This is a genomic window from Bacillus sp. FSL L8-0199, assembly GCF_038005705.1.
Classification (GTDB): domain Bacteria; phylum Bacillota; class Bacilli; order Bacillales; family Bacillaceae_G; genus Bacillus_A; species Bacillus_A cereus.
In genome coordinates this window covers 1-57,671 of record NZ_JBBOTS010000002.1, presented here as the reverse complement: position 1 = coordinate 57,671, position 57,671 = coordinate 1, and the positions used below count along the sequence as shown (strand labels likewise).

Genomic DNA, 57,671 nt, shown 5'->3' with positions numbered 1-57,671 from the left:
GTCCGGATCAGTAGCAATAAATACTTTGTCGTAATCATCTTGAGGTAAAATAATAACACCACTTGTTTCAGATGCCCCGTCTACCCAAGTAAATTCCCTCGGCAAATCTATACCTGCTTCAGAAATTAAATTAGATAAATCACGAACTCGTTCACGACTTCGTACAGAAATACCTGTTGGATCATCTGTGTCTAAAATTATTTCACTGTCCAGATGAACTTCTTGAAATGTTGAATATATTAGACTTAAATCTTCATCACTTACTACACTTTCAATATCACACCATTCGTTTTCTACTAAGATTTGAACTGGTATATTAAATGTTTTTAAGTGAACTTTCTTATCTATAACTTCTATTGTGTAGTTTCGAATCGTTTCAGTATCTTTTACTACACTCCCATCCATGTTATAAGATGTGCCATAAAGGGTATTTAGAAGTTGTTCTCTTGTTAACTTTACTGAATGATCCAATTCAATTCACCACCTATATTAGGCTCAAGAGGCGCTTTAGTTTCAAAAGCTACTCGTCCATTATTTACTATAATCACTTTTCCATCTAATTTCTGATCAGCTACCATTCGTAAATTAATCATGGCAGGTTGGTTAAGTGGAAGTTTTACAATGGGTTTAAAATGAAAGTTAATACCCTCAACATTAATATTCGTTTTATAACCCAAGCTGTAATGAGTGATACGGTTCGATAGCATTCCGTTTCCCTGAAAACCAGCCACAAGTCCTGATGCTTCTGCATCTTTAAATGTGATAATATCGTTAATGTCATACTTAAAATCACCATTTAAAGGTATAGTTTTTCCATCAAATTCATAAAAGAACTGAATGCGATGACCTGCTATACTGAAAATACCATCACGTTCAAAATAAATTTTATTACCATGACCAATTAATCCGAACCGGAAAAGCTTATTTCTATCAATCTTATAAAAGCTATTCTCTTCTTTTGTATTAAAATCAAATTCTGGGAGATGAGTACCGTCAGGATACTCAGCCACCCAGATAAAATCCTGTGCCACAGGAGAATGTGTATATTTATCATTTTGTAAAATCAATTTGCTTCCCCCTACCTCATTGCATTGAAGTAACTATTTTTTATACGTACTGATATGCAACACGTGTTAAGAATGCTACGTTTCCTGCTGTCGCGTTACCTGGGACATTGGCACGAAGAATAACTTCTGCATAATTTCCTTTTGCATTCGTTTTATTACCATCATTTTTAACACCTAAAATTTCATTTGCATTTGGAGAAAACGTACCATCAGTATTCGTTGAATTTCCTCCCGCCTGAATTGGATGAGTAGAATTACCTCCAATAGGTGTACGACCAGTTTCAGCTGCCGATGCAACAGTCACCTCAACCCATTTATTTGTTACTAACTCACCCGTATTACCACCTGCACTATCTTTTGTCGTAATAGTACAGTTTGTCATAGTAGATAAATCTGTTGTTCCCGCAAAGTTATTCCAAATTAATACTCCAAAATCAGAGGAAGGTGTTCCTGCATCAATGGTCCCAATATTCCAAGACGGTACAGCTCCTGAGTTGTCTTGTTTTCTCCAATTCACTTGTGGTGCTGGCATATAAATGACCTCCTAATTTTTATTTACACTTTAATTATCGCTACATCTCTTTATAAAGTTGTGATGAATTATTTATTATTCTTCGAGAGCTAATTCAACTACCAACTCTACAGTAATATCCTTTACGCCCTTACCTACCTCTTTGATATTGATTCTAAAGTGGTCATCACGATTAACAGCTAGTTGTGACAGTTTAAAAGAATATGGTGTAGAGGACGTACGATTAGATTTGCTCTTCCCATCAATAACAAGTTCATCAGCAAGAATGCTATGCCAAATAGGTGTTGTATCATATGAACTTTGACTGCATCTTTCAATGTCGATACACGTTTTTGATTCTCCCATTGTGCCGCACGTTACATACGCATCAATTAACTCTCCCTCATAAGGGAAACGTAATTCTGTACGAACAATACCTACTTGTACAATAGATGGCACAACAAATACCATCACTTTATCGTCAAGCTTCCGTATACGCCTGTTATTGAGATGTGCTCTATTGTAAGCAATAAAATCCATAAATTTATCCTCCTTATAAATCGAGGTATGCACTGTCATTATAAGAACTTTCCATTGGAAATTAACAAAGGGATAGACTTAGCTATCCCCTCGTACTGTTGTCTTTAATAGTCTTCTAGTTGCAGGATCATATGAAAATTCCCTTGTAACCTGTTGAGATAGACTTCCAAGACCATCTGTATAATATACAGTCTCTGTTTTCAATTCACCCTTGGCCATAGGTGCCTCGTTCTCATAATACGTAAACTCTCGAATAATAGTATGATCTCCCGTGATAATTTCACGAATAATTTGACCTCTTTCATTATATTCATAGTCTATATCTACACTTGAATTTCCACCGTACACCAATTCTAACTGGCGTTGTATTTCATCTAAACGTGCATCTAACGAAATATGAGGTTTATCATTCTCTCTGAATTGCCGAGCATCATATATTTCCTTTTGTAAGTCATAAAATTGCGTTCCACTAATAGTAGCTTGCCCCCTACTACAATATTGGTTTTTATAGACTTCTATGTACACCTCATCACCAATTTGTAGCTGTATAGAACGTTCTTCATTTTTTGAACCTACACCTAAATGGATGTGATAATCATCCAGCTCAATATAATCAACTCCGCTTAGTAAACGCCGGCCATTATAATACACTTTTAATAGCCCTTTATTTGGTTCATAAGTATGACCAACTGGTAAAATAGGATTTGATGTACCATATGTTTTCACGAAATCCTGATCAACAACGTGTAATATTTCATCCCAATCTTTTGTGATAGGACTATATCTATGGAGCTTCATTCTTGTTCCCATTTAGCCACCCCTTATTCGTTTCTTATTTCCAAGAAGAAGTGTGAAGGTCTCATCTGTTGTTTTATTTTTTCAGGATCGGTTGTATCGACCCTAGCAATTCTCACCCAAAAATCCTTTGATTCTCCTTCATGTAACGTTCCGATACGTATTGTTGTATCTTCATATTGATTAGGAGTACCGTTGTTGTCTGTGGCAAGATCACACCATTCCCAGCCAAACTCTTTTTTATAAACAGCAATCTGAATTTCAATATTCTCTGCTACATTTCCCGAAGTATCGTTTAAGACAGTCAATTTTTGTTCAATTATGTCACTTTTCAGTGCACCTAAATGTGTAGCTTTTGTTTCACTTAACTCTTGGCCTTTCCATTTTACTTTTAAATTTGTACCTCTTAAAAACAGATCGCCGCCGTACATTTCAGCATATTCTTTTTGTTCATCTATTAAAACATACTCACCTGTCTCATTCTTATCGTAAACTCTAATTTTCCCCTTAAAAGGAATGGTAGGTAATTCGATGTCTATACCTGAATATCCATCTGGAACTATTTGAGTAGTTACAACATTTCTTTCATAATCAATTAACTCAACTTTATAAAAACTATTTAAATTACCAACACTAATATTTGTACCCTTACATAAGATAACCCTTTCTACAATAAGGGGTGTATACCCATCTCTTGGCGTTCCTTTTAATACAACTCCAGCCATAGCTGGATCGATACAAATTGTTGAGTCAAATAGCTCCCACGCATTTCCTCGCTCTGCAAAAAAGGTCCACAGATTTTGTTTTTTTACTGTTCTCCAAATATTATAGGTATTCTCATGAATGCTATCTTCACTCTCCAAAAACTCAACTTTCTCAAGAGCATTCTTCCAAATAACGAGACCACCTTCATCTCCCAAATATTTTGGTGTATAGTTCGAATGCACTTGTAGTAACAATTCATCTTCATTTTGAGGAAGAGAAAAAAGAGCATTTGTACTTCTATCAGTAGAGTTGTGTTTAAGTACTAATTGTTTATCAGAATCACTGAACGTATAAGAGTCAGTAGGGGATACGATCCAACGTGAATCAAGTGTTTCAAAATTATCGTCAAAAATAAGTCCAGTCTGAACCCTATGAATGCTCAATAGTAACTTCCTCCTATCGCGTCTTCTTGATATTCCAACCATTCCATGCAGGGAATGGTTTACCCATAATGAGCCATACTTTATCCTTTTCTTTTTCATCCCATGTCTTATCTGGTTCAGGTAATCCTATACCTGTATCATCTTCATCAATTACATTCATTTCATGCTGTCTTTCAATATTTAAATCCACTTCATTTTCTATAGAAATTATATTTGAATTCGAATGCATTCCCTCATCAATTTCATCAATAAATCCATAATTCCCTTTATTAATATTTAACAATTCCCCATCTTCTATAGACATTGTATTTGATATTAATTTTTTCGTTGTAGTTTCACTATCTATTATGATATTTGAAGCAGAATTAATGTTTATCTGTTCTTCTTCATCCAGTATCATTATAGTTTCATTACTTGAACTTCCCTCTTCTTCTTGGAAAATCCTTATTTTCTTCTTATTTACCTGTTCTGTTTGCATTTCATCTTCTATTGTCATTTTTCTATTTTTACGTAATATTGTTTTATCAAATTGTTCTTGGATAACATCTAAGAATACATTACATTCTGCTAAGGTACTTTCTTCTACCTCTGTATCTACATGAATTCCCGAAATTGCCATTTCATTATTGTTTATAATTGAATCTGTTTCTTGACTATTACTCGCAAAATCATAGTGATTTATAGTAGTTTCGAAATTACTTTCTGAACCTGCAAACTCTATTTCTTCTAATGTTGTTTCTCTATCATTACCACTATTTACGAATTCAATTGTTGCAATATCCACTTCATTTGATGCATGGTGATCTGCTAAATTCGCATCTATAACTACAGTGTCTATAGTTGCACCCATTTCACCTTTAATAGTAGGATTAATAATTGACTCATAAGTATCTCCCAAACTCATAAGAGCCCCATCAGTAACTACAACTCCAATTTCATTTGTTTGATTACCTGAAACTGTATTTTCAATGGTAGCATCCTTTTCTTTCCCTACATTGGTTAGTACTTGATTGTTCATTTCAATATCAAATATGTTAAACAGATGAGCTAAATGTTTTCTTTCTACTGCAACGTGGACTTCACTTCCACTTAATGCGTTTTCTACATCTTGTATCATTGTTTCATATTCTTTATGAATAATTAATGGTTCTACCTCTTCTATTAACGTTTCATAAGTCTCTCCTACTATACCTTCTGATACATAATCCAATAGAATACCATTGTCTTTTTCAGCCATATTTGACATTGTATTTTCCTTATAGACAACACTATCAATTATCCCATCAGATTTTGCTGTACTTAGATTAATGAAGTAATTTTCCTCTTCACGAAGATTTTGAAATGCTCTATCGTCACTTTGCATATACACTTCTAGCGTATCTTCCAGATTCATATCTAGTAATTTATTGACGTGTAATTCTTCTTCGCGTTCAATTTGGTCTGCTATCTCACCATTTTGCACATACGTTTCTAGTGTTTTTTCAAGATTCATGCTTAGCATTTTATCGACATGCACTTCTTCTTCACGTTGTAATTGGTCTAATCTATCCATACTTTGCACATGCATTTCTAACGTTTCTTCCAGATTCATGCCTAACAATTTCTCTACCGTTGTTTCTTCTTCGCGTTCGATTTGTTCTGCTATTTCACCACTTTGCGCATACGTTTCTAGTGTTTTCTCCAAATTCATACTTAGTGGTTTATCGACATGTAGTTCTTCTTCACGTTGTAATTGATCCAATCTATCCATACTTTGCACATGCATTTCTAGCGTTTCTTCCAGATTTATGCCTAACAGTTTTTCTACAGCTGTTTCTTCTTCGTATTCAATTTGTTCTGCTATCTCACCACTTTGCGCATACGTTTCTAACGTTTTTTCAAAATTAGTGCTTAGTAGCTTCTCGACATGTAGTTCTTCTTCGTTCATTCGTTTTGCTTTATTACTATTTTGTACATACGTCTCTAGCGTTTCTTTTCTATTTTCATTTTGTTCTGCCATATTACCGCTTTGCACATACGTTTCTAATATCTTTTCATGTTTCGAACTAACTAACTTCTCAATATATACTTGTTCTTTATAATCAGTTTGATTCGCTCTATTACTATCTAATAAATACAAGTCTCTTGTATTATCTAGAACAGCATCAATTAGATATATTTCATTGAGCTCTTCTTCTCGTTCTGCAAGCGCTGCTGAATTGTTATTTTGAATATAGGTTTCAACTATATTTTCTAATTCCAATCCAACTAGATTATCAACATGAGCTTTTTCTTCTCTCTGTATTTCATCCGCTATCATGTTATTTGATACATCAGTATTCAATATCTTTTCACTTTTAGCGTCTAAAAAATTCACTAAATTTATTTCTTCTTCTTGTTTCAGTTGATTTACTACATTACTATCTTGAATATACGATGCAAATATCTTTTCAAGTTTTGAATTGATTAGTGTGTCTTGCTGAATTTCCATGTTCTTTTCAGGTTTATTTACTACACTTTGTTCTTCTACATAAAGTTCTAAATTCTTCTCTATCTCTCCAAAATCTCCATAGTCATTCGAAATATAAACTACGATTTCTCTTTGATCACTTAAGGTAGTTGTTGAAACTACTGTGTCAAATTCTTTATCTAGATGGTACTTTATTTCATTTTCTATAGTTACCTCATAATCGGCTACACTATTTTTAACAGGAAGACTTTGTTCAATTTTCGCTTCATTTATTTTTTTCTTTTCACTCTTTTTTACTACATGTGTAACCACTACATCTTCACATTGTTCCAACACACTTGAAGAAAAACCATCTATTTTAGCGTCCTTTAATAAAGAGTGAATTTGCATTGTATTTAACTCGTTAAGTTCAACATCTATCATATCCTCATTGCTAAAGGCCTGTTCTATAGCTATTAATTCCCCTTTAAAAGCATAACGATTAGCGCCATTCTCTAAATTATTCAAACGGCCATTTTGAATCTGGAATGTTTCACCGGAATTTAAAACAACCTTTTCACCAACTTGGTAATTTCTATCTCCACTAAGTAGGTTTAACTTTTCTGCTTCACGAATAAATTCTGTGCTATCCAATAAAGTAGTAACACTCGCTTGATAATGACTACTAAAGTTACTATTTAATACTGAATCTTCAAATCCAAACTTAAATGATTTACTTTGTGTTTTTTCCATATTCAGTGACTCAGAACCAGAATGGTAAACCTGACCTAATTCAAATCCTGATAAATTATTTTGAACATTTTTATACTTATCTGCAATGATAAATTTATCACTATTCTTCGTATACTGATAAGATTTACTATCTTCCATTCTATGAATTAGCTGTTTTACAGACTTGAAAGAGGTACTACCAATGTACTGACTAAAATCATTCAAAGTATAATTCACATTTGCCCTTGGTACTGTCATTGAATCTACTCTTACGTCTGAAATATTCTTACCTGCACCTAAACCCTGAATAATTACATCATGTACGTTTCGTGTTTCATCTAATGAAGCTTTCTGATTCATTAATCTATAGACTTCACTCGCTTCACTTAATGCAGCTATATGAGACACACCCTCGTAAATTTTAGGTTCAATATACGCCTCATATACATCAAATGGGACTAATCCATATAAATGATAATTCCCTCTACTATCCTGAGAAACGTTTCCTTCTAATGCAATTAAAGATCCTGTTTCAGTATTTGCAACCTTACTTGATAACAGCTTATTTCCATTACTCATTTCATGCTTTTGTAGAAAACCTAAAATTCCTTTATAGGATTCACCTATATCTCCTAAATTCAGAACGCCTTGAATTGGTGTATCTTTTCCTTTTAATATTCCTTCATCAGGATAACTAGTAAAAATAACTTTAAAGTTCTTAATCTTATTGGGTTCTTTCCCAAATTCACTTAATTTGTTCCCCTTATCCAATTGGCTATAGAGAGCATCCCAAACCACTTTTAAAAAATTAGCTTTTGCTATTTCTACAACTTTCTCGCCATATTGTAAGGTTAGCAATCTTTCTTCCGTATTAATTTGCCCACTTTTAAATAATACATCTGCTAATTCTTTTACTTGATTATGACCAAAACTCGGTAATAACTCGAGTAGTTCTAAACTAATATTTTCTCCAATTAACTCTTTCAAAAAGCCGAAATCATAAGAATTCCTTTCACTATAAACCCTCTTATTACTACTTTTATATTCAAATGGAGTTTCTGTATGAATCATCGACTTTTTACTAGATTTCAAGTCATATTTGTTTAGTTTCTTAACTAGATTTGTATTAATTTGACTAATAACTTCTCCAAAATAAGCGTAAAAATCCTTATTCTCTGTTATTTCTATTAAATCCCCTTGTCGTGCACTTTTATCCCCTCTAGTTAATGCTTCTCCTACCTCCGCTATATAAATAAGACTACCTTTTTCTAAATTTAAATTGGAGCCTTCAAATATAGTTTTGTAATCAGCTAATACAGAGTGCATCGCACCAGCCGCTCGTTTCACTTTTGTACCCATTTTCATATCATCTAAAGCTAACGCACTATACCTATTCCAAGGATCAAAAGCCAATGGGACAACATCTAGATTAGGTACATTTTGATGACGATTGAACCTGAATACATATCCCTTTTTATTATAAAAAAGGGTAGTGAAACTGAGTAAATAATGCTTACTGTTACTCATTTTCCACCACCCACCTTTCGACAAAGTAAGACTTGCACCGTAGTATTCGGTACAAGTCATGACTTAGTTGCGGTTATTATAAATTTTCTTTTAAGAAACCAAGTCCAATAGGAGCATATGGAGTCATGTTCGCTAAACGGAAAGGTGTTCTAGGTGTATCTGCTAAAGTGTAACGATATGTTTGGGCGTAATTATAAGAAACAATCACTTCTACGCGATTTTTTGGAGCATCACCCAAAATTAATCGTTTGGTAGAACCATCTACTGTAAATTTCCCAGCAGCTGGAGGTGTATCTGCTTTATATTCAACATAATTCGCTTTAGTTAACGTATTACATCCAGTTGAACTTACTAAGCGAACTTCAAATTCATCATCGATTGTAGGTCTATGGAATAAATGAAACTCTTTGATTGCTCCATCTCCTGTACCTACTTGCTCGTTTTCAGATCGTTCTTTTACTTCTAGTTCATCTAATTGTGAGATATTTTTTGGATGAATTGCATAAACTTCATCTAGTCTACCCACATAACCATCAGAAGGATGAACAATATACATTGGCGAAATGTGATATTTATTAGAATATACAGACGGATTAAAACGAGACTCATGGCTTGGATCTACGTCAGCATCATGAGTAATAAATGCTAAGTAATGTTTTTGATACATTGCCCCGCCAACAGTTCGCTGTACAAGTACAGAACTATTACCATTAGATGTATTTACACCATAGTCAACTACACTACGTCCTAATTTCATGCCCGCTTTATATTGAATCTCATCATCAGAACGAGCTCCACCAATAATTACATTATTCATTCGAGGAGTCTTACCAATTGTCGATAGGCGTCCAATATATAATGGTGCAAAGAACGTACTTTCAGGATCCGGCGCAGGATCTAAACGGAAGTAAGAAACGATACGGTCCTTTGTAATATTTCCCCAATAATAAACTTGAGAATCTCGTCCCCATCCTAAACCGATATCATTTTGCGGAATAAACGATACGGCTGTTGGTAATGAAGGATAAACAAAGCGAACTGCATCATAAGCGGCCCCCATAAGTTCTGTTGGAACTTGCGGATTAAACTTATTTACTTCAATATCTCCATAACTACCGTTTGCATCTTTTACATATTCTAATTCATAGTCAGCGAATAATGCTAACGGCTCAGTTCCTCCTGAAAACGTTACTGTACCGGCCTCATGGTCCACAGTATAATCAGCGGAATCAAGGGGTACTGTTCCAGTTAATTTATCATAGAACTTATATGAATTCTCGCGGATACGTTGGTTCCCTTTCTTCATTTTAAAGCTAAATACTCCACCTTTTTTGTCTTCTAGCTCAGCCAAGTCAGGGCGTTCAGAACGTAAAATAAATCGAGTAGGGATAAATCCTTCAAACGTAAAGAACCATAAGCGTTTTACTAGATCTGGAGCATTATCTGTAAGCGAGTATGTAGAAAGAACCTTACCTACTTGACTATCATTGAATGTTACAGTCCCTTTCTCTCCATCTATTAAATACTTTGTTGTAGCTTGGTCAATCATTGAACCATCTTCACGATATAAAATTACACTAGAAGGAATAACTGGTTTAACCATAAATTCAAATACTGTCTTTGTTTTTTTGGCCCCACTAGGAGTTACATCCTTCATTTCACCTAAAAATGTATCTTTTGAAATTACAGGTTCCTCTCCAAGCTTTCTCACATTTCCACCATAACCTGTGGTGAATCCAAAGTAGCGATGTTGTTTATCGCTACCTTTCGATTCAAATAGAAAAGTTTCAGCAAAAGTTTTTCGGTATGGATCCTTCTTTCCATTTGCATCTGTTAAAGGCGATACCGCACGGTATTTCCCTAAAGTACTCCATCCTCCCGCATTAAACAACTTCTCTAAATCTAAAGGTAGAAGTTGCACGGACAAATCTACATCGAAAAATCCATCTGTATTAATTAATGACATATTGGTCACCCCTTCTATATTTATTAAGAAACCTCTATAGGTGTTGCAGTAATACCTACAGATTCGTTACCGGCTGAATCCACCGTAGTAATTTTGATCTCAGGTTTAAATCCTGTGTTTAATCCCATTAATCTGTAATAAGTTGTTCCAGTAATTCCAGTAGCATAGATCTTACCATCTAAGTAGATATTGACATGCTTTAAATCCTTATCTGTAGGAAGTTCAAATTCTACATCAATAGTCTGTGATATTGGACTTAATACTTTAGTAATCTTCACTTCTCCTGGAGGAGTTTTATCATTCTTAATGTCGTGAGGAACTTCATTTGGATTAAAGTCCTCAGAATAAATCCCCAAACCTACAGGACGGAAAGGTGTAACAGGTAGCTTCGTTAGAGGAGATACCGCACCTATACTATGTGGTTTATACATTTCATAAACTTTTTCCGGACAGTTTTGTTTTGCAACACGTAAGTTCGTTGCACTCATTCCTTGTGAGTTAAAACCAATTGCTTTATCTAAATACCCCCTCACACCCTCTTCAGGATGAACTACATAAATTCGAGAGGAGTGTACTTTATCTGAGTATCGGGAAGTATTAAATTGATATTTATAATTGTTAGTTTTTTCAACAGGATTATATGCTCTCGGATATTTCTTACCAATTTCATCTACTCTATTTGGTGGTAGCTGGTTCGAAGGTGCGTTCCATGAGAGATAGTGAGCCTGATAACGTGCACCAAATCTTGAACGGGAAACCATTACAGAATCTACACCATTTGAAGAATGATGTGGATACAATTTAAGTAAAGGATAAATTGTTTCGCCAACAGTTGCGCCAGGATCATCAAAATCAAATAAAGATACTACATCTTCATTCTTCACTCGTTTGCTAGCGTTGTTAGTCGATAGACGAGCAATTGTCGCACCTGTGTCCCAATAAGGTGCACGCATGAATGTTCCTAGTTGCGCACGTTCAACAGTTAAATAGTTACCTTTTTTCTCAATTAGTTTAACTACCTCTGTACCATTAATCGTTAACAACGCTGGTGCCTCAGGTAATTTCGTTGCATCATTGACATAAAGGATTGTATCTCCAGGCATAATTTTCCGCCAAGAAAATGTAGTTTCTTTTCTAGTTGAATCCACACGTTTTACAGGTGGAATAGTTCCTGAAAATAATGCATAGCCTTCATCTTTATCTCCATCTAAAGAATTTACTTTACCGAAATATAGCGGTATAGTCGGAACCAAATTCTTCTCCCAAACAGGGGCTGTATCAGCTTGAAGAACTAGGAAAAATGTTGTGCTATCAATATGACCTTTGACACGAACTTCTGAATCTGTCCACCAGTTCGTATGCCATAAAGGATCGTTTATATGCTCTAAAAATTCAGCGCGCAATGTAGTCTTAACAATTGGTGACTGCATTACACGAGAATCAGCTTTTTCAATTACCGCTTCTTGCATATCAGTATCCCAACGTGTTTCTAACACTTCAATATCTAGTGCTGAACGTATTACATGGAAAGGAGAAGCTGATAATAATTTTTCTTCATAAATTAAGTCTTCTGGATCGTAGTCTCTATCTTCTACATGGTAGTTTCCTTCAAAATACTCATACCACCACTTAGACCAGTCATCTCTATCCCTATCTCTGTCTTGCTCAAAGGATGTACCACCCATACCTGGCATAGTAACGATAGAAACAATACCATCTTCTTTAACAAGATTAGAGTTTGGTAACTTCTCTAACATATAGAAATACAAGTTTGTTCTTGTTGTATTATCTACATACTTTTGTTTAATCCATTCATCCCAAGTAGGCTTCATTTTAAAGTTAGGATCATTAGGATCGGTATCATCGTAAGGTCTACGAATAGGCTGTTTTTTTTCATACTTGTACTTAAGAGGGAATTGGCTAATTGTCGCAAAACCTAGCAATTTTCCATCTGCATTTCTAAAAATGGTATGTCTTGCAATTGCATAATTGACTTGATCCGTTCGGCGATTGTACGCCCTAGTATCTACCGCAGCTTTATAAAAGTTCCTCACTAACGTCCAACCGTTATCAATTAACATTTGTGCAAATACGTCCTGCAAGTTATCTTCTTCAAACTTAGAGGGATAATCCTGAGGAGTTGAATCAATATATGGCATCTCATCACCCACTTCATCATTTTATTTTAATAATAGGTTAATTAGTTTTATAAATAGCAATTCTTCTATGTCATGTATATTATAGGTAGGTACCTTTCTTTCATAACATGTAAGTTGCATTACTACATTACGTTCACAGATACTTCAATACCTGCAGATTCATTACCTTTCATGTCTACAGAAACTAGTTTAATTTTTACACCATTTCCTTTTGTCACATTTTTAATAGTATATGATTCTACTTCAGTGACACCTGTTGCATACTTCATACCATTTACGAAGATGTTAACCGTTGAGAGCTCCATATCATTCGGATTTGTCCAAGTAAGTAATACAGTTCCTTCTTGTGGATTTGTAGCTTTTAGGTTAGAAACATTAACTAGAGTCTTATTCGCTGCTGGTTTCTTAGAAGTATTTAGTGCTTCTTTGTACAACCCTAATCCCATTGGTCGAAATTGTGTGGATGGTCGCTTCGTTAGTGGTGAAATTGCACTAACTGGGACACACTGATATACATCAAAAACCTTTTCTGGACAACTCTCTTGACGAATTCTTAATTCACTAGATCCCATATTAATTGAATTAAATCCTACAGAGTTCTTTAAATATCCTCTTACTCCTTCTTCTGGATGAATCAGATAAATAAATGAAGTTTGTACTTTATCCGAATAACGTGAAGGATTGAATTGATAATTATTAATTCGTTCCCATGCTCGTGGGTATTGTTTATTACCTACTTCAGATACACGCTTAGGAGGCATATCTTGTGCAGGTGCATTCCAAGACAAGTAATAACTTTGATAACGAGAACCTAATTTAGTACGACTCACCATTACAGAGTCAACACCATTAGATGGATTAGAAGGATATTTTTTCAGGACAGGCATAATTTGACGCCCACCTTTAATCTTAATATCATCAAAGTTATAAGCAGCAACGCCATTTGTATCAGTACCTTTTGGAACAGTTCCTGCGAATAATGCGATAGCAGGATCACCTTCATCTATTGCTTCAATATCGCCAAAGTAAATCGGTACAATAGGTACGACATTATTTTCCCACATTGGTGTATTATCCGTTTGGATAATTAAGAAAAGACTATTACTGTCAATATGTCCTTTAATATTAATTTCCGAATCAACCCACCAATTTGTATGCATATAAGGGTAATCAATATTTTCAAGTAATGGTGAACGTAGAGATGACTCTACAATAGGCGACTGCATCACAACAGGATTCGCTTGTTTTACAAATTCTGAACCAGCACTTGTAGATTTAAAATCAATTTGTGTAACTTCAATATCTAAAGCCATTTGAAGTCGTTTTTCATCTGCACTAGAGCCCGTTCCCCATGGGGTAAATAATTTATCTCCCTCTTTTACATCTGGTAATTTTTCCAACATATAAAAATAAAGAGATGTATTTACTTTTCTTTTTTCAAATTCTTTGGCCATATAGTTAATAAGGGCCTCTTTTTCAGTAGCTGTTGATTTAAAAGCATTGTAATATGGAATCCCTTTATCATGAGCAGTAAACTCCTTCCAATCTGCAACTACAGCAAAACCAAACAAATCACCTCGTGCATTACGTAAAATAATATGATTGGCAACTGTAAATTTTTCATCATGCCTTCCTTCTAAAGGATGATCTGTAACATAATAAGACCCTGTTACAGCTTTTTTAAACTCTACTACTTTGGTCCAGCCGTGTTTAATCAGTAAATCCATAAAACCGTGTTGTAAGTTACCTTCACGAACCTTATAAGGGGAAAGTGCAGGTGTGCTATCAATATACGGCATTTCTACACCTCTCTTTCTATTAATTAAGGACGAGATTTTACCCGCCCTTATTCTGCAACTTAGTTATCGTTATGAGTAGGTAATAAGTTGCAACTAATTACTTAAATTCATTATAAGTAGTCTTTTTATTCTGTTAACAACACTCATGTCTAATTAATAATTTTAGCTTTTAGTTTTACATCCGAAGGTACACTACTTCCACAATAAAGGGTATAACTCCACCTGCTTCCTTTATCTTGACCATCATTCATTACTACTCTTAATTCCCCATCATCAGGTTTATAATAAAAACCAAACGGGCTTCCTTCTTTATCCATTTTACGTGAAGTATCATAAATCAATTCATTATTAACAAATACTCGCATCCTATCTGGTGCAGAGAAGAAATCATATTCCACATAGCAGATGCCCTCTTCACTTACAGCATGAATATATTCCCCATATCCCATGCCACCCTGTGCCGTTTGTCCGCATTTTAGTACATTTTTACCTGGTTTCTCACCTTCGCCTTCTGGCTTTCCACCTTCACCTTCTGGTTTTCCGCCTTCGCCTTCTGGTTTTCCACCTTCACCTTCTGGTTTTCCGCCTTCGCCTTCTGGTTTTCCACCTTCACCTTCTGGTTTTCCGCCTCCGCCTTCTGGCTTTCCACCTTCGCCTTCTGGTTTTCCGCCTCCGCCTTCTGGTTTTTCAGGGGAAATATTTTTTGAGATAAATTCAATATTCACTATTTTTTCGCAAACTCCAAAACCATAATCAACGATAAATTTAATTGAATATACTCCTGGTGAACTACTAGTAAAAGTGTAAATTCCTGTCTGCATGACTTTAGGAGGGGTTTGAACAAGTACACCTATATTAGAAGCTGAACTATTTTGTCCATGATCTAAATGAAGAACAATTGAATCCCCTACATGTGATTTTAAAGAAGGACCAGTAATGTTTAATTCACAAATAAATTCGCCAATAATAGTCCCCTCAGTTATACATTCTTGTCCATCGTTATACGTTACAATAAATGTAATTTTATATACGCCCTTATTAATAATTTTAAACGTTCCATTCCCAAGACTCTTTAAACCATTCTTATCATAGTTCGTATCAATGCGTAGAATACCAGATTTATTTGTGTGTACAAGCGAGAATGTAACAACCTCTCCTACTACCTTATTAAATCGTGATGTAATTAAATTTAAACCACAGCTACTAATTGGGATATCATTAATAATCTGTATTTTTGAAGGCCTTGAAATTGGTTCTAATACAGGAGTCTCTATTCTTTTAAAACAACCCGCATCTTTTAACATACCTATACCTGCCATTCTAAAATGGGTAGAAGGCCTTTTAGTAAAAGCTGAGTCCCCCTCTACAATCGTCACGTAATATTCATCATTATATTCTGATTTTTCGTTATCCTTGCCCGCATCATCAGAATCATGACCATCTTTTTCTGGAGGAATTCTAGGAACCAAATTATCCCATTGAAAAGGAACCCTTAAATGCATTTCTTTTCCTAACCCTGTAATTACTTTTATCCAGACTTCATAAATGCCTTCTTTAGACATATTCATAAAGTCGTACATAGGTGTACCATCACCTAGGTCTTTTTGCGTAAAAGCAATTCCTTTAACTCTCCTTAATTCATGGTTTACTTCATCATCCTCTAAGGCAATTACTGCCCCAGCCTCTCCAATTTTATAGGGTTCCTCTATTAAAAGCTGATCTTTTTCTCTTAAAAATCTGATATATGCTGTTACTTCAACGATATCAGTATCTTTTAGGAAATAAACATCAAGATAAGATACACCATGCTTGTTAATATCTATAGTAAGTGGCCCATGAGAATGATATGTAATTACGTCATCTACGTCTTTAAAAATGTACCTCGATGGTAAATGCCTCCATCTAATTGAATGTATAATTGGTAGTGAATCAGTTCCTTTAAACCCTTTATTTTGCGGTACTGATAAATTAGGAACGGGAGTTAATGCCATATCAAAATCACCTCTACGCTTTTATAATTTCCACGGTAAAGCCTTGTAATTCTAAGTCTCTTTTAAAATATTCCATAAGATATAATTTATTAGATTTATTGATTGTTGGAGGATTTTTTCCGCTCTTTGTAATTAATTTATGTGGAATCCCCTTAATCTCTCCTCTAAACCTTATTCCAGTTTGAACATTCAAAATATTATCCAAAGATTTTACAAGAGATTCATTATTACCGCTTACTCTGACTTTATGTTGAATATCACCTTCATTATCAATAAAGGCAAAATCTTCTCCTCTTTTTATCTTAAGAATCATTATATTTTACCTCCTACAGTTTTGGATCAATACCCATTTCTTTTAATTTATTAACTATAAAATCGTGTTTATCTTTAAAATTTCTAGCTAAAAATTGTCTATTAATGATATACATCATAAAGGCCTCAGCAAAATCTTCGGCCGGGCTAAAACATCCATAATCTGATACCGGAGCAAGTTTTCCATTATCTAACGCTGTACCTGGCGAGCTTTTCGTTAGTTCATTAAATGAACCATCAATATTCTCGATCCACCCACTAATATTTAACCATTCTTGCATTTCATGTAGTTTTTCACCTAATATGTCATATCCATAATTAGATAATGCATGACCCATCTCATGTACAGCTACTTCTGCGGCAACATAAGGTATATAATTATCATCAGTCATATCCGGTAAATAATATGCTTTATATTCTCCATCAACAACATGACTGCCAAAACCCAGGTTAGGTTTTATATAGTCATATGGGCGATGTGCCTTGGCAGCTGAAATATTATAAAGCAGCACCTGAGGTTCAAAGTTAACTAAAGAACGAAAAGAAGATAGAATATTTTCCTTTTTCCCATTACTATGCATGGCTGTAGCAAAACTATCCATTACCCAAGCTCCAACAAGACCTGTATCATCTTCGTTTTCAATAAATACATTATTAAAGTCAATCCAATCATATATAACACTTGGTACTTTCTTAATTAAAGGAAGCATTTTATCTAAAATATCGCCCTTTAAAAACCCCTCTGAACCTGGGAAAAATAAGACAGGTTTATTGAGTTTAGCCGACATAAATACTGAGGCTTTTTGCAATTCATTTAAACAAGGTAAATTTGCCTTTCCCCACTCGTTAAAATCTAGCCATCTATCTTGTAAACTATAACCATCATCTTTAATATCTTTTAAGGTTTTCCATAAAAATTTATGAAAATCTTCAATTTTTATTTTAGAGTTATCCAAATGATACTGACTTTGAGGCTCCTGTAAATAATCTAACCAATCATTTCGCCCCTCCCAGAACGATTTGCTTAATTCCTTTCCAATACCATCTGTGCTGTTAGCCAAATAATCTTGCGTAATAACAGAGGGATTCCAATAAGTATCATCTACTGCTGGTGCCTTTACTGACCCATCGCAATAATAAGAAAATTTATTACCTATATCAGAATTGGAATTAGAATTATTGGTTGAATCTCCTAAATTTACATGAAGATTATTCAGTTTGCTTGTACTCTTAGCAATTCCCCACTCTAATTTAGTAGATTCTTTAGGTACCTCAGGTTGATATTGAGATTCATTACATTCTTCACACCAATAAGGGAACACTAATTTCTCACCTTCAGAAACATTAATAACGGGCAGAAGTACGATATTAGGAATATACCCTAATACACCATCTTCAGGATGCATGACTGTTGCGCGAGATGTATGAATCTTATTACTATACCTAGATGCATGAAAATCGTATTGATAGTAACCATATCTTAAATAATTCCATGCCCTTGGGTACTTACGAGCATATTCTTCCTCTTTCTCGGTTCCTTGTGCATTTTTGACAAGTCTTAATTCTTCACGAGTAGGTGGCATTAGATTAGGTGGCACGTTCCAACGTAAAAAATGTTCTTGATAACGTGCTCCATATTTTGTTTTTTTGATCATAACGGAATCTACTCCGTTTGACGGATGGTTTACATAATTTCTTGTGATAGGTTGTAAAATTTCAGTTTTAGTCTCTATACTATCGAAATCAAAAAATTCTCCTACTTGCCTACCTCCAAGCATAGCGATTGGTGTTTCATTTTTCGAAGATGTATTTTTAGATACTAGATTTCCAAAGAAAAAGGGAATTAAAGTCACCATATTATTTTCCCAGCTAGGAGCTGAATCTACTTTTAATGTAAAAAATGCACTTGTCTCATCAAATACACCTTTTAGCTGAATTAAAGAGTCCCCCCACCAATTCGTATTAGTTCGATAATTCAACTTCCCTATGGAGGCAACTAGATTACCTGTATCTCCTTTTAATTGCATGGTAATAATCGGTGATTGTTTCATACCTTCATAGTATTCATCCTCGCCGTAGTACTCTATATCCATGCTATCCCTAAATATATCCAAACCATGATTTTCACTCATGATAGTAACTGGAGCAAGTTCACCACTAGGTGATACATAATGCGTATATCCAGCATATGTGTCTAGTGTGTATGAATAAACAGTTGTATAGTCTACAGATTTTCTATAAAAATTAGAAATCCATTCTAAGAAACCTTCTTTTTCTCTAGGAATATCTTTAGTGTTAATTTTTACAGCCCCTGTTGACTGTGCGAATGCTAAATACTCATTATCCCACCTACGCATAATCATATGCCGAGTGATGCATAACATACCTTCTCGAGATTCAAAAGGGGGTAGATATCCCTTTTCTCCTTTTACAAATAACCCTTTTTCAAAAGTAATTTTATATAGATCTACTTTTGGAACTTGATTGTTAAAATTCTGCCACCAGTAATTACCTGATTTATCTTTAAATCTTCTAAATACTTTATCAAACATATCATCTAAAAAATTATCGTGTCTTAATGTTTCCTCTACCCAAGGCATTTATATCCACCTCTCTTATTTGTTGGGATTATCCCTTAAACATTGAAAGTTTATCCAAACATATTTCGATTGCCCACCTTTATTATCAAAGCGGAATGTAATTGGGGTACCTGCTTTTACTGTTTTCACAGCCATTAAATAAGCACCTTCTGGTAAATCCTTCGTATAAATTTCATCAAATACGTAGTTATTTTTATGATCATCTCCAATAAACAAACTCCAATTATCAAAGGAATGATATCTAGATGCTCCTACAGCTACGGAGACCAGCTCAATATCAAAATCAGGAATAAATTGAATATCAAAGTGCCCTAAAGTACCTAGTACCTCTAAAATTTTCCCCTTTATATAAGGAACTGTTTTGGTAGGCATAAATGGATAATCTAAACGTCCACCACCCAATCTACCTACTCTATCTATTTCCCCTCCAACTACTACATTTGCTCCAAAACTCATGTAGGACCTCCTCTCTAAATTTCATCTGTTATCTTTGGTCCGAGTTCCACATTAACATCTACAGGAGACGATGGATTATATCCATCAGACCAACCATCTGGAGAGATTTCAATTTCTTCATTAGATGCATATCCTATTTCTGCATAGTCTACATAATCCTCTACTATCACTTCTTCATAATTACTATATTTACCGTTATAAAAATCAGATGGATTTTCATATTTAGACGGCATAGAATCTTCTTCGATTTCGTCCTCACTCCAGCCCCATTCCGAGTCAAAATACGTGAGTTTAACCTTTTTAAAATTACCGTAATCATTTTCCCTTATAATCTTTGCAACAACTTCTTGGGATTTACCAAACCACTCTGTTTTTATAGAAACTTCTGTAATCATAATATTGTTGATATACTCATAATCTTGAATTTCATCAGATACAGATGGATTGAGCCCACGGACTAAAGAAATTTTATCTAATGCACCATTTCGATAAATAATTCGGATCTCATTAATTACATGATTAGCTATTGAATTTTCTGTTTCCCTTATGACTTCAAATGACTCTACTTGCCATTGAGAAGAATTCAATGTTGTTACACCATTGTCGTTATCATTATTGAATAGCGGACTAGTAAAATGGTGTCTTGTTCCCTTTCCTTGATTAACTTTTCTATTGATCATATCAAGTATTGGATATACATCATTTACGTTCATATGACTCTTTTGCGCCATTTTCCCACCTCGCTTTCCATAGCATTATAAGAAAAAACAAGGAGATTCCTAACGTTCTGTAGGAATCTCCTTGTTTTTTTAGCTATAATAATTCTCTTTGTCATGCCAAGTAAATTCTAGAAAATTTAACATACCTTCCTTATTTCCAACAAGTCGGTTCCCTTTTATGACATAATACCCTGCATTAGAAGTATTACTATCATAAACATAACAACCATCTAATAACTCTATCATTGGATTTCCTTTAACAACGGCATTAAAAGTACGGGCTTGTCTTTTCATATCAAAAAATAATTTGTTCGAGATATCCTCTTTGGTTCCTCTTGCATTTGAACCAAATCGCTCATCAATCCAATCAGCAACAATCTTAGCCGTTCTCATATTACCCTTTGTAGATATAAGAAGATCTTTATCTACAAAATGCTCAATTTGTCCACCATTACCAACAATAATAAGATGATTACGTATACGAGAATGGTCAATAGAAGTGGAAAGAGAATATAAATTCTCACCATCTATAAATGACCATTTTGCCTCACTTGCATTAATTTTACGGATATTTTCCAATCTAAATGTTCCATAACGATCACAGTAAGAGCGATACATAATATCTCCAATCACTTCATGAACCGCATCAGATGCTCTTGTACCTTCTAAAAAATCTATCGCCTGTACATAAGGATTTTTATAACCTTGTGCATCTTTTACAGTTGCTATATCTTTTTCGACATATTGTTGACTTTTAGTATCCCAGACGACTGCCTTTTTCCCACCTCTATCGATATCAATATAATACGTTTCTTCAATAATCGCATCAGCATATCTCAAATCATCTTCATGGATTCTCCATCCAATCATTCCTGCCTCATTTACGATATTATGAATAATAGATGATTTAACCCACATGGTTACTGGTTGTTTTTCATCACCATGTATCTCGTCTCTTCGAGGAAAAGTTAGAACCCTATCAAAAACATGTTCTTCTAACATATCGTACATATCTACACAATTAATAGTAATTGTTTTTTCATCAGAATTTTGCTCAATCTCTCCCCTTATACGTCCTGTAAAAACTCTTACTAGGTTTTCACCATAGCCTGCATAAATACGTACTGGGGTAGCTTCACTTAACACATGCCTGATTGCACCATTCTCATAATATGACATCTCTGCTTCTCTTAAATTATCAGGGAAGATATTGGCTCGTTCATATGTAGGAGAATAAATACCATGTTTATTGTCTAAAGTAATTCTTGCAGTTGCGACTCTGGCGTCAAAATGGCTATTTATCTCCCACTGTAATACATCTTGGTCTACTGTAAAGGTTTTATCGTATACAAATGCCCCTGTATCAACCCATACATCACGTTTACGAGCCTTAATTCTTTCATCAACATATTGTGCACCGTATTGAGTTTCAATTTCCACTACCTTAAAGCATTTTAGTCCAAATACAGCCTCACCACTTACATTATTTAAGGAGAAATCTAATATATGTGAATTGGTCCCTTGTATATCACTTGCAACCCATTTTGCATAAACTGGAGGTTCATATGTAGGTTGTGTTGTATTGTTCTCTTTTGTATATCGTTTTACAATCATTCCGTCATATGTAACCGTTACGGAATCTCCTTCTTTAAGATCTGCATAGAAAGCATATTCATAAAATCCATCTGAAGAGAAGTTATGTTTATATCCAAAATCTTCAACTGCTCCTTTGGCAATATTCTCATTAAAACCTAAATACTTTTCACCTGTTGACCAAGCTGTAAAATGGGTTATGTTCTCTTGTCCATGCCAATTCCCATCCAGATTTGCATCCTTATCAAAGCACTTATTAAACTTAATATTTTGGGTAATGGTCATTTGGGGTGGTGGTTGACTAACACCACTTCCATTTCCTGTACTATTATCATTTCCGCCCGTATTACCGCCTCCATTATTATCTTTACCGCTTGGTGCTACTCCTAATTTTTGAGCACCTGTTAAAACAGGATATGGATCAATATGATTATTTCCACCATAAATCCATTCACCTTTCCAAATTTCAAAGTGTAAATGGGCGCCATAAGATTGACCTGTATTTCCGACTTTCCCTAAACGTGTTCCTGGAGTAACTAAATCACCTTTTCGAACCTGTAAAGAATTATTTTGCATGTGGGCATAAACTGTCATATATCCATTATCATGTTGAATCATTACACAATTACCATAAGATGTACTTTTATAAGCCTTATGTACATGTCCAGCCCAAGCCGCTACTACCCACATACCATTAATTTTACCTTGGGATGTATGTATAATATCAGTACCCTTATGCCCTGAACGTGCACTCCCGCCCTTATGTTTCATATGGTGTGAAGATACTTTCGCACCATTTCCAAATGAAATTCCTTCAACAGGAAAAGTAGCACCGGATAACGCACTAGAGCTTGTATTATGAACTTCTTTCCTTTGTTCCTCAATTGTATAAATCTCAGCTTTCTCACAACCACAGTCTTCTTCCTTCTTGGAAACATTTAGATTTGTAGAATGCTTTGGAAACAGATTTTTATTAATAATAGAACCAGATTCTTTACAATGCCATTTTTTTTGACTAGATTCACCAATAATTCTATCAAAATAGCTTTTTACAAGTTTTTTCCAGTTAGGTCCATCTGCTGACCATTTCCACTTTTTATATCCTTTATCTCCACCTTCATGGAAATAATCAACATCACTAGCATCCATATATCCATTGGAAATTTTTGCGTATCTGCTCCTCATTGCTTCGGAAAAACGTTTTGCAGCATACTTCGCTTGGGTATCTATCCCTTTATATTGAGGATCGCATGAACCCGGGCAACCATATCCTACTATATAACTTCCTTTTTCAGGTTTCCCTTGTCCCAACGTTCCAAATCCTGTTTCATGCTTTGCTACAGCTAATAGAAAGAAATAAGCAACATTGGGACACTTATAATGTTTTACCCATTTATTTAAGGCACATTTAATATACTCAAATCTATCCCCGGATTCTCCACCTTTTGTAACAGAACTTGGCTCAGCACCTGCTACTGGTGTTGTTAAAGTTGCCTCTGCTGCCTGATGCACAATAGATGCTTCTCGAATTCTGTCCCAAACTTCAAACTTATTTTTCATTCCTGGTACATAGGCCATTTTGTCAAATTCAATAATAACCCTAGGTTCATGACCTAAAGCATTAACTTTTCTCATTACGTCATTTAACAACTGAGGCGCAGGAGTTCTATGATCAAATACGTTCGGCATACCTTATCCCCCCTATCTAAATCTTTCTAGTGCCCATTCTGTAAATCTATGTAAATATACAATTGCTTCAGCTCTAGTTACACATACCTCAGGTTGAAAGGAATCATCTGCGTAAAGTGGAAATACATAACAACCATCATTAAATTTTTCATCTAATATATTTAAGACTGATTCGGCATACCATTTTCCTACAATTTTATCTTTATCTTTAATGTATCTCTCCGTTTGCTTAATTGTATTATTCACATATCCTCTATCTGTATATCGATTATAAATATTCATTCTTAAACGTTGTAACAAAGTAAAAAACTCTCCTCTATAAATCGTTATATCAGGAAAGAATCTATCATTATAGAGTGCGCAACTTGACATAGGGACAACTTTTTCTCCCTGCCTATTTTTGATTTGAGCACCCTTTTGATAATTGTAATTCACATAAATAGGAAACTGATTTAAATTATAAGATACATAAAGATATCCATTAATTATAGTAAAACAGTCTCGTTTAAATCCTAACGTTCTTGTAAGTGCATCTTGTATGGATTCGTCTTCATTTACATCTACATGTATTCTCTTTAACTTCTTGTTCATGCAAACTGCTATTTCATTTAAAGAGTAAGTGATATCAAATACGTAATTATTTGCTTTTTCTAACTTTTTTGCCGGATAAGCCAAAGAGCATCCGCTCATCAAAGGATAAATCTGACAGTTTTCAAGAGTATGATCTCCTTCATGCATTTCCACTACCCCAGATAAAAGAATACTAACTTCTCTTCCATTGGTTAACGGGTAACCAATATGTATAAAATTATCCTCAAGTTTAGATGGGAGTGTAGGCACCCCATCAATATAAACAAACACCATTTCCCTAGAATCAGGTTTATATCCGCTTACTTCAAACTTGGTTTGTCCCTCTGTTGAAGTGAAATTATGAACCTGACGTGACTTGCCACCAATAAATTGGTTATAGGTTTTTCCACTAAATAAGGTTTCTTCTTTTTTTGTATCAATAAATATATTATCTGTTTCTAATACTGCACGATAAAACCAATCCTTTGGCCCCACATCTAACCATCGCTTTGGCATTTTTAATACCCCCTCAATATCTTTTCGATGTATTTAAAAGTCCTTGTCATATAGGATGCCGTTTGAGCCCTTGTAATCCAAACTTCAGGTTGAAAATACTGTACAGGTGTTCCATCACTAGCATAAGTAGTGATAAGTCCCCTTTTTTGCATTTCATCTATATACGTTTGCGCCCAATGATTTTCAATATCTATAAAAGGATATTGATGACGATATTCGAAATCTTGTTTTCGAATTAACATAAGGTTTACAGTAATGATATATTTCGTCTCAAATTCTGCTGTTTTAATATCTAAATCACCATTAACAATCCCTAAATAAATCGTGCCTTTTTCATCATAGTATTTGTGTTCTGCACCAATAAACTGTAGCCAGTCTGCAAATTCCTCTTTGCTCGCAAATAAAAATTGAATGGTAGTAGAATAATGAGAAGTCCCTTTCCCTACCAATCCTGCAGAAGATTGAATATTTTCGTTTATATGGGATTTCAATACTGGCGTTGGTGGCTTATAATCGCCAGTCATACGCCCCCTTACTTGTACAAAACGAATCCCGTTATCATAAAATAATTTACGTTTAAATACATCATCATTAGATTTACTTGGTTTTTGTTGTGCCATTTAATCACCCCTTAGTATTATAAGAAACCCCACCTAATAATTAGATGGGGTTTTGTAATTAGAATGTTGGATATCCCCAAGGGGCTGAATTTAACTGATTTCGTAGTGGTGTTGTTCTACCTTGTGCTAATCCTTTTCCTAAATTCATTCCAAGATTTGCTAACTGTTGACTAGAAGTTTGTCCAGTTACATTAGGTAAAGTAATATTGACATACATATCTCCCGATTGAACACTAAAGTTTGAATGTGTACCTTTACTTGTTAGATAATCATACTGAGACATAACCTGTACGCCTTCAGGAAGATTAAATGTTCCACCCATTTGCGCTCTTAACTCTTGGTGGATACCAATCTGTGCTTGTAAAGATTGCTTTGTCAATTCTCGAATATCTTTCATGATTTGCTCGTATTCAGATGAACCTTCTTCAAACTTACCACTATTTCGCTCTGCAATTCTTACCGCTAAGGTCTTATCTATAAGTGATTTACGATCTTGTAATTCTCTTACTCTTAGGTCACGTGCTAAGAAACTATCATCTCCTATACTTGGTCCAAAGTTCACACGTTCCTGCATGTACTTAATTTCCAAATCATCCATATTATTACCGAAATCATGTCTCCAAGCTGTAAGCCTTTGAATTCTTAAATTTTTAACTTCTAATTCAGCACTCGCGATTTGTTGACTCAATCCTTGAATAGTATCTTGTAACTGACCATCTGGATCTGCTAACTGTTGGGATTGCAGATTTGCCAGTTTACTTTTCATTTCTCCAATCATTGATTGGCTTGAAACAATCTGTGAATCAATATAAGTAGGACTCTCTGTGTTCATGCTAATAGCACTTAATGTATCCTTATACTGTTTCTTAGCCTGAGCTCTAGAAAATCCTTTCTGAGTGTCGTTAATATAAAATTCCGTTTTAATACGTTGTGCTTCAATTTGTTTTTTCTTATATTCTAGATCAAAATCAGCTTTTAATTTCTTTTCTTTGTCCTTACTTCTTTCAACAGATTCTTTAATTTTTTTATAATCATCCGTCTCTATTCTTTCTTTAGTTTCTGGATCCTCAGTATATCTTTTTCCGTTTTTTTCTAAATATTCCAACTCAGCTTCTCGCTGTTGAGTAAAATTATGAAGCTCGTCCATCTCTTTTTTGTAAGCTTCGCGCTCTTGTTGAATTACTTGTAATCTAAGTTTCATATACTCTTTTGAGTCAGCTTTCACACCATCTAAAAGGGCGGTAATTAAGTTAAGTTCTCCCTTATTATTAGCAACTTTCTGGCTCTCTTGAATACGAGATTTTAAATCATCATAAGAAAAGGAATCATATTGACCCTCACCTAACATTTTATTTTCCCGGGCTTTACGAGCTTTTTCTGCATCATCCCTTCGCATATTCTGCTCTGATTCAGAGATGGCTGCTTTCGTATATTGATCTATAAACTCTTCTTTTTCCAATTGCTGCTTCTTAGCATACATTCCAGTTTGATTTAAATACGATTGTGTTAAATCTGTTAAAGATGCTTTTGAATAATTCCTATCTTGACCTTTAGATTTTGCATCATTTGCCCTTTTCTCATTCTCTTTTCCTAAAGCTTCATTCCAATCTGATGTTCCATATTCTTTCTTAATCCAATTCTCAAATCCCTCTTTAAATCCTCCTTTCCCGATAATAGGCCAATCCTTAATTACTCCTACCTCGTTAATACCTACATCAGGAGTTCCTGGTGAAAAAAGATTTGTAATTCCATTCCACGCTAGTCCAGCTCCCCTTAGAAAGCCACTCCAGCCTTCATCTTCCTCATATTTAACATATGCTTCAGCGGCACCTGCGGTTTGATTATGATAATCTCGTATTTTTGTTTGCTTGGGCGTTAACCCTAAGCTCTCAGCAGAATTTGATAAAACATCACCAACAGCGGTTGCAATAGCTAATTGTTTAGCAAATTTCCCTACGCTGCGTGCAAGTCCCATAATAGCCCCACCAGCTCCTCTTGTTCGCTGTGGGATAGTATCAAGAAAATCAAGAAAACCCTGCATTCTATTCTTTGATGCACCTTCAGCTTCATCAGCTACTTTTTTTACAGCACTCGATAAATCTCTATACGCAGTGGTACTTTGTCTTGTTTGTATAGTAGCCTTACGGTTATTAGCCTCATATTCATCGAGTGCCTTGTTAAGTCCATCCATATTATTTATTGATTTGCCTACACTTTGATAGTTTTGATCTAGATAGGTCTCAAATCCAATACGTTTTTGATCATCCATTTGAGCCAAACGACCAGCTGTTGATTTTTGATTCTCATTCATACTGTCAAAGTTAGTTCTATTTGATAAGGTATTGACTAAATGCTCTGAGAAATTTGTGGTAAAAACATCTGTTAATAATTTACTTTGGGTAAGGTTGCGAGCATTATAGGCTGAACGAGTATGTAATTCATCAGCTGTTAATTCTTTCTTTTCACCCTTATAATAGCCTTTAGATTCATCCATGATGCTAAGAAAATCGGACATATTTTCAGCTTTTCCACCATGATCTTTTACATATTCTTTTATCTCATTCTTTCTATCCTCTTTTAAATTCGCTAATTCTTCAAAATAACTTTTTAACGTATCATTTTTCATAGCCGCACGATAGAACTTTTTGTTATTTACTTGATTGCGTAAATCTTGGCTCTCCCCCAAAACATGATCATTTAAAAACCCTATCGCTCCGTCCACTTTACGATTTGTTAAAGATGTACCACCAAAGAATTTGTTTTCCATAGTAGCTTTCTTGTAATGCTCTTCATAATTACTCAATTGACCTAATCGTTTTACTCCATGAATAGCACCAAAACCTACCAAGGCATTACCTAAAATCGTAATTAACTGTGCAAATAGCCCTGCATGTTTCTCCATTCCCTGGGCTAAGTTTGTAATAATTTTTGCTAAAGTTTGTACCTCTGGATTTAGCGCATCTAATACTGATACTAATGCGTTATTAACAGATACCCCAGCTCGTTCCATTGTCACAGTAGGTGATTTCATTGTCACAGCCATCATTTCTTGAAGACGTGCAGGATCTTTTTTAAATTCATTAATTTCTTGCTTAATTTTCCAATACGATAAATCCTTACTGTTATTTATACCCTCTTTATGCATGGTCTCTAAAAAGGACATCAGTTTTGGTGGCTGATTTGCCCCACCTTCTCCATACAGAATGGATTTTACTTTATCTTCTCCAATATATTTATTTTTGCTTGCTTTCGCGGTGTCTGATAGGATATCAATGAAATTCCGACGTACTTTCATACCACTCTCATTTTTTTCAAATACCTTTACACCATAATTTTCTAATTGTTTAGAAACAGATGGTAAAGTAATACGCTCTGCAATCGTTTTTATGGCTGCACCTGCATTCTCCCCTGTTTCTCCTGAAGTTTGAATAGCTAAAGCATTTAATGTCACAGCATCTTCTGCATTCACTCCCACTGAATGGAGTGCTGTACCCGATTTTGACATAGCCTTCATAATATCTTCACTGTTCGCTTTAGTTTGACTCGTAGCAACAGCAAAAGAGTTAACTACTCCATCCAACTCCCAGACAGATAATTTAAACTGTGCCATAATTGTCTGTAATCCTGGAGCAATTGTTTCAACTAAGTCTGATTTGTTATCTAAGCGATAAACCTTAGAAGCTTGATCAACAAATTGTCGTGCAGATTGTTTATCTCCTGTTACATTTGATGCTATACCAGCTACCTTAGACATTCTTTCGTAATCAATGCCGTAAAGTGTAGATAAATCACGTACATTATTCATTAGATTTCCAGTATCATTATCTAATTTTAGCCAATCTGTATTTCCATTTTTGTTTTTATATTCTGGTTTCAAAGAGAAGTTTTGTGTAATCTTTAACTGTTCTAACTGAGAAATTTTAAAGGTTTCCATTGCTTTAGTTATCGCAGCCATTGGATCTAGCATTGAGCCCGAAGCAAGGCTCCTAACTTTTTTGGTAACCGCTCCAGCCATTCCAAACCCATCAAAAGGATTGTCTTGTTTTGTGGATTTACTTGTACTAGAATCGCTATTATTTTTATTTGTATTACTATGATTTGATCCACTTGAGTTATTTAAAGTATTAGCACTATTTCCTGCAATAAAGCTTAACTGTCTATTACTATTCGCCTTTTGAGGGTTAGTATTAATTTCTAGAATTTCATTCCTTATATGTGCAAACTGCTTATCAACGGACTCCTTGATTTTTTTAATAATTTGCTTATTCAGCTTGTTAATTTCACTAGTTAAATATTGCGTAATATTAGAATGAGGTTCAAAGTCCACAGCTCTTACTGATTGTTTCATTGACATCATTATTTTATTTGTTCCTGCAGTTAACTTTTTATTAATTGTATTTTCCATACCTTCAAACTGCCTTTTTAAAGCATATCCTCTTAGAGATCCTCGATCCACAGAATGAAAAGTATGAGCTAACTCGGCTGGAGAAACACCTAAATCATTTGCAATATACCTTTGAAGTTGTTTAGATATATTTTTCATAGGTACTTCTACAGATTTGAGATCAATCTTTTGCAGCCCTCCTCGTATGCCTTTTATATAATTTTCTATTAAACTATCAATACGTTTAGCTGTTTTTATAATCTCGCTATCAATGCTATTCTCTTCGCTAATAACACCCTCGAAATCAAATTTTATAGAATCTTTTATTTTCCCTCTTACTTTTTTCGTTAATTCAGATAAATCTTTCGATGAAATTGTTAATGTCTGTCCTTCAATAGCAACCTCTGGGTTCAGTAAAATAGGTTTTAATTGATTTTTAATACTTACTAAAATTTGCTTAATCGTTCCCTTAGAAATATCTAATTTAAGTCCACTCAAGTTATCTGCATTTACTAAATTCCCCCCATTTTCGCGAATGGAATTTACTAATTGTTTTATTTGATTACTAATTAACTTAGAGATTTCTTTATTAATTTTATTAAATTCATCTTTTCCAACTGGTACTACGCTATTATTCATAGCAGAATCCATATTAATGTTTATATTTTTGATCATCTTTACAATTGTTTTATTTAACTCTTTATCTACTTTAGACATCAATTGTTGAACGGTTTCTTGTTTAATACTTAAAGGTGCTGTCCCAACTGAAGATAAAGTAATACCATTTGCCTGGACGATATTATTTAATTCTTGCTCAAGTTTTGCTCTAAGGTTGCTTCCCGCTGCCTTAGATGTCTGAGCCGATAACGAAGATAAAGAGTTTTTCATAGCATCTATACGTTTTTCTATACTACCAAAACGATGATCTAGCTGTTCCAACTGTACTCCAAACTCTTTCATATTTTTTATTGACTTATCAAACTCTAGTGCAATAGTAGCACCAATATTTTGATTATTGACTGTCACTTATTTCACCTTCCTTTTACATAATAAAATCCCGCCCTATCCTCAAATAAAAAGGAAGGGCAGGATTATTTATTAGAGAATACCTGCTAACCACTCCATGTCATCAGCATTTGCAACCTCATATCCGTCAATTACTTCTTTTCCATCACTATGTTTTAGATTATTCTGTTCGGCAGCTTGGGCTGAACCGCCCCCAAATAACCCAGTGAAGGACATTGAATGTACCTTAACTGTAAACTCTATATGCTTATGGCATTTCTTTAAGTAATAGTTTAACTGAGGTAATGTCAAATCCCATATATCCTGTTTTTTCATCCCCAGGTAGTGACCTAAGTTAAAGAAAATCTCTGCCCAATCAACGTAGGCATTTTCGTCATATTCTTTTTCTTCTTCCTCAGAGTCTATAAAGACTTTTTTAAGCCATTAAGTCCAATCATAATATCTATAATTTCTTTAGCTGTTACAATATCAATATAATCCCCTAAATAATGAGCTGAAATTTCTTTATAATACGGTTTAAAGCCCATCAATAGGACCTCTAATAGTTCATCATAACTATCATTACCTGTTTCATCTGCAATTAAATTAGCAATAATGACACCTGTATCAATTGTATTCAACTTTTTCATTAGGTTTTTAGCATCTTTTAATCCTAAAGGAGGGATAGCATAGGTTTTTCCATCACGTAATGTTACCTTTTCATCCTCTTCGAAGAATACTTTTTCAATAAACTCTGATTCCTGCTTAGTTAACTTTATTTCCTCTTGTTTATTAGGTTCTTGCTTTTCAACCTTCTCCTCTGCTTCCTCTACAAGAGTAGGTTCCTCGATAGCTTCTTCTCTACTTGGAATTGCTAAATTACGTTCACTCATTTAATCTCCCCCTATATTACTCTATTACCCCTTATTAAATTTAAAGAGGACGCAAGGAAGGGGATCACCTAAACGACCTCGTAACTAATATAAGAATTTATGTGTTAAATGTAACAACCTTACGAAAAAAGGTTTAAGTGATAGATATTTTTATAATCCATTCTCACCTTATCTAAAATGTTTAAAAATAAATTAATAAAAAAGAGGATACATAAGTATCCTCTTCTCTAATTAACAAACATCGCCACTTTTTTCAATTTGATAACGCTTAATAGAACCTAAACGACTGTCTGTACGTTCCCCATCAATAACTGTAAGTGTAATACTATGAGTCGCTGCTGTTTGTCGTGCTGTGTCTAATGTAAAGTTAGATTTCACTCGGCAAGAATATAGTTCAACTTGGTAACCTTGAATGCTACCATCCATTTGTTCAAAATGTCCATCATGAACAACAGATACTGTAAGAGGGAAATCACGAGAACCAATTGCCATTACATCTACAACCTCTGGGCGCTTGTAGTTCACATAAATTTGCTCTCCTTCAAGATAATCATTAAACTTAATCTCCCCTGTAGAAGGATCAATTGTATACTCACCTTTTGCAGGATTAGTTGTTACTTTTTTAAGTAATTTATTCTCTTTTACTAATCTTACAGATACATGCTCTGTCTTAGAAGAAGCTGAACCTAAAGATCCACCAAATAGAGGATTCTTAAGAGTCACTAGTCCACCTTTAACATCATGACGTTCTTCTAATACCCATACGAAACCATCAGGATCGATAGATGATGATGCTACAGGATAATAAACTACTACAGTATCACCTTCAACCGCACCACCTTTTAGTGTTATAGCTGATCCATTTACTGTAATTGCTGTTTCTGGTACAAATGAACCTGCAACTTGGTTGAAGATCTGTACTTTAGGTGCTCCGCTACCTGTTAATACTGGACTAGATAATTTAATAGAAACAGGTTCAGTATCGCCAGCAATTGTTACTGTTTCATTTTTCAATTCATAGGCTAAGCCGCTAACTCCTTCTCGAAGTTTTGCCCCTAACACAAGACGTACCATGTTTAAATCAAATTTTGCATCCTCTGCAGTAATATCAATTACCTTTTTACGTAGTAGTGTATCAATAGGTGCTGAAGAGTCTCCCCCTTCAATATCAACCATATCCAACTGCACATCAAGACGCATATTCGCCATGTGACCTAGTGTAATTAATTCATCACACCCTGGAATTTTAGCCATAAATTTACCTGCACCTTTAATAATCATTTTCTTATTCTTACTGTTAAACTTGTCAAATTGTGACATTAACTACACCCCTCAATTTCAAAAATAAATTCAAATCTAGTGAAATACTTATAAGAGTGTTCTATTTCACTTGCAACCTCTGCAGATCCTACATACTGACCCTTGAAAAATACTCCTTTAAATAACTGCAGAGATTGATTATCGAATAATTGATTTATTCTATCTGCAAGGTCTAATGCCAATTCCACATCATCATTTGTGTAGATATCGAAGTCAAATGTTATCACATGAATATTATTGTTTCGTTCCTTTTGAACAAATGACTTGTAAAATGCAATTAAAGGAATTTGGTTATTTAGTGCCTCTTTAGGAGACATACGCTTTTGTATGTGCATTTCATTTTCCATATCTACTGTAATATTATTAAGACCCATACATTTACGTATTACACTATCTTCTCTCAATGTCTTATGTATGCAAGCATAAACATCAGTGATACGTGGAAAGAACAACTCATCACACCCTCTTGTAAGTATTTGCAGTAACAATATAAGAAAATCACAATGAAAATTTAACATCACTTAGAATAAATTTAGTCAAACTCTATCTCACCCCATAATTACTCTTAACAAAATTAATTTTTTACACTTAGCTTCTATTAAGCTCTCACGTACATTCTTAACTATTGAATTGACATGATCAAAGATTTTCTTATTTATTCTTCAATTAACAATTCTATTAAGAGAAGTATTTGTCATTTAACATAAAACATGTAAATGATTTATTTCTCTGAATTTGTTTATAAATTACAAAAATAATTAAATTCACTTTGAAATTGATGTAATCCAATATAAAAATAATGTTTTTAAGTATTTTTAGTTTCTAAAATGAGATAGTATTGAATCTATTTTTATATCAAATAATCGTTATTAAATACTACATAATAATTTATTAATAATATTATTTAGCTTTAATATAATTGATTCAGCTTTTACCTTTAAATTAAATGCTGCAATTTATACTTTGTGATTCAGCAACAACCTTTAAACTAATAAGTCTCTTTACAATTCACTTGCAACTATAGTTACTTAAATTTCGATAACTATAGGGAGGTGATATTTTGAATTTACATAAAGATAGAAAGTTAAATACTATTGATATAAAAAAATATTTTTCATTTTTATACAATGATAAACAAATAAGAGCTGTCCTTACTACGAGTAATCAATTCTTATTTGTTGGATACGATATTGGGAAAAATACGATTGGAATAAAAAATCCCTATAGCTTAATCGAAAATATGGACAAACGCTCTAAATACAGTGCTGTAATTACTTTTAATCAGGATATTAACCCTCAACGCTATATTTTAGTTGATTTAGAGGGGCTCCATCATATGGTCTATAGAGCCAGAAAAGTTAAGGTTAATAGATTAGATTTTATCCATTGGGCCATATCTTTAGAAAAAAATATACTTTAATTCATTTCATTATGTTAGCTTTTACTGGGTTAACTACCCTTCATATGATTTATTAAATATCCCAGCTAAATATTAATTATTTTGTAATCCTCAACTTTCTAACAACTTATTACGACTTTTAAATAGGAATTGGAGGTGAGAAAATGAATTTAAATATAAGTATAAGCCTGTTGCTATTTATATCCTTAGGGGTACGCGCATTTTTATTTGAAATAAAATTTCAGTACACACGTGAAAAATTACGTAGTATTCATGAATTGTTTGAAATTTTTTTAGACTGTTCTTTTTGTAATGGCTTTTGGACTGGTTTTTTTGGTTATGTAATTGTAAATGGTATTGATATTATTCTAATACCATTTGCTATTTTAGTTGGTTCTTCCTCATACTATTTAACGCTATTTGTTAAGAGTCTTACACAAAGAAATTAAGAAACACAGTTTATGTCCTTTATTTCTTAAATTATCCATTCTACATCTTTATCAACTTAACCCTACTAAACTTTAGTAGGGTTTTATTCACTATTCTTATTATTTCTATCTCTATACAAATTCCCAAACAAAAAAATTGTTCAAAATAGCAAAGTACATTTTGTACTGTACCTTGTTTACGCAACTAAAACAATAAATAAGACGACTATTAAAATATCTATCACCTTTAGAAATGGAGTGAACAATATGATTTTCTTTTCAAGTAAGCACCGAATTAAAGATCTTTCTTTCCTAAATAAACTTTGGATGACACCCGTAGCTTATGGACTAAAATATCTTGCCGGAACTGTAATATACATTGCAGATAAATTTGATGAAAAGGTAAGATTTGAAATCCTAAAAAGACATATCTAAAACGGAGGAAATGAGAAAATAAAAAGAGGATTTATTCACTTTAAGAAAGGTTATAACGAATTGATAAAGGCCACTTTAAATTCCTGCCATCATGCAATGAATTAAAAAACATTTATAAATCCTTTCTTGAAAACTTTAGTCAGGGAGATATTATTCCTATAAACTATACAGGATAGTATTAGGTATCGCGGTGATTTCAAGTATAATTACGGACTTAAAAAGTTTAAAATTGCGTTAGTAAGAAAGAATCACTCTAAGGATATTTTTACTAACGCAATCTTACTTATTTTTGAAAAAATATTTTAACAATCTATAAATAGATTTTCTACCTAAAACATCGTATTATCATTAGCTGCTTCATTTTGAATCTCTTGAATTACATCCCAGTGTTCGACAATCTTTCCATCCTTTATACGGAAAATATCCACTATAGCAACTCCCTTATCTTGAGAGTTAGTACGAGAATGTACATGAAGAGCAACTGTATCTCCTTCAGCTACTACACGTTTAATTTCTGCAGAAGAATTAGGGTTCTTAACAAAATCCTCCTTAAAGAAATCCATGAAAGCTTTTCGTCCATCAGCTACAAAAGGATTATGTTGCTTGTAATCCTCACTTACATATTTAGGGATAATATCGATATTATGTTTATTAAAAACTTCATTATAGAAATCAACTACCATCTTTTTATTCTTTTCTTTTTCTGACACATCATCTTTCGATACTGATGCAGTATTCTCGCTCTTTATTGTGTGAGCTTTGGTATTACCAGTTGAAGCTTGAAATATCAAAGTCGACACAATTCCTAAAATAAACATAGAAATAATTATTATTATTAAATTTTTCTCTAATTTCATATATACCTACCTCTTCTAATTTTATAATTCATCTTCGATAACACGCTTGATAAAGGAAGAATCTTTCCCAGAATCTGATGTAAGAAATATTGTTAGAAAAATAAAATCCATCTTTCCTAACAATACTCCTTATGCGAGGGGATGTTAGAAACTAGTAACCCTAACTTAATACCTCATTAACAGTTGCACTGTCCACAATTTGAATAAACTTCTTAATCTTATCGTTCTCATCAAACTCATAAAGATGACAAAAATCTGCCACAAATGATTTCCCTGTTGTTTTATATGTTCCACTATATTTTCCATACACGATAACAGTATTGTTATTAAAAGCATAAATCTCATCTTTAGCGCTATAGTTACCCCATTCAGTTCCAAGACGTTCATGTACATTTTTCACTACTTCATCAGGACCTATATAAGTGCCTGCATATGGAAACCCAGCAGCTTCTGTCCAAGATACATTTTCACTTAAATACGTTTTGAAAGCATCCATTTTTCCCTCGCCTGTTAACACATACGTTTCATGTAATAGGTTTTGATATTTATTCATAGCATTAACCCCAAGGCATTTCTTTTGTTACAACTTTTGCACTTAATTCTAATACACCTTTATTTGCATAGCCTGGATATGCTACTTCAAGTATTGCTACAAAATCTTTTGAGGTTTTACTTTCCTCAGAAGCTTGAATTGCTGTTCTTAGATAATCCATGGTTGCATTAATTGCTTGATTATCTAATGATTTTTCTATTGATCCATGACTTGGTACAATTATGTCAGCATGTAACGCCTGTAATACTTTTAAGTTCTCAATCCATGCCTCCATTGCTGCTTTTGAGCTAGTATCTGCTAAGAATAGATGGATTTCGTTAAATACATCTATTCCTCCAATTAATAATTTCAGTTCTCTGTTAAATAAGCTAGTTCTGTATTGATCTAAACCTACTAGTTCAAATGTTAGTCCCTGAAAATCAATCGATTTTTCCTTAAACACTTGAGGTAATACCACATTACTTGGTGCGTTTTCTCCAAGTGCATCTTTCCAAACTTTCAATTTCCCTAATACAGAATGAACAATATGTTCAACCGTAGACTCTGTAGCATACGCTATGGCACTTGGATAAGCAGCTTTCATACTTTCTAACCCAAAATAGTAATCAGGATCCCCATGGATAATAAAGATTTTATCTAGAGATAAGTTATTATTTTTCAAATAATCCACAATTTCTTTTGAATCAGATTGAGTAAATTTCGAGTTTATTAAAAATGCATGTCCTGCTTTCTCAACTAAGGTTGCAGTGACCATAAAACTTTTTTCGTTCGAACTAAACACCGTTAATTTCACATCTTTGTGATTTGTATCGATTGTTTTAAACATAGATGTTATTCTCCTTTTGTTATAGTGATTGAATAGATAACACACTTTTATTTTGTTCCGACAGAAGACTCCTCTTCAATTCTCTTGAAAGGTTCATTGCACCAGCAAATAGATGGGAGGTGTATGTTCGCTGGCGTAAGCTAACATATTTGCTACTATAGCCTAAATTTTCTTAGTATAAATTTTTAAAACGTGCTTCAATTTTATCTGGCGTCATTACCCCACCACCAATAGGAATAATTTGATTATCTTTTTGTAAAAGTAATGAAGGATAGCTATTAACCCTAAGCTGACGAACCTTATTGAAATCATTTTGGACATCTACAATTGTTTCTTGCGCATTTAAACGCTCTATTACTTGATCAGGGTTCAAGCCATGCTCAATCGCGATCTTACGATATGTCTCAGGATTACTTAGGCTTTGTCCATCATAATAAAATGCTTTTTGCATAGCAGACGTAAATTCTAACAAACGGCCTGGCGCTAATGAACGTAAAGCTGAAAATCCAATTGCAGCATCTTTCGAATTCATTTTAAAAGTACCTTCTTCCACCAATTTCTGATAGGAAGGACCAAATTCTGCACCTGTAAGTTGATTAATTCTTTTATTTCCCTCTTCTATATATGAGAAATTTTTTATTGGTAGATCATCAAAAAATAATCCACCACATAAAACTGTTAACTTCATTTCAGTGTGGTCTTTGTAAAATCCTTTAATACTTTCTGAAAAACCATAGCACCATCCACAATATGCGTCACATACGTATATAAGGTTATCTTGTTTTTTCTCCATTTAAATCTCCTACCTTTATTTTTATTAGCTAGTCCAGCTATCAATTAAAAATTCTTAGCTAGCTTTTGGGTTTGTAAAAGTGCATCTTTTTTAGCAACCTTATTATTTTCCCCAAAAACTAATCCTTCCCCAAAAAGATCAACTAAAATTATTCATAAAAGATAACACTGCACATTATTGCTCTAAAGCAGAAAATACTACCGTTCAGAATATGCATAGTTGTTAATATAATAGTAATTCTCTGCATTAGACGATAACCTATAGATTGCTACCCTTAATTAAATATATAAATATTTTTCTTAAAACAGGAAGTCGTTGTAACTGAATAAGTTACATCTTATGTAATCATATTAGTTACAACCAAATTAAAAGTCAATTATTTTTTACAAAAAACATTAAATTTCTACTTTAACGTTTCCACAACTATGGAATTAAAGTAAATTCACTTTACTATAAATGTCTATTTTTCAAAGCAATGAATTCTAAAAAACAGCTTCTCATTTTTCATTCACAGTTATAATGAAAAATGAGAAGCTGTTTTCATATTCCTTTAATCTGTTTTCTTTTAACCTTAGAAACTACAGGGATAGCATAATCAATTAGAATCCACGAAGTTTCCGTACTTAGAAATCTCCCACTTAACGACCTTACAGCCTATAAGAATTGAAAGTAGTTTAATTCTCTAACATGGATTGTGGAACAACTTTCTTTCCCACTACTTTAAATTCAATTTCCCCTTTTTCTCCATATATTAGTTCTATAATTGGAATAGTTACCATTAATTTTTCCTTCTTTTTTCTTTCTGTCTCTAAATCAATTATTTTCATGTCACAATCCCCTTTATTTATTATAAACAAGGAGAAAGCACTCATTCGAGTGCTTTCTCCTTGTTTATAAGTGGACCTTGTAGGACTCGAACCTACGACCGAACGGTTATGAGCCGTTTGCTCTAACCAGCTGAGCTAAAGGTCCAAAGCATAAAATTTACTTCATAAGGCATATTCACATATATCATTTTACCATATAATGTATCAATTCACTTTACTTTTTATTTAATATGCATATTTACATCGTGTTAAAGGTGTTTATATTCTGCACTTCTAATATTTTGTAATTAATACTATCTTTTAATACCTTTACAGAGGTCTAATTAACAGTAAATAAAATATATATCAATCATATTAAAAATGATATAGCTACAACATTTAATTACTTATATTGTCAAATACTCTTATGCAATATTGTTTAATATCAGAAATAGCAACTAAATTATATGCCTGTTTCATTGTATTAAAACAATTATCTATCTCCTCTTTTTCCATAATAGGTTTACCAGAATTATTATCTTCTAATTCTAGATCAGCTACTGTCCATGGTAAGTCAAATAGAATCATTTTTTCTAAACTCTTCCCACTATAACAACCTAAAGTATTGATTACACAGTCTAATATTTCCTTTTCTATTTGAGTTAATTGATTTGTACTAACATAATTAACTTCAAGATTGTCGTACTGATATACTTTATATTTATTAAAAATAACTCGATATACCGGGCCATGACTTCCTACTTCACAATCATCTTCAAATAAATATGTTCCAGTAAACACCTTACAAAATCCTTGCGCATAGTATAACAGCTTTTGAAGAGCTAAAGGAGTAATATCATCATTTTTATATAGCAAATAGTTAGCAACTTCCTCGATTTTTGTAATCTGTGTAGAAGTAAAATCCTCATTTTCCTGTAGGTTTGCGATTGCTTCTTTAGAGACTCTATATGCTTTTTGAGTAATTAAATCTTTATTTCTTTCCAAAATATCTAGCATAAAAGATTGATCTCTACCTAATCTTTTCAATATATCCGAGTACTGCTTTGTCGGAATATCTCCATTTACATACCTTGTTAGGGTAACCTCTCCCCAACCTAAAAGCAAAGACAATGGACGTTTTCCAATCTTATATTTTTCTAAAACCTCTTTTATTTCAGAAATAGTAACTAACTGTTCCTGTTGTCTATAGGCATAATCTAATTGTTCTAAATTATAATCATGAATGTTAGGAACAAATATTTCAGATTTACACTCCTCGCAATTTGCTTCTTTACCTACGTAATGATATTGCTTCCCTCTAATGACTGTCACTTTTGGAACATCTTTAGTAGAATACTTTACCATATCTCGACAAAACTCACATAAAACCAACATAAAAATCCTCCTTCATTCTAAAACCATTAGTCACTTATCTTTACCTAAAAAGATAAGTGACTGGTTTATTCCTTTTATGAAAAGAAACAACAATCATGTATTTGTTCCTGTCCTTATTTTCAATTAGATTCATCTTAATATATATGTCTACCGACTTCTTTTGTCCCCAATTATCTAACTCATATTGTGGACAAAAGATATACAATTTTTCATGAGCAAAATTTGGATTTATATTATCAGCTGCATAACAAAAATCGCGTACTTCTATATTAAGAAGAATCTCTTTCACTTTACTAGCGTTAATCTTATTAGCCTCTAAAAATTCACTATTCTCTTTCCTTTTTTCATTTCGAGCAACCGTAAATAGATTATTTTTAATTAATTTTTTAAACTCTAATATGTACTGCTCAATCTCCCCGATTGTAAAATTAGTGTGCTTTTTTGTCTCCCTATTTTGAAAGCTAATATGCATTAAAATTCTTTCCCCTTTCAAATCGTACCTCATATTTACTAGAATTACAACAAAAAACGTATCAATTGATACACTTTTTTAAAAAATTCACAGTAAAATTCTATTCATCCTTCTTATAATGAGTACGTTTATATCGTCTACAAAACTTCTATATAATTATTTTTGCTGCGATTCGTAAACCTATTGTGTATCTATTTTAGAATCATAGTTAAATGTATCCATGTATACATTTAACGTAAAAAAAACTATATATCCCTCCAAATCCCCTGATATACAAATCAATTACTCATATGTATTCTCCCCTATATGAACTTCCTATTTTAATCTGTTGTTTTATACAGAAATATATATTTATACCTGTTTAAACCCCAAAAAAAAGGCCTCCTCAAGTCGATTAATTGTGCATAGCAAAATAAGCTAAATACACTAATCGGCTCAAAGAAGCCCTTTCAAAATTAAAGTAAGAACAAAACTTACTTCTACAACTCAACCACAACACATAAGGTGTGGGAATAAACGGAATCAAATAAACTAACAATATACCTATATATTACAAAATACATAGGTTTATATCAAGATATTTTAAAATATTTCCAAATGCTGATTTTCATTCTTTATTTTCTTCTAAATGAAAAAGCATATAAATACTTTACTCTTTCCAAAACTGTTCCAATAAAATGACAATCACGGTACCCACGAGTAATCCATTCCATAAATTATAAAAGGACAGCTATCCTTAGATAACTGTCCTTTTATTAAATATGCAATAAATAAATTATTCTTATCGTATATTAATTATTCAAACTTAATGTTTATTAAAATGGTAAATATGGTTTTGGATCTACTTGTCCACCTATATACTGATTCTTAATTTCGAAGTGCAGATGATTCCCAGTAGAATCGCCTGTACTACCTACTTTTCCTATTACTTGACCTTGTTGTACATGTGCCCCTACAGTAGTTAAAATTGAGTCCATATGACCGTATAATGTCCAAAGTCCGTCTTCATGCCTAATAACCACTACATTTCCATATCCACCAAATCCTTGACCTCTTACACCAAAACCAGCAAATTCTACAGTTCCTGATTTAGATGCCATTATTGGTGTACCCTTTGCCGCTGAGAAATCAATACCTTTATGCACTGTCCCCCAACGACTTCCATACCATGAGCTAACATTTGGATTTTTGATAGGCATTTGATATTTAGAAGAACCCGAATCTGTTTCATGCGGATTCATCCACTTGTCGCCTTCCCATGTTTTAATCTTTAACCAACCACTAGTTGTCCCATCTATTATTCTAAAATTCTGCGGACTATATACTGCTCCGGCGTTTGCTTTGCCTGAACTAAATGAAGGCTCGTTATACGCATAGAATGATTTGTTTATGAATCTTTCTTCGCCATCTAGATTCAGCCATTTCTCGCCTTCCCATGTTTTAACCTTCAACCATCCACTAGGTGTCCCATCCACAACTCTAAAATTTTGTGGACTATATACTGCTCCAGCGTTTGCTTTAGCTGCATTAAATGAAGCTTCGTTATACGCATAGAATGATTTGTTTATGAACCTTTCTTCGCCATCTGGATTGATCCACTTATAACCTTCATAAGTACTTACCTTCATCCAGCCATTTTCTTTTTTTTCTACTACTCCCCAATTTTGTGGGTTAAATGGTTCTCCATAATTTGCTTTCTTTGCATTAAATGAAGGCTCATTATACGCATAAATCGTTTTGTTGACAGTAATTTGTTCAGACGTAGGATTCATCCACTTGTCGCCTTCCCACGTCTTAAATTTTAGCCAACCATCTGTTGTTCCATCTACTATTCTAAATGTTTGTCGCCCGTACTTCGCTCCAGCATTCGCAACCTTTGATGAGAAAGAAGGTTCATCATATGCATAGAAATCTCCCATAACACGTTCTTCCCCATTTAAGTTAATCCAAACTGGACCTTCCCATGTTTCAATCTTCCACCAGCCATTATCTCTTTTTTCCATGACTCCTACATTTTGAGCACCATACTCTGATCCGCCATTTGTTTTAGCTGAAGTAAATGACGGTTCTTTATACCCATAGAATGATTGATTCACGTACTCAGAACTATTAGCAGCGTGAGTTACCATACTAAATGTCGAGATAGATAGAATAAAGAATAATAACATTACACCCTTCTTTAACATATACTCTCTTCACTCCTTTTCGAATAATACTATATTGCGGTTATTACATTAACATATTTTTCTTTATTTTTCTATATTTTTACTAATGAAAACCTATTTTATATTTCTATCTCATTTCTATAATAAGAAAATAGTTTTTTACTTTAATATAAATATTTAAATTTTAATAAAAATAAAAAATCCCCTGCTTTAACACAAGAGATTTTGATATTACTTCCAATTTTCACATTTAAAACTCCGACGATTTAACGGGCTTTAGAATTCTCAATATAATAATGCATTTCTAATCCTTTTCTTTCTGCACGAAGTACGGTTCCTCTCAATTTTGATAAATGTTGTGAGACCGTAGATTGCGTAAGATTTAAAATCTCTATTAACTGTGTAACATTACATGTCTTATGGTACATTAACTCATTAACAATTTGTAGCCGTACTGGATGTACCTTCGCCTTTAATAACTCTACATCTTCTTCTAAGATTTCTTTTCTCTCTTGCTTTCCTTTTAACTCTAACAATCCAAATTCCCCTTTATTATTTATTTCTATTTTCCTGTTATCGCTATACATAATTACTTAGGTATGGTTCCCTTTTCGCCTGTTAAGAAAATATATTTTAATCAAATTTTTAAATTTAAAAAAGGTTATTTTTACAGAAACTACAATAATACATGCTACTTGAATCTCAATAAATATAAATTAATAGAATATTCCGTCTTATATTGATAAATGCTATTAAGTAGATTTTGATAGAGGAAAATTCTGATATGATACTAATTGCTGAATAATATCTTTGGAGAGGATGAAATTGAACAATGAATGTTCATATACAGGGGAACGAGCAAATAACTCATTTATTAAATGAATGGTATCAAGAAATTAGGGCTAGGCATGTAGACGCCGCTCAATTACTTAAACAAGAAATTGAAAACAAAATCCATGATATAGAAGAAAATCAAACGATATTATTATACTACTCACTACTAGATTTTAGACATCAATATTTAATTGATAGCTTAAGTATTTCTAAAGATAGCTTTAAACAAAGTGATGCTTACAAAACTCCTACAGACGATTTCCTTTCATACTATTATCACTTCTTTAAAGCCATTCATTCCAATGTTACCGGCAATCATAGCCTTGCAAAAATACATTACGATAAAGCTGAATACCTATTAGAAACAATTCCTGATGAGATTGAACATGCTGAATTCCATTATGAGTTGGCCATTTTCTATTGTCATACACATAAATCGATTTTATGTATTAATCATGTAATGAAGGCTAAAGATATATTTTCAAAACATCCTGGGTATGAATTGAAAGTTGCCTTCTGTAATAACCTATATGGATTAGCATGTACTCATTTAAAGGAGTGGGAATTAGCTGAGGAACACTTTATCTCGGCTATGGATACATTCCAAAAAGAAAATTTAGAATACAATATTTTGATTGTTCGTCACAATCTAGGATTTATGTATGCTACACAGAATTTATCCGAGGTAGCATTACGTTATTTATCTGAAGTTAATCAGAAGCTACCTAGCGATTATAAAGCTGTTTTTATTGAAGCTAGGGAACATTATAAATTAGGAGAACATCAAACTGCTCAAGAATTAATAAAAAAAGGCCTGCAGCTTTCTACTCAATTGGGAATTGAGGGCTATATACATCACTTTAAGATTTTAGAAAAAATGAATCTAAATAGTTGTGCTACTGATATAGAAAAAACTGTTTTAGAAGGAATTTCCTATTTTGAACGCGAAGAACTATATGAGTATATAAATGAATATACTGAAAAGTTAGCAACCCAATTTTACAAAGAAAATAATCATAAAAAAGCCAGCTATTACTTTTATGAAGCTAGTAAAGCCAGTGAAAAAAACTTTAAAAAAGGAGCATTAAAATGAAAAAATTAGCGGTTAGCTTACTGGGTATCTTAATTGTTGTAACAGTAACTTTTGGATCAAATTCTTCAACAAGCACTCAAAGTACTGTAAATATTATTAAATATTCACATGGACATACTGGATAATGAAAGGAAGGATTACCCCTTCCTTTTTTATATTTTAGAATGTTAAACGTATCCCCTCTATATCTATCTATAGAAATTTAAGAAATAAATAATTCAAAAGGTAAAATAAAAATACTACAATTAATAACTTCCATTTGTTTCTTTTCGTTGGTTTTCCAGCATGTTGTATATAAAAAAATAAAGCAATACCTGCCATAGTAATTAAAAACATTTGATAGTAATCCATCATCTGTAATACCCCCTCCATACAAAAAATAAGAAGTCTCTTTTTAAGAGACTTCTTATTTTTAATACAAACGACATACATAGGCTAAACACATACAATAAAGTCAGGATGATGTACTTTATTGCCTCTTTATCATAACATATAATTTATCATTTTTGTTTAATAATTCCATACAATAAAACTTTATCAACCTTAAAATGTTTCATTATAAAAAATGAATACAGATAAAATTAATAATATATTCACTTGATCCAAACGGAATATGCTCAAAAGATATAAAGTTCGGTTACAATATCACTCATGATTTTTTAAATTTTTCCTTCTCTTCTGTTAAAAATACTTCAAAACTTGAATGATTACCTTATATTAGTACTTTATATATGCAAAATTACATACTAATCCTCATTGAAAATAATTCTCATTGTAACTATAATGGTTTCAGGGATTGATATTTTCACTTTCGTTTCCAATCTCACAATATATTAAAGGAGGAAATACTATTATGAAAAAATTGATTTTAGCAGGGGCACTAGGAATTGCAGTATTGTCAGGTATGAACCTACCAGGGGCTGAGGCATCAAAAGCGAGTGCAGCTACTACGAATTTAGAAATCCAAGAAGTCACAAAATACTACTCTATGAGTTCCTATGAAGTGTCTCAAAAAGAATCATTTAATCTAAAAAAAGGGGAAGAACTTACAGTCTTTGTACAAAATTCAGGGTTCCCAATTTCTTATACGGTCTTTGATGCAGATGATCAAGTAATTGGCACATTCAATGCTAATTCCCCATATGGTCGCGTATTCAAAGCGCAAAAAGACGGTAATATTTCTGTACAATTTCAAGCAGGTGTAAATTCTACGTACATGAAGAAGATGAATTTTACAGCTAAATTTGCTATTTCTAAACTTAACCAACAATAAAAAATGTAACGCTTCTCTTTAAAAACAAATTAAAAAGGTATATCCCTTTAATGGGATATACCTTTAGTTTTAGTGAATTTTATATTGACCAGATAGCTGCTCTTGCGCCATACGAACTAAACGTTTCGTAATCTCTCCACCTACTGAACCATTCGCTCGTGCTGTTGAATCTGGTCCAAGTGTAACACCAAACTCCTGAGCAATTTCATATTTCATTTGCTCAATTGCACTTGCTGCAGCTGCTATTAAGATTTCGTTTGAATTATTATTTTCGCGAATTTGCATTTTTTAAACACCTCCGTTGAATTTGGTAATATCATGCTCTATTTCCAACAAAATATGCAAAAAAATTATTCGTTTAGCTATTTTACATATATACCTAAGCTTTCATCCCTTATGTGGGAATAAATAAAGGTATAGGTCATACCCTATACCTTTACCTTCTTCTATCCTACTTACTTTTAAATTCCCCTATTAACCCCTGTAACTCTTGCGAGAGCCAATTTAGAGAATTTGCTAACTCTGCAATATCTTGTACATATAGTTCTTGCTCTTTCATACTTGTCTCCACATTACTACTACTATTCACATATGTATTCGCAATGTGTGATAATTCATTTATAAACTGAACAATAGTTTGATTATCTGTTAGAATTTCACTTGAATGATTCGAAGTCGCTTTAATTTGATTTGTAACAGATTGTGCAGATTCTGAAATCTTTTCAAAAAAAGCACCACTACTTTGAACAAGTGTTATTCCTACTTCTACTTCCTTTGAACTCTTCTGTATGGATCTTACAGCTCTCTCTGCTTCAGCCTGGGTTTCACCAATTAATTTAGCTATATCCCTTGCAGATGCCTCGGTTCTTTCCGCTAATATATGTACCTCGTCCGCAACACCTAAAAATTCTTCCCCCATCTCTCCAGCACATGAGGATTCAGTAGAAGCATTTAAAGCTAATGAATTTGTTTGATTTGAAATGGTTGTAATTACAGTAAGAATTTCATGAATTTCCTTAGATCGTGCTTCGAATGCATAAATACTAGAAGATACATCCTGAACTGTATCTTGGATTCTTTTCATTTGATTCACCATTTGCTTAATCAAATCTTTTCCCTCTACAGAATGCTGTTCCATGTCTTCCAAAGCATTGCCAACTTGTTTTGCAGCTCCTTTAATTGCTTTCATCTTACTTTCCATTTCTTGAACAATCCCTAAACATTTTTGCACTACATATTCATGAGAATGTGCTCCTAAATTTAATCCTGTAATAGCACTTGCAATTTCTTTAAAGGCTATGCTATTCTCTTTTGTACTTACCGACAATTCCTGTGAAGATGTCGAAACTTGTTCAGCAGTCTCCCTTACTTTATCTAAAATCTTATTAAACTTTTTAATAGTGTTATTAAAATAGATATTAGTTATCCCTATATCATCAGATTTTTCATTCAATTTAATACTTAAATCCCCTTCACCAACTTTACGTAACCCTTCTTGTAAATCCTTTAAAGGCGATAGAGAGTTTCGTGAGATAAATATTTGAATTGTAATTGCGATAGTTAATGAAATTATAATAAATAGTAAACCTTGTATCATAAAGTTTTTCTTTGTAAGTGGAATAATAGAAGCTTCCAAATCCGCTGCAACAATTGCAATTATATTTTTATTTTCATCTGTAACTGGCTCTAAAATTGTTACCCAGAACCCTAATTCATCTTCATACACTTCTGTCATTTGTGCCTGTTTTGTTTGTATTACTTTATCATATGTTTTCATCCAATAAGTAGGCTGCTCATAGTATTCACCTGGTTTTACAGAAACAGTATTTGCTAATTCTGTATCCAAAGCTACTATTTGTAATTCAGCTTTTTCATTTAGCTTGGCTCCTGTAACATATGTTTGTCCAACACTTTTCATATCTTTTATAGATTTATTTAATTGCTCTGTCAATTTTTCTTTCTTCACTCTTTGAGCTGTGGGGTCTTTTGCTACATCTCTTACTATTTCTAGATCTAATTGATTTAATACCGCATCACCTGTTTCAAAAGACTGCCTCTCAAATATAGACATCATACTATTTTGAAACATATTAAAACTTAACGCTCCCATACTTACAACAAGGGTCAGAATTACTAATACCGTTAGTAATACATTTTTTTGAAGTAACGATAGCTTATGCCAATATTTTTTCATTGATTTCTCCTTTCTTATTTTCAACAATACAAAAACAAAGTAGTAACATATTAAGAGGTGCTCTTTCTGTTATTAATTTAAACTTTAAAATGGCATACTAATCGTTCAACCAAATGTTCCAATTTTTTTCATTTACAATTGCATCTTTTATATGTCCAGCTGCTCTTGGAAATCTATTAAAAGGAAGACGTAATACTTCTACCACTTCATCTTTTCTATTTGTACTGATTTCTTCTAAATCGATGATATTAAAGGATTTGCCTATAATAATTGCTATAATGTTTTATAGACGACTAAGAATATTTAAAATTCCATATTTATCTCCTAAAGATTTTCAAATTAGATTTGTTGCAGTACCTTCAGCAAGGATTTTTTATAATATCGTTAGTTTTAAATAAAGATAAGAATTTTTAAGAGCCTCATCTTTAGTTATTTTTATCTTGCAGAACAATAAAATCTGAAAGTTTAATTCAATCTCCTATTTTATAACTTTTCCCCTTATTTTTCTATAATATTATAATATTTACCTGTACAATCTAAACTTAGACTCTTTTGGCCTTTACTCTTCAAGTGTCTTAAATTCATATGAGGTAGCGCAGAAAGTAAATTTTTAATAAAAAACTTTTGTATTAAAAAATGCAAAAATACATACTCCTCCAAAACTATATGCACTTAAATATTCATATAGTAAAATAAACAGTACAAGCGTGTCCTATACAGCATATTTCCTTAACTGGCTTGATATTATATTCATCATAAAATTGGTGTGAACTTAATATCTCACTTAGCTCTTTAATATTTTAATATTAACAATATAGTGTTAATATATCCCTACTTTATCGCTACACCTACATATAAGCCAAGAATTCAATTACAGAACGGTTTTCATCAATAGTAGACAAAAACATGTCAAACAAAAAGAGACTCAATTATTTATTACTTTTCGTATAGATGTAATAAAAGATTATAGGAGAAATATATATGCTCAAAAAAATAAATAGATTTATGTTTGCTTTGCCTACCATTTCTTTTATTTTTCTTATTTTATTAGGATCATTTTTATTTGTAATACCATTAGATCTATTCTTACCTGAAATACAAAAAAACCCAATAACAGAAGCACCTCTTATTCTTCAAGTTTTATTAGGGGTATTAGCGGCACCTATATATGAAACAATAGTTTTTCAAGTATTTTTATTTTGGCTATTAAGTTGGATTCCTTACATTAAAAATCACGATTACCTTATCATATTAATAACTTCAATTATATTTGGATTAAATCATCCATATGGAATCACTTATATAGTTGGTACAACGATAATTGGTCTTTTATATAACTATGCTTATTGGGTATATAAAAAAAAGAATGAAAAATATCAGGTTACCATGTCTGCTTTTGGGGTTGTTTTTTTGATTCACTTATTACATAATTCTGTTGCTTTTATAGCTTCAAATTTATCATTTTAGCCAAGAAGACTCCTTCCTCAAGGAGCGTAAAGGGTCAAAAAGCCAATTTAAATATGTAGAAGAAATGAATGCATTTGCTTGTCCGATGGGGTGTATTTTAGAGTATGCGACAACGGATCGTGAAGGATATCATCAATATAAATCCAATCCAGAAGACTACGCTGTTTGTCCGCTACGTGAGGTATGTTTTTCAAAGAAACAAAAAGTTATTACTCATCATATATGGGAGAAATATAAGGATATCGCTAGAAAAAACAAACTAACAGTTACAGGGAAAAAGTTTTACAAAGTACGCTATTCAACTATAGAGCGAAGCTTTGCGGACGCCAAAGAACTACATGGCTATCGATATGCTCGATTTCGGGGGCTGAAGTCTGTCCAAATGCAGGCTTATCTCACCGCAACTTGTCAAAACATGAAAAAAAATAGCCCTCCATCTGACCAAAAAAGGTCTGGTGGAGGGCTATTTTTTTGAAACTCTATTATTTTATATTGTTTTTATTCGCTAAAATCAAAAACAAACTCATCTTATGACCGCGTTTCTTCTTACGAAATTAAGTAATTGTTTCAATAGCTGGTTTTTTAGTCATAGAATTACTTTCTCTCTCAGCTTTATTATTCTGTTCTTTCGCCTAAAATTCCAATATCCCCATTACTTCCTTCGTAAATAGTTTGAAATCAGTTAAATGTTTTTCAATAATTTGACGAACAATATCTAAATTTACACTTTGATAATCATGAACAGCAATATTACGAAATCCAACCATCGCCTTTAACTTATTTGCTAGATCAGCGCTAAGTAATCCTGCTGTAACCAATAAATCAAAGGCCTCTCGACTAGATTGGGGTAGTCCTAATTTTTTCCCAGCAACAATATGCATTGCTAGATCAATACTCGCTTCACAAGCTCTTTGTATATTCAATATTATTGAATCTTGTTTTGTAAAGTCCTCTAAATTTTCAGGGTCATTTCCATACACATCTTGGATTCTTTTTATACAACGCTCTATTGTAGAAATTTTATTTAAAATAACCTCATTCTTCATATATAGAACCTCTTTTCTTTATATCATCAAATACTACCTGTCGTTCTTCATTCAATTTTGAATACATTTTTAAAGTTTTCATTTCAAAAATAACCTTACGTTTTTCATCGGAACAAAATATTGTCTTTCCTGTATGTATAATCTGAGCTTGAAAAACTGTAGAAGCTTCGGATAAATCAACTAAATCAACATCTCTCTGAACAATGTTAGCTAACTCCTGTGCTAATAAAAAACGTTCATAGTTCCCTAATGTTGTGTCACTTACATAAGCTATATCAATATCACTATCTTCTCGTTCTCTGTTCTCAGCCGTTGATCCAAACACAATTATCCAATAGGGATTCACCGTCTCTTGTAATTTTTCTATAATAGCTGTTATCATGCTTTGAAAAATCATTTAATTAATCCCCCTTATTGTACTTGAATTTTATTATATCATAACCAATCATAAATCCTTTAAACGACTATAAATACGTAAACAAAATTAAGCTTTTTTAGTACTTAACTCCTCACAAAATCAGAAGCTTATTTCTGACCTAAAATTATTATAGTTCAGGAGTAGATATATTGTAGCTTTGGATCTTAAATAATTGTTAATAATCCAACACTTTCCTGTTAAATGCCTTTTTTATTTTCTTCCTGCAAAATTAAAAGACTGACAATAACTGTCAGCCTCTTACTTTAACAACTCTAAAGAACTTTCGCCTATTTCACAATATACATTCTAATAGTTTGAGGATATATTGCTCTAATAAAGAATTATATATTAATCCACCTTTAATTTTTCTTTTACCTTTGTAGGGAGTTCATCTTTTTTCACTTCTTCCCAAGATTTCACACCTTTTTTCTCAGAGTAATATATACGTAAAAACGCTTCTTTACGAAGGTTTTTTAACGCTGTAAACTCCATTTCTTTCTCTTTACCATCCCTATCAAATCCAGGTAATTTATATTCATAAGTCGTATCCCCATTTACATTTTTCTCTTTTAATTTTTCACCATCCTTGGTAATTTGCACATAATATGTATCTGTACCAAGACGATTTAAATTACACCCGGATAACAACACAGTAAACATCACAAAAAAGCTACACATAAGCACTATTCGTTTCATATTATTCACCTCATATCTTTTCTCACAAAAATTATATCCTAATCTATTGGCTGCCAAAATTCATTTCCATTACGCTAACATTACGTTTTTGTAAGGTAGTAAAAACAGCTTAAAATAAAAAGGATATAAATTCATATTTCTATTGAATTCATATCCTTTGTTCTTATTGAGTAAACTATTTTGCCCCATGCTTAATAGGAGGTATTTCTATTATTCTGGGAAAATAAAGCTAGAGTCCTCTCCACTATTAGCGGTATCTTCTTTCGGGAATGTAATAGTAGATCCTTCATTTCCCTTATTTCCTTTATTTATTTCTTGTTCCTCAGGAAATACAATGGAAGAATCATTACCTAAGTTTGGTGAAAAACCAAGTTTAGATAAAATAGCTTTTAAGTCAGGTAAAACACCAATTTTATCAGAAGTTGGATCATTTGATTTCGTTCCGGTGCTAGAATCACTTAAAATATCCCTAAGTTGACTTGGTGTATATACTCTCCCCTGATTATTTTTTGCTATTCCTTGAATTGATGCTGCAGCACCAGCAATAATAGGTGATGCGCTAGATGTTCCAGCAAAACTAGATGTATATAAATTTGTTATAAATTCACTTGGTTTAGCATCTGTAGTATCTACTGCATTCCCCCATCCATACACATCCACTCTACTACCGTAATTAGAGAAATATGAACGCTTATGAGGAACCCTTGCAGAAGCTGCCCCAACCATAATTGCCCCTGAATCTTTAAAATCAGGACTATTACGATTTAAAACTTGTTTACCATTACGGTCTCTAAATTGATCCAAGTCATTTCCGCCATTTGCACCTGCTTCAATAATAATAATTCCCTTATTTGTTCCCATACGAATTGCATCAAATATGTCTGGTTTTACTTCCACAGGAAAATAGTTCTTATCTCCATATCCATCGTAAGTTGCTTGTGCCTCTAGTAAAAGAATATCTCCAGCTTGCATATTGTTAACCGCACTTAAAATAGCATCAGCTGTATTATAATTTCCGTTATCCCTAATCTGAGATACAACCTTTACCTTAGCTTTCGATGCGATCCCAATTCCACCTATATTATTATCCTCTGCCGAAACAATTCCTAAGACTGAGGTACCATGATCATGGTGCTCGCTTTTATTCTGTCCAGATATCAGTTCAATCTTTTGATTCACTAAATCCTCATGATTAAATAACCACCCATACTCCATATCTACGAAAGTAGTTCCTTTTCCATCTCCACCTTTTATGCTCCAGGCATAAGGTGCATTAATTCCTAATGGTGCTGGTTCAAGGTAACCTTGTCTTGTAAGTCTAGGCTCATCATATGGATTAACAGATAAGTTTGGCAAACGCTCTGCTGGTGGCGCCTCTTCTTCCTGTAAATACGCCGTTTCAACAAGAGATGATTTTTCAAATTTTGTAAGTAATGCTTGTACATCAATATCAGCTTGAGTTTCTACAATATAATAGTTTAGCAAATTAGAAGAAATATGATCGGAATCTTTTATTTCTTTACCTAGATTTTTAATTTCTTTAGGATTTAAAGAATTAAAAAGTCGATTTATAGTTACATTTGGATATTCAGCTAAAATTCTAATTAATTCAGGATCTTGTTTTTCTTCTTTAATGAATTTTTCTATTCCATCCTGATATGGTAAATTCACTTCATTTTTAAATTTTAAAATTAATTGTTTAGTAACTTGCTTATGTACAGTAGAATTCAATTGCTTATTTGAATAATTATAAGTAGCTGCGTAGGCAACTTCTGATTTTTCACTTGGAAGTATACTGCCTACTCCATTAAATGCTGTTAATGCAATTGAAGAAACTAAAATTCCCTTAAAAATTTTCAAAACATGCACCTCTTCTTATTAGTATATAGTTATAAAAAAATGTATATTACCTAATTTCTTTTTATACAAACGTTTTATATGTAGGACTATATTTTCAACTCCATTCATTCTTTAATATTTGTTTATACATCATTAATACAACCAATTCATACCAACAACTTTATTAATTCAGTTACATTACTGTAACCAGTATAGTTACACCTCATGAAATAGTCAACCTTAAATGCAATTTTGCATTTAAAATCATACATACTTCTACCAACTTACTCCCAATTATTTCAAGAGAAGTTGAACTTCTATCATTTTGAGTAATTGCATATATATAATATAAAACATATAAGGGGGGTTAAAACGTGGTAATCTCAAGACAAGATTCCTGGACTGATGATAACGATTTACTTCTCGCATCAACAGTACTTCAGAATATTCGTAACGGTGGAACACAGTTAGCTGCATTCAAAGAAGTAGCAAAACTACTAGCTAGAACACCCGCAGCTTGTGGATTTCGTTGGAATTCATATGTGAGAAAACAATACCAAGAAGAAATACAACTAGCAAAACAAGACCGAAAAATGGGAAACAACATTCCCCTCTCCCCATCAGAAAAAGAAAAAAACTCTTTGTCTATTACATTAGATGATATTATTCTCTTTCTACAAAATTATAAAGATGTGAATGAATTGACAAAATTACAAAATCAAATTGAAGATTTAAAAACAGAGAATCAATCTCTTCTACAACGTATCACTATGTATGAAGAAGAATATCGTATGTTACTGAACCATATCGATAAGACAAGAAATTTAATTGCAGTGGATTAAACAGCATAACTATAATGACTTTCCAGTAGGATCTTCGCCCGCCAAAACCACCATCAATAAAGAAAATTCAGACTATTATTGGTAATAATAAGTAAAATACACATACATAATGTATGTGTATTTTTACTTTGACTATTATTAAAAGAAATATTTAGTCTATGTTACATCTTTTCTAATATTTCTTGCCTTTCACACCATTTTGTTAGCTTTTCTAATGCTTTTTTAGATAAACGTTTTGTTTTATAATTACAAAACCTAGATAATGTAGACGGAGAAATACTCATTTCATCTGCTATTTCACGAATGCTTACCTTTTTTTCATTGTGTACTTTCAGTATTTTGTCACGGATCTTTTTCTCTATTTGTTCGACTGATTCTACAGTCTTCTTTATTTCTTTAACAACTGTTACTTCCGGTAACTGCTCTTGTGGTTCCTCTATACTCTTCTTTCCTATTACCCTATCCATTGACTGTAACATTTCTTCAGGTGGCAAAATCGTTATTCCTAAGTTAGTGTAATAATTTTTAAACCAATTACGTTTCCCAATTTGTTGTTCATCCAGTGGATCACTATACTCCCAATGAGAGATTACTTTTTCATTTTCTAAATCCATTAGAACGTTTTCTAACTGTTCTCTAATACGATTAGGCTTCCAATCTTTCGGGATATCCATTACTGCTAGCAGGCCTTTGTCCCCACCTATAGAATATGGCTTTTTCAATGATGAATACATTTGTCTAATTCTCCATTGCCATGTTAAGTATCGTATTAACCTTTTATGATATTTGTGTCTATAACTATTGTATTCAAGTGCTTTTTTAGACAATAATGCTGTTGTATTATTTGATCCGTATAAATAATTGGTTAAAAAGCTGCCTGGCTTAATACGACAAGATTCAATACCCATATATTCATTTGTAACACTATGTCTCCACAATACAACCGAATCTAATACAAATAATCGTTTAACAACCTCACGCTTTAATTCTAGTCGTTCCCCTTCATCTTCACGGTCATTTAATACTACGACTTCATTCTCATCATTTAAATAGATAAAAATACTTGCTAAAGCCGCAATTCTTTTTGCTATTTTAATTTTATCTTCCGCTCTATAGTATTCCTTATTTTTGACTACTGTTTTTGGAATGTTGCACATCTCTAAAACTTGCTCATAAGAAAAATCAATGAATTCGTCTGGAGATTTTGCTTCGTTTATCCATTGTATTGTAATTGCATCTAGACAATCTGCCGTTAAATCATCCATATTACTCATTACATCATCGACAAGAGTATTCCATCGAGCAGCTTCTTCTATATTAGTAAGTCTTAAATCTTCATCTTTGTGTGAAGAAAGCTGGGCTACACCATTAGAAGATTTTGTTTCAATAGGATATTGTAAAACCTTACTTAATTCATCTTCTTCAAATTGATTTTTTGCAATCCCATCTCTTAGCTTATAATAAACAGCAGAGTTATTTACCTCATAATAATCCTCATGGTTTACTATACTTGTCTCTTCTATATTTTGATTATTTTCTACTATTATGGAACTTGAAGAAGCTATATTTTGGAATTCTTTGTCTATAAATCCTTCAATTTCTTTATATATTTCTTCCTTATAGGAATCAATTTTGGCATAAATTTGTACTAATGTAGTACCGGATTCTTGTTTTTTCTCTAGCCAAGACACTAATGCAGTAAATGATGGGGAAGCATGAGGTGATGTGAGTACTTTATTATTATTGTTTTCAACATCTTTAAAATATGCATTCCACTTATTCCATACTAGCTCGTTAGTTTTATAAATTGGCTCAGAGATTAACAATGCATCTCGAAACATTTGTAATAAGTTATCCACTTTCTTTTCCTCCCTAAACCATGGATCACAATTAAATAATTCTCAGTATAAAAATCTTAACTACTATTATATTTAATTTATTGTAACAGATATTTACAAATTTTTGTTTCTTTCTTCTCTATTCTGCTTTTCTTGCATTCCTTTTGCAACTTTCTTTCCTGAACTTGCAACATTCTCCTCTTTCTTTTCCCTATTTCTTCTTCCTACATTTCTTTTGCGCTTTGCTTTCCTTAACTCTTCAACTTGCAACATACTGCTCTTTCTTTTTCCTATTTCTTTTTCCTACATTTCTTTTGCGCTTTGCTTTCCTTAACTCCTTAACTTGCAACAGGTTGCTCCTTCTCTTCCTTATTTCTACCTACTTGCATTTCTTTTGCGCTTTGCTTTCCATATATTTCTCAACTTGCAACAGGTTGCTCCTTCTCTTCCTTATTTCTACCTACTTGCATTTCTTTTGCGCTTTGCTTTCCATATATTTCTCAACTTGCAACACGGTTGCTCTTTCTTTTCCCTATTTCTTCTTCCTACATTTCTTTTGCGCCTTGCTTTCCTTAACTCTTCAACTTGCAACAGGTTGCTCTTCCTCTTACCTATTTCTTCTTACTTACATTCCTTTTGCGCTTTGTTTGCCTTAACTCTTT

The 57,671-nt window shown here is 33.0% G+C and carries 48 protein-coding genes, 1 tRNA gene and 1 pseudogene (1 of these 50 running past the window's edge); 8 read left to right on the top strand and 42 right to left on the bottom strand.

Annotation, left to right across the window (positions count from 1 at the left end; all coding sequences use genetic code 11):
* From NST86_RS28370 to NST86_RS28260, 23 genes are all read right to left on the bottom strand, one after another.
* A protein-coding gene (locus NST86_RS28370) for a halomucin (RefSeq protein WP_087948151.1) crosses the window boundary here: on the bottom strand, positions 1-471 show its beginning. Its footprint begins 2,421 nt before the window's first position; the window shows 471 of its 2,892 coding nt (coding positions 1-471); it begins with the start codon at positions 469-471; the stop codon falls past the left edge of the window.
* Positions 456-1,067 (bottom strand): hypothetical protein, encoded by a 612-nt coding sequence (locus tag NST86_RS28365; RefSeq protein WP_000602965.1) that lies wholly within the window; start codon positions 1,065-1,067, stop codon positions 456-458. The genes NST86_RS28370 and NST86_RS28365 overlap by 16 nt, the downstream gene beginning before the upstream one ends.
* Positions 1,068-1,107: 40 nt before the next feature.
* On the bottom strand, positions 1,108-1,599 hold the full coding sequence (locus NST86_RS28360) for a hypothetical protein (protein WP_001111326.1): 492 nt from the start codon (positions 1,597-1,599) through the stop codon (positions 1,108-1,110).
* Positions 1,600-1,674: 75 nt separating this feature from the next.
* The gene (locus tag NST86_RS28355; RefSeq protein WP_098541467.1) at positions 1,675-2,118 is read right to left on the bottom strand and encodes a hypothetical protein; all 444 of its coding nucleotides are present in this window, start codon (positions 2,116-2,118) and stop codon (positions 1,675-1,677) included.
* Between the two features lie 78 nt (positions 2,119-2,196).
* Entirely contained in the window at positions 2,197-2,928 is a 732-nt protein-coding gene (locus NST86_RS28350) for a hypothetical protein (protein ID WP_098392533.1), read from the bottom strand.
* Positions 2,929-2,939: 11 nt separating this feature from the next.
* Complete coding sequence (locus tag NST86_RS28345; RefSeq protein ID WP_061663901.1) at positions 2,940-4,061, bottom strand: hypothetical protein; 1,122 nt, start codon at positions 4,059-4,061, stop codon at positions 2,940-2,942.
* Between the two features lie 13 nt (positions 4,062-4,074).
* A complete protein-coding gene (locus NST86_RS28340; protein ID WP_061663902.1) occupies positions 4,075-8,748 on the bottom strand; it encodes a hypothetical protein in 4,674 nt (1,557 codons plus the stop codon).
* 76 nt (positions 8,749-8,824) lie between these two features.
* The gene (locus NST86_RS28335; protein WP_061663903.1) at positions 8,825-10,714 is read right to left on the bottom strand and encodes a hypothetical protein; all 1,890 of its coding nucleotides are present in this window, start codon (positions 10,712-10,714) and stop codon (positions 8,825-8,827) included.
* 23 nt (positions 10,715-10,737) lie between these two features.
* A complete protein-coding gene (locus NST86_RS28330) occupies positions 10,738-12,873 on the bottom strand; it encodes a hypothetical protein (protein ID WP_061663904.1) in 2,136 nt (711 codons plus the stop codon).
* Between the two features lie 122 nt (positions 12,874-12,995).
* Positions 12,996-14,672 (bottom strand): hypothetical protein, encoded by a 1,677-nt coding sequence (locus tag NST86_RS28325; protein ID WP_001146340.1) that lies wholly within the window; start codon positions 14,670-14,672, stop codon positions 12,996-12,998.
* A gap of 149 nt (positions 14,673-14,821) precedes the next feature.
* The gene (locus tag NST86_RS28320; RefSeq protein ID WP_061663905.1) at positions 14,822-16,663 is read right to left on the bottom strand and encodes a hypothetical protein; all 1,842 of its coding nucleotides are present in this window, start codon (positions 16,661-16,663) and stop codon (positions 14,822-14,824) included.
* A gap of 13 nt (positions 16,664-16,676) precedes the next feature.
* A complete protein-coding gene (locus tag NST86_RS28315; protein ID WP_000601025.1) occupies positions 16,677-16,976 on the bottom strand; it encodes a hypothetical protein in 300 nt (99 codons plus the stop codon).
* Positions 16,977-16,989: 13 nt separating this feature from the next.
* On the bottom strand, positions 16,990-19,575 hold the full coding sequence (locus tag NST86_RS28310; protein WP_061663906.1) for a hypothetical protein: 2,586 nt from the start codon (positions 19,573-19,575) through the stop codon (positions 16,990-16,992).
* Positions 19,576-19,590: 15 nt separating this feature from the next.
* Complete coding sequence (locus tag NST86_RS28305) at positions 19,591-20,031, bottom strand: hypothetical protein (protein WP_000007798.1); 441 nt, start codon at positions 20,029-20,031, stop codon at positions 19,591-19,593.
* 14 nt (positions 20,032-20,045) lie between these two features.
* Positions 20,046-20,762 (bottom strand): hypothetical protein, encoded by a 717-nt coding sequence (locus NST86_RS28300; RefSeq protein WP_000057634.1) that lies wholly within the window; start codon positions 20,760-20,762, stop codon positions 20,046-20,048.
* A 78-nt stretch (positions 20,763-20,840) separates the two neighbouring features.
* A complete protein-coding gene (locus NST86_RS28295; RefSeq protein WP_061663907.1) occupies positions 20,841-24,032 on the bottom strand; it encodes a M23 family metallopeptidase in 3,192 nt (1,063 codons plus the stop codon).
* 12 nt (positions 24,033-24,044) lie between these two features.
* Positions 24,045-25,118, bottom strand: a complete 1,074-nt coding sequence (locus tag NST86_RS28290) for a hypothetical protein (protein ID WP_061663908.1) — start codon at positions 25,116-25,118, stop codon at positions 24,045-24,047.
* Positions 25,119-25,120: 2 nt separating this feature from the next.
* Positions 25,121-25,738 carry an S-layer homology domain-containing protein gene (locus NST86_RS28285; RefSeq protein WP_000068593.1) on the bottom strand — a complete coding sequence of 206 codons (618 nt, stop codon included), beginning with the start codon at positions 25,736-25,738 and terminating at the stop codon, positions 25,121-25,123.
* Between the two features lie 58 nt (positions 25,739-25,796).
* A complete protein-coding gene (locus tag NST86_RS28280; RefSeq protein ID WP_061663909.1) occupies positions 25,797-31,148 on the bottom strand; it encodes a phage tail tape measure protein in 5,352 nt (1,783 codons plus the stop codon).
* Between the two features lie 72 nt (positions 31,149-31,220).
* Positions 31,221-31,439, bottom strand: a complete 219-nt coding sequence (locus tag NST86_RS28275; RefSeq protein WP_226799801.1) for a hypothetical protein — start codon at positions 31,437-31,439, stop codon at positions 31,221-31,223.
* Between the two features lie 110 nt (positions 31,440-31,549).
* Positions 31,550-32,020 (bottom strand): hypothetical protein, encoded by a 471-nt coding sequence (locus tag NST86_RS28270; protein WP_000004089.1) that lies wholly within the window; start codon positions 32,018-32,020, stop codon positions 31,550-31,552.
* Between the two features lie 231 nt (positions 32,021-32,251).
* A complete protein-coding gene (locus tag NST86_RS28265) occupies positions 32,252-33,340 on the bottom strand; it encodes a hypothetical protein (protein WP_000077130.1) in 1,089 nt (362 codons plus the stop codon).
* Positions 33,340-33,792 carry a hypothetical protein gene (locus NST86_RS28260; protein ID WP_000465972.1) on the bottom strand — a complete coding sequence of 151 codons (453 nt, stop codon included), beginning with the start codon at positions 33,790-33,792 and terminating at the stop codon, positions 33,340-33,342. Before NST86_RS28260 ends, NST86_RS28265 begins: the two co-directional genes overlap by 1 nt.
* Before the next feature lie 608 nt (positions 33,793-34,400).
* On the opposite strand from NST86_RS28260, the gene NST86_RS28255 reads away from it, so the two are divergent.
* Both NST86_RS28255 and NST86_RS28250 read left to right on the top strand, forming a co-directional pair.
* A complete protein-coding gene (locus NST86_RS28255) occupies positions 34,401-34,760 on the top strand; it encodes a hypothetical protein (RefSeq protein ID WP_001048699.1) in 360 nt (119 codons plus the stop codon).
* 143 nt (positions 34,761-34,903) lie between these two features.
* Positions 34,904-35,188: a hypothetical protein gene (locus tag NST86_RS28250; RefSeq protein WP_001052512.1), complete on the top strand. Its 285-nt coding sequence runs from the start codon at positions 34,904-34,906 to the stop codon at positions 35,186-35,188.
* Positions 35,189-35,931: 743 nt separating this feature from the next.
* Here the strand turns inward: NST86_RS28250 and NST86_RS28245 are convergent.
* The 10 genes from NST86_RS28245 to NST86_RS28200 form a co-directional block, all read right to left on the bottom strand.
* Complete coding sequence (locus NST86_RS28245; RefSeq protein ID WP_000764185.1) at positions 35,932-36,459, bottom strand: nuclear transport factor 2 family protein; 528 nt, start codon at positions 36,457-36,459, stop codon at positions 35,932-35,934.
* Positions 36,460-36,619: 160 nt separating this feature from the next.
* Positions 36,620-37,012, bottom strand: coding sequence for a nuclear transport factor 2 family protein (locus NST86_RS28240; RefSeq protein WP_001046386.1), 393 nt, complete (start codon positions 37,010-37,012; stop codon positions 36,620-36,622).
* Between the two features lie 4 nt (positions 37,013-37,016).
* Positions 37,017-37,838 (bottom strand): cytoplasmic protein, encoded by an 822-nt coding sequence (locus NST86_RS28235; RefSeq protein ID WP_061663910.1) that lies wholly within the window; start codon positions 37,836-37,838, stop codon positions 37,017-37,019.
* 172 nt (positions 37,839-38,010) lie between these two features.
* Positions 38,011-38,631: a DsbA family protein gene (locus tag NST86_RS28230; protein ID WP_340934947.1), complete on the bottom strand. Its 621-nt coding sequence runs from the start codon at positions 38,629-38,631 to the stop codon at positions 38,011-38,013.
* 674 nt (positions 38,632-39,305) lie between these two features.
* Positions 39,306-39,458 carry a hypothetical protein gene (locus NST86_RS28225; RefSeq protein ID WP_000691088.1) on the bottom strand — a complete coding sequence of 51 codons (153 nt, stop codon included), beginning with the start codon at positions 39,456-39,458 and terminating at the stop codon, positions 39,306-39,308.
* Between the two features lie 71 nt (positions 39,459-39,529).
* Positions 39,530-39,603, bottom strand: a tRNA-Ile gene (locus NST86_RS28220).
* Positions 39,604-39,836: 233 nt separating this feature from the next.
* A complete protein-coding gene (locus NST86_RS28215; protein WP_061663912.1) occupies positions 39,837-40,832 on the bottom strand; it encodes a type II toxin-antitoxin system antitoxin SocA domain-containing protein in 996 nt (331 codons plus the stop codon).
* A 40-nt stretch (positions 40,833-40,872) separates the two neighbouring features.
* On the bottom strand, positions 40,873-41,304 hold the full coding sequence (locus NST86_RS28210) for a hypothetical protein (RefSeq protein ID WP_170962695.1): 432 nt from the start codon (positions 41,302-41,304) through the stop codon (positions 40,873-40,875).
* Positions 41,305-42,119: 815 nt separating this feature from the next.
* Positions 42,120-43,490: a M23 family metallopeptidase gene (locus NST86_RS28205; protein ID WP_340768338.1), complete on the bottom strand. Its 1,371-nt coding sequence runs from the start codon at positions 43,488-43,490 to the stop codon at positions 42,120-42,122.
* Positions 43,491-43,735: 245 nt separating this feature from the next.
* Positions 43,736-44,005, bottom strand: a complete 270-nt coding sequence (locus tag NST86_RS28200; RefSeq protein ID WP_061663378.1) for an ArsR/SmtB family transcription factor — start codon at positions 44,003-44,005, stop codon at positions 43,736-43,738.
* 296 nt (positions 44,006-44,301) lie between these two features.
* On the opposite strand from NST86_RS28200, the gene NST86_RS28195 reads away from it, so the two are divergent.
* Both NST86_RS28195 and NST86_RS28190 read left to right on the top strand, forming a co-directional pair.
* Positions 44,302-45,396, top strand: coding sequence for a Rap family tetratricopeptide repeat protein (locus NST86_RS28195; RefSeq protein ID WP_061663377.1), 1,095 nt, complete (start codon positions 44,302-44,304; stop codon positions 45,394-45,396).
* On the top strand, positions 45,393-45,521 hold the full coding sequence (locus NST86_RS28190; RefSeq protein WP_255259137.1) for a hypothetical protein: 129 nt from the start codon (positions 45,393-45,395) through the stop codon (positions 45,519-45,521). The genes NST86_RS28195 and NST86_RS28190 overlap by 4 nt, the downstream gene beginning before the upstream one ends.
* Positions 45,522-45,588: 67 nt before the next feature.
* Here the strand turns inward: NST86_RS28190 and NST86_RS28185 are convergent, their stop codons facing one another.
* Positions 45,589-45,750, bottom strand: a complete 162-nt coding sequence (locus NST86_RS28185) for a hypothetical protein (RefSeq protein ID WP_172797004.1) — start codon at positions 45,748-45,750, stop codon at positions 45,589-45,591.
* Between the two features lie 499 nt (positions 45,751-46,249).
* On the opposite strand from NST86_RS28185, the gene NST86_RS28180 reads away from it, so the two are divergent.
* A complete protein-coding gene (locus NST86_RS28180; protein ID WP_340934943.1) occupies positions 46,250-46,669 on the top strand; it encodes a hypothetical protein in 420 nt (139 codons plus the stop codon).
* A gap of 69 nt (positions 46,670-46,738) precedes the next feature.
* Here the strand turns inward: NST86_RS28180 and NST86_RS28175 are convergent, their stop codons facing one another.
* The gene (locus NST86_RS28175; RefSeq protein ID WP_001167047.1) at positions 46,739-46,954 is read right to left on the bottom strand and encodes an alpha/beta-type small acid-soluble spore protein; all 216 of its coding nucleotides are present in this window, start codon (positions 46,952-46,954) and stop codon (positions 46,739-46,741) included.
* A gap of 166 nt (positions 46,955-47,120) precedes the next feature.
* On the bottom strand, positions 47,121-48,863 hold the full coding sequence (locus NST86_RS28170; protein ID WP_061663373.1) for a methyl-accepting chemotaxis protein: 1,743 nt from the start codon (positions 48,861-48,863) through the stop codon (positions 47,121-47,123).
* Between the two features lie 981 nt (positions 48,864-49,844).
* On the opposite strand from NST86_RS28170, the gene NST86_RS28165 reads away from it, so the two are divergent.
* Both NST86_RS28165 and NST86_RS28160 read left to right on the top strand, forming a co-directional pair.
* Positions 49,845-50,330, top strand: coding sequence for a CPBP family intramembrane glutamic endopeptidase (locus NST86_RS28165; protein WP_061663250.1), 486 nt, complete (start codon positions 49,845-49,847; stop codon positions 50,328-50,330).
* Positions 50,331-50,364: 34 nt separating this feature from the next.
* A pseudogene (locus NST86_RS28160) lies at positions 50,365-50,839 on the top strand (transposase); the annotation flags it as partial.
* Between the two features lie 123 nt (positions 50,840-50,962).
* On the opposite strand, the gene hepT reads toward NST86_RS28160, so the two are convergent.
* The 4 genes from hepT to NST86_RS28140 form a co-directional block, all read right to left on the bottom strand.
* Positions 50,963-51,376, bottom strand: a complete 414-nt coding sequence (gene hepT, locus NST86_RS28155) for a type VII toxin-antitoxin system HepT family RNase toxin (RefSeq protein WP_000787540.1) — start codon at positions 51,374-51,376, stop codon at positions 50,963-50,965.
* Positions 51,366-51,773, bottom strand: a complete 408-nt coding sequence (gene mntA, locus NST86_RS28150; protein WP_000577229.1) for a type VII toxin-antitoxin system MntA family adenylyltransferase antitoxin — start codon at positions 51,771-51,773, stop codon at positions 51,366-51,368. The genes hepT and mntA overlap by 11 nt, the downstream gene beginning before the upstream one ends.
* 369 nt (positions 51,774-52,142) lie before the next feature.
* Complete coding sequence (locus tag NST86_RS28145; RefSeq protein ID WP_061663251.1) at positions 52,143-52,490, bottom strand: YxeA family protein; 348 nt, start codon at positions 52,488-52,490, stop codon at positions 52,143-52,145.
* 210 nt (positions 52,491-52,700) lie between these two features.
* Positions 52,701-54,350, bottom strand: a complete 1,650-nt coding sequence (locus tag NST86_RS28140) for a S8 family peptidase (protein WP_061663252.1) — start codon at positions 54,348-54,350, stop codon at positions 52,701-52,703.
* Between the two features lie 353 nt (positions 54,351-54,703).
* Here NST86_RS28140 and NST86_RS28135 point away from each other — a divergent pair, with 353 nt between their 5' ends.
* Positions 54,704-55,171 carry an RsfA family transcriptional regulator gene (locus NST86_RS28135; protein ID WP_000237072.1) on the top strand — a complete coding sequence of 156 codons (468 nt, stop codon included), beginning with the start codon at positions 54,704-54,706 and terminating at the stop codon, positions 55,169-55,171.
* Positions 55,172-55,332: 161 nt separating this feature from the next.
* Here the strand turns inward: NST86_RS28135 and NST86_RS28130 are convergent, their stop codons facing one another.
* Positions 55,333-57,030: a helix-turn-helix domain-containing protein gene (locus NST86_RS28130; protein WP_000369385.1), complete on the bottom strand. Its 1,698-nt coding sequence runs from the start codon at positions 57,028-57,030 to the stop codon at positions 55,333-55,335.
* Between the two features lie 93 nt (positions 57,031-57,123).
* Positions 57,124-57,282, bottom strand: a complete 159-nt coding sequence (locus NST86_RS28125; protein ID WP_170962679.1) for a hypothetical protein — start codon at positions 57,280-57,282, stop codon at positions 57,124-57,126.
* Between the last annotated feature and the right edge of the window lie 389 nt (positions 57,283-57,671).

Excerpts from the sequence above, each read along its gene's own strand:
- NST86_RS28360 (WP_001111326.1), bottom strand. The coding sequence starts at position 1,599 with ATGCCAGCACCACAAGTGAATTGGAGAAAACAAGACAACTCAGGAGCT.
- NST86_RS28355 (WP_098541467.1), bottom strand. The coding sequence starts at position 2,118 with ATGGATTTTATTGCTTACAATAGAGCACATCTCAATAACAGGCGTATA.
- NST86_RS28350 (WP_098392533.1), bottom strand. The coding sequence starts at position 2,928 with ATGGGAACAAGAATGAAGCTCCATAGATATAGTCCTATCACAAAAGAT.
- NST86_RS28340 (WP_061663902.1), bottom strand. The coding sequence starts at position 8,748 with ATGAGTAACAGTAAGCATTATTTACTCAGTTTCACTACCCTTTTTTAT.
- NST86_RS28335 (WP_061663903.1), bottom strand. The coding sequence starts at position 10,714 with ATGTCATTAATTAATACAGATGGATTTTTCGATGTAGATTTGTCCGTG.
- NST86_RS28330 (WP_061663904.1), bottom strand. The coding sequence starts at position 12,873 with ATGCCATATATTGATTCAACTCCTCAGGATTATCCCTCTAAGTTTGAA.
- NST86_RS28325 (WP_001146340.1), bottom strand. The coding sequence starts at position 14,672 with ATGCCGTATATTGATAGCACACCTGCACTTTCCCCTTATAAGGTTCGT.
- NST86_RS28320 (WP_061663905.1), bottom strand. The coding sequence starts at position 16,663 with ATGGCATTAACTCCCGTTCCTAATTTATCAGTACCGCAAAATAAAGGG.
- NST86_RS28315 (WP_000601025.1), bottom strand. The coding sequence starts at position 16,976 with ATGATTCTTAAGATAAAAAGAGGAGAAGATTTTGCCTTTATTGATAAT.
- NST86_RS28310 (WP_061663906.1), bottom strand. The coding sequence starts at position 19,575 with ATGCCTTGGGTAGAGGAAACATTAAGACACGATAATTTTTTAGATGAT.
- NST86_RS28305 (WP_000007798.1), bottom strand. The coding sequence starts at position 20,031 with ATGAGTTTTGGAGCAAATGTAGTAGTTGGAGGGGAAATAGATAGAGTA.
- NST86_RS28300 (WP_000057634.1), bottom strand. The coding sequence starts at position 20,762 with ATGGCGCAAAAGAGTCATATGAACGTAAATGATGTATATCCAATACTT.
- NST86_RS28295 (WP_061663907.1), bottom strand. The coding sequence starts at position 24,032 with ATGCCGAACGTATTTGATCATAGAACTCCTGCGCCTCAGTTGTTAAAT.
- NST86_RS28290 (WP_061663908.1), bottom strand. The coding sequence starts at position 25,118 with ATGCCAAAGCGATGGTTAGATGTGGGGCCAAAGGATTGGTTTTATCGT.
- NST86_RS28285 (WP_000068593.1), bottom strand. The coding sequence starts at position 25,738 with ATGGCACAACAAAAACCAAGTAAATCTAATGATGATGTATTTAAACGT.
- NST86_RS28270 (WP_000004089.1), bottom strand. The coding sequence starts at position 32,020 with ATGAGTGAACGTAATTTAGCAATTCCAAGTAGAGAAGAAGCTATCGAG.
- NST86_RS28265 (WP_000077130.1), bottom strand. The coding sequence starts at position 33,340 with ATGTCACAATTTGACAAGTTTAACAGTAAGAATAAGAAAATGATTATT.
- NST86_RS28250 (WP_001052512.1), top strand. The coding sequence starts at position 34,904 with ATGAATTTAAATATAAGTATAAGCCTGTTGCTATTTATATCCTTAGGG.
- NST86_RS28245 (WP_000764185.1), bottom strand. The coding sequence starts at position 36,459 with ATGAAATTAGAGAAAAATTTAATAATAATAATTATTTCTATGTTTATT.
- NST86_RS28240 (WP_001046386.1), bottom strand. The coding sequence starts at position 37,012 with ATGAATAAATATCAAAACCTATTACATGAAACGTATGTGTTAACAGGC.
- NST86_RS28235 (WP_061663910.1), bottom strand. The coding sequence starts at position 37,838 with ATGTTTAAAACAATCGATACAAATCACAAAGATGTGAAATTAACGGTG.
- NST86_RS28230 (WP_340934947.1), bottom strand. The coding sequence starts at position 38,631 with ATGGAGAAAAAACAAGATAACCTTATATACGTATGTGACGCATATTGT.
- NST86_RS28225 (WP_000691088.1), bottom strand. The coding sequence starts at position 39,458 with ATGAAAATAATTGATTTAGAGACAGAAAGAAAAAAGAAGGAAAAATTA.
- NST86_RS28215 (WP_061663912.1), bottom strand. The coding sequence starts at position 40,832 with ATGTTGGTTTTATGTGAGTTTTGTCGAGATATGGTAAAGTATTCTACT.
- NST86_RS28210 (WP_170962695.1), bottom strand. The coding sequence starts at position 41,304 with ATGCATATTAGCTTTCAAAATAGGGAGACAAAAAAGCACACTAATTTT.
- NST86_RS28205 (WP_340768338.1), bottom strand. The coding sequence starts at position 43,490 with ATGTTAAAGAAGGGTGTAATGTTATTATTCTTTATTCTATCTATCTCG.
- NST86_RS28195 (WP_061663377.1), top strand. The coding sequence starts at position 44,302 with ATGAATGTTCATATACAGGGGAACGAGCAAATAACTCATTTATTAAAT.
- NST86_RS28190 (WP_255259137.1), top strand. The coding sequence starts at position 45,393 with ATGAAAAAATTAGCGGTTAGCTTACTGGGTATCTTAATTGTTGTAACA.
- NST86_RS28185 (WP_172797004.1), bottom strand. The coding sequence starts at position 45,750 with ATGATGGATTACTATCAAATGTTTTTAATTACTATGGCAGGTATTGCT.
- NST86_RS28180 (WP_340934943.1), top strand. The coding sequence starts at position 46,250 with ATGAAAAAATTGATTTTAGCAGGGGCACTAGGAATTGCAGTATTGTCA.
- NST86_RS28175 (WP_001167047.1), bottom strand. The coding sequence starts at position 46,954 with ATGCAAATTCGCGAAAATAATAATTCAAACGAAATCTTAATAGCAGCT.
- NST86_RS28170 (WP_061663373.1), bottom strand. The coding sequence starts at position 48,863 with ATGAAAAAATATTGGCATAAGCTATCGTTACTTCAAAAAAATGTATTA.
- NST86_RS28165 (WP_061663250.1), top strand. The coding sequence starts at position 49,845 with ATGCTCAAAAAAATAAATAGATTTATGTTTGCTTTGCCTACCATTTCT.
- hepT (WP_000787540.1), bottom strand. The coding sequence starts at position 51,376 with ATGAAGAATGAGGTTATTTTAAATAAAATTTCTACAATAGAGCGTTGT.
- mntA (WP_000577229.1), bottom strand. The coding sequence starts at position 51,773 with ATGATTTTTCAAAGCATGATAACAGCTATTATAGAAAAATTACAAGAG.
- NST86_RS28145 (WP_061663251.1), bottom strand. The coding sequence starts at position 52,490 with ATGAAACGAATAGTGCTTATGTGTAGCTTTTTTGTGATGTTTACTGTG.
- NST86_RS28125 (WP_170962679.1), bottom strand. The coding sequence starts at position 57,282 with ATGTTGCAAGTTGAAGAGTTAAGGAAAGCAAAGCGCAAAAGAAATGTA.